The sequence below is a fragment of the Spirosoma endbachense genome (assembly GCF_010233585.1).
Lineage (GTDB): Bacteria > Bacteroidota > Bacteroidia > Cytophagales > Spirosomataceae > Spirosoma > Spirosoma endbachense.
In genome coordinates this window covers 8,505,163-8,562,833 of record NZ_CP045997.1, presented here as the reverse complement: position 1 = coordinate 8,562,833, position 57,671 = coordinate 8,505,163, and the positions used below count along the sequence as shown (strand labels likewise).

Genomic DNA, 57,671 nt, shown 5'->3' with positions numbered 1-57,671 from the left:
GTCATTCGGAAATCTGATCGAGCAGGGGAGCCGGAATGTGATTCGCTACGGCTATGATCATGTCAATTTAGACGGTATCCGCAACCTCAAAGTCGGCGCTGACGTGAATCATGTGATGCGGCAACCGCTTGTTGTACTGGAGGATAAATTACACATGCGTCTGGATGAAGAGACCGATTTTTCCATTCAGCCGTTTGCCTTCGATCGTCGGTTTGTTTTCTATAATGCCAATCCCTACTGGGGCGTGTTCGGCTTCGGATTGATCTTTCCCTTACTGTTTTTGGTGCTGATTGGCTTTATTCGATCAACATCCCACATTTTTCTGGGGATAGCCTTATTACTTCACTTTGCCGCGCTGTCCTACTCTGCGCCCTATGATCCATTTAAAGGGCGTTATTTTATTGAGACTGGCCTCTTTGGCGTAACCTTTCTGGCGTTGGTATTCTTACACCCGCGCACAACCGTAGACATACCTGGTCGACCAATCTGGAAAAGCTACGTCGGTTTGATCACCATATTAGGTTGTATTTCGGCGTTGCTTAGCGTATTTTTCAATACACGGGCTTTGCCGTTTGCCTGGACTTCGTTGGATGGGAAATCGTTTTCGTCTGCTTTCGCAACCGACCGAATGCGGCAGCTAACGCTCGGACGCCCGGATATTTATGTAGCCTATAAGCGTTTCGACGAGCTTGTTCCCGATTCGGCTACCGTTGCGCTTGGTACGATCAATGATGATTATGAGTATCCACTATATGGACCCGACTTATCGCGTCGGTTAATTGCCATCAATCCATTTGAGCAGGGTCTGAAACCTATTCCCAAAAACGCAGACTATCTGTTTTTTGACAAAAGTGTGATGCCACCTAAACCCGGTGATATCCGTTTAGGCACCGACACGACCATGCGCCGGGAGGTGATCGTCCCGGCAGAGGATTATTATCTACGTAAATTACACTGATTCGCGATACGAACAGATCGCGATCATAAACCGTAACAGCCAATGACCTTAGCCATCATGCAGCCCTATTTCCTGCCCTATATTGGCTATATGCAGTTGATGAACGCCGTTGACACGTTTGTGCTGTATGACGATGTCGCTTTTATTAACCGGGGGTGGATCAATAGAAATAAACTGCTCATTAACGGTCAGGAGTACCTGTTTACAATTCCGTTAAAAGACGCTAGTCAGAACAAACGCATCAACGAAGTGCATCTGGCCGATGATCCTAAATGGCGCAGTAAACTACTAAAAACCATTGAACAGGGTTACCGGAAAGCGCCGTATTATGGAACGGTAATGCCGCTAACCGAAAAAATCATCAATTTTACGACCGATTCAATTGCTGATCTGATTCATTTCAGCCTTGTTGAATTAAATCAGTATCTCGGTCTGACAACCCGGTTGGTAAAGTCATCTACGATCTATTCGAATACCCACCTGAAAGCTCAGGAACGGATTCTGGATATTTGCCAACAGGAAAACGCATCGCGTTACATTAATCCGATCGGTGGAACCGAATTATACGATAAACCTACGTTTACGCAGGCAGGTATTGAACTGAATTTTATTAAGACAAACCGGGTCGAATACCCCCAGTTTAGTCGCACTGAATTTATTCCGTGGCTATCTATTTTGGATGCCCTTATGTTCAACGACATAGCCGCCGTTCGGACTATGTTAGGAGCGTATGAGTTAGTTTAACAAAGTGTGAAAGAGCGAAAGAGCGAACGAACTCTCGTGTTCGTCCTCATTCCTTTTACTCTTTCGCGCTTTCACTCGATAAAAAATGGCAAAGATTATCATTTTCGGGGTGATGGATACCGCCGAGTTGGCTCACTTCTACCTGACCCACGATTCCGAACACGACGTTGCGGCTTTCACCGTCAGCCGGGAGTATCTGACTGATCCGGAATTCCACGGATTGCCGGTAGTCGCTTTTGAAGACGTAGAAACGTTATTTCCTCCTCAGGATTACAAGTTTTTTGCGCCAATGACGGGCCGGGGTATGAATCGCAATCGCGAACGGATTTACCTCGAGGCCAAAGCCAAAGGCTACGAATTCATCTCCTATATTAGCTCTAAAGCGACACTGTTTGGCAACCAGATTGGCGAAAACTGCTTTATTCTGGAAGACAATACCATTCAGCCATTCACCACAATCGGTAATAACGTCGTGTTGTGGAGCGGCAATCACATTGGTCATCACGGGCAGATTAAAGACCATGTCTTTTTTACATCGCACGTGGTTATGTCGGGCCACTGTGTCATTGAACCCTATTGTTTCTTTGGCGTAAACAGCACCATTCGCGATTTTCTGCATATCGCAACGGGCACACTTGTCGGTATGGCAACTGCGGTCTATAAAGACACCGACGAATGGGGTGTTTATATTGGGAATCCAGCTAAAAAACTCCCTACTCCCAGCCACGAAACCTATTGAAAGTTCACGGAGCTATTCGTAGCGATTAGAACCGTAGGCTGAAAACAATAAACTACAAACCGCACGCTGAAAAAGTTACTGTTAATCGGTCATGATGCCAATCGTGCCGGGGCGCAACTTGTGTTGCTAAACCTGATGCGACTTCTGAAAGTAGAAGGCTTCCAGATGCATTTGTTGCTAGGTGAAGGAGGGCCACTACTTGACGAATACCGTTCGATCTGTACGGTTACTATTTGGCCAGCCCCGGATCGATATGTTATGGGGGCTGTGGCCGATAAAATTCTGGGAAAGCTGGGCTTATGGGATCGGTTTTATCAACAACAGATGCAGGATCGCCAACAGGCAATTCGCGCCAGTCTGGGGTTGGATTCTATAGATTTAGTACTGGTCAATACGGTTACCAGCAGTCGTTGGTTTGGTCAGCTAGGCATTCCGGATAAAACACCCGTCGTAACATTCGTTCATGAACTGGATATGTCGGTGCGGATGTACACACAGCCCGATGAACTGGCATACCTGCTGCGCCGAACCAATCACCTGCTGGCCGTATCGCGGGCAACCGCACGCTATTATGAAGAGCAGCATGGCTTCGACCCTGCCCGTATTACGCTTTTCACCCTCATCGACACCCCGGCACTCGAGCGAAATGTACAGCATGCCCGCCAGCAACCGACTATCTATAAGACCTTAGGTTTACCCGACAATGCGCTGATTGTTGGAGGATGCGGCAATGCCGAATGGCGTAAGGGCAATGATTTATTTGTAACACTTGCCCGACAGGTAATTGGTCGGGTGCCTGAGGCATCCATTCATTTTGTGTGGGTTGGCGTTCCTCCCGGATCGCTTCGTGATGATTTGCTGCTGGACATTCGTAAAGCAGGTATGGAACAACGCGTCCACCTGATTCCACCAACGCCCGACGTACTGCGCTACATGAGCCATTTCGATGTTTTTGCGCTCTGTTCGCGCGAAGATCCATACCCACTCGTCGTGTTTGAAGCCGGTTTGAGTGAAGTGCCTGTTGTTTGTTTTGATGGGGCAGGGGGCTCTCCCGAACTGGTTGAAACAGACGGTGGTTTTGTGGTGCCCTACCTGGATCTTGATGGCATGAGCAATCGCATCCTGGATTTGCTCAATGATCCAGAACAGCGTCGGGCAATGGGCAAACGGCTTAGCGAAAAAATACTCGAACGTCACCCGGCACATCAAAGCGTTGAAACTCTTGTAACTTTGTTCCAGCAACTAACCTAGAATCATGCAGATGCTACAGGCTGATAGAGTAGCATTTGCCAAACCGTAGACGCCCGAATGTCCAAGATTCCTTCTGGCCATATGCCTCAGTTAGATTCCCTGCGGACATTTGCTGTTCTGTTGGTAATCATTTATCACTGGTTTCCAACTGGCGAAGGATTCAACCGGCTCCCCAACGGCACTATTGGCGTGATGGTATTTTTTGTAATCAGTGGTTTTCTGATCACGCGCATTCTGATTGACAATCGCAACCGGATTCAGGCGGGCCAGAGTAAACTCGCCGATACGTATCGCAATTTCTTTGTTCGGCGTGCCCTACGGATTTTTCCGCTGTATTATTTCGCCATTACGCTTGTCTGGTTAGCCTTTCCGCAAACGTCGGATGTTGACGAACACCCACTGTACTATTATCTATACGGCTATAATATTTTACTGAATAAAACGGGAAACTGGGGCGATATTCTTTCGCCTTTCTGGACACTTGGTGTCGAAGAACAATTGTATTTTGTCTGGCCCTGGATTGTCTTGTTGACGCCAAGATCTTCATTTCGGTGGGTTATTGCCGGTATGATCGTTATTGGTGTCTTATTTCGTGGTTACGGCTATACGCAGGGCAACCTGGATGGCGTTTTGACCCCTGCGAGTTTTGACGCCTTTGGGTTGGGTGCTTTGTGGGCTTATATTGTTACGGAGCGCCATGACGCACTTCCCGATTTTCTGAAAAAATTATCCGTTGCGGCTGCTTTGTCTTTACTCGGTTTTATTGCGCTACAGTTTTTGCCGGGCGATCATGTTCTTGTCGTTTTGTTCCAGCGTTTATTTATTGCTGCACTATCCCTATTCATTATTGTTCGGGCTAGTATGGGCATTAAAGGGCCTGTTGGTCAAGTGCTTAACAACAAGGCGTTGCAATATGTAGGGCGAATAAGCTACGGTATTTATGTTTTTCACATGCTTGTGCCCGGTTTTGTTACTCCGTTTATAATGAAGGTATTTAACCGTTTCGGGTTCACCTTAACGTTAGGTTACTGGTCTCACCGCTTTGTTAGCCTGCTGGCCTTGCTGGTTGTAGCCTCACTATCGTGGTATTTGTTCGAAAAGCCAATTAATGAGTTGAAACGATATTTTTCTTACACTAAACCAGTCGGGAAGTCGGTCGGTCAATCGGTGGGCTAGCATAGAAACAGCCTGAACCATTTTTTACCAGACCGGCTTACTATCTGTAGTTATGACACTCGCTTTTACCATCTGTTCTGTTAATTATCTAGCCCAGGCCCGAACACTGGGCGATTCATTAAAAGCTACAAATCCAGATTACCAGTACATAATTGGTCTGGTTGACAAACTCAGCGTCGCCAATCTACCCGCTGAACTTATGCCCGATTATTCGATGCTTGAGGTAGATCAGATCGGTATCCCCGATTTTGAGGCTATGTGCGATCGGTACGATATTACTGAACTCAATACCGCCGTTAAACCATTTTACATCGACTTTTTCATTAAAAACTACCCGAATGTCACCGAAATTATTTATTTTGACCCTGACATTATCGTTTATCAGCCGCTGCAAAAATTAAATCAGGATCTGCAAGAATACAGTCTGGTGTTAACACCTCATACGTGTTCGCCTACCCCAGACTGGGAACGCCCCAATGAACAACATCATTTGAGCACCGGCATCTTTAACCTCGGGTTCATTGGCCTGCGGAATGACCCAACTGCCAAAGCCTTTGTTGACTGGTGGAAAGATCGGTTAGTCTATGAATGCCGGATCGATCTGTGTAATGGTCTTTTCGTAGACCAGCATTGGGTTAATTTTGCCCCGGTTTATTATGACAATGTTCTGATCGATCGTCATCCGGGCTATAATGTTGCCTACTGGAATATGCATGAACGGTACCTCTCTGCTGACGCCGATGGGCAGTGGCGGGTGAACCAAACGGAGTTTTTGCAGTTTTTCCATTATAGTGGCTACAATCCTAATCGGCCTGATGAAGTCTCTAAATACCAGACGCGGTATAGTCTTGCAGAATCAGAAACACCCGGCAAGGAACGTGCAGATGCAAAACCGCTGTTTGATCTGTATCGAAATCGGTTATTAACTAACCAAAACGATCTATATCGACAATACCCTTGTGTTTACATAAAACCCCCGAAAATATTGCGGTATAAACGGGTAAGAAAGGCATTAAATGCCCCATTTAATCAACTAATTGCGCTGTTAGAAAATCAATAATATGGCTTCGTGGTCGAACCAACGGGCACTTTGGACTTACCGTTATCATAAATACATCCACATTATCGGTAAATACCGGTCAGTTGTGTGGAAGTACTTATACTTACGTTGGCTAAAATACAAGGCAGCTGACCGGCCATTGGTGGCTATTATTTTGTCAGAGCAAATGGGCGATATTATTGCCTGTGAGCCCGTAGCTCGTGAAGTTCGCCAGCGTCACTCCAATGCTTATATCATCTGGCTCGTTCGGAAGCAATACGTCGAACTGGTTCAACACCATCCTGATCTCGACGGTTACCTGATCGAAAAGTGCCCCAGTGAACGCATGTATTTATTACGAACGGGCATTTTCGATAAAGTCTACAACATGCATATTTCACACCGCAAGTGTAAATATTGCCCCGAAGACCCCGTTAACCCGACGGCCGACCAGATTGGCCTCACGTTCGATAACTATTATCACCGTGGCGATTTGTTATATATGTTTTCGCAAGCCGCGGGTTTACCTGCCATGACAGCCGATCCGAAAATGTATATTCCGGAGGCTATTCGCCAGCGAGTGGCTGCCTTACGCCTTCAGGAGTCACCCATTGTCATCCACTGCCAGTCCAGCCATATCATGCGTGACTGGCCCGCAGAAAACTGGAATCGGCTCGTAAGATGGCTGTTGGATACATATCCCTATCCCGTTATCGAGATTGGCCTGCAACCCGTTGTTACCGAAGAGCACCCTAATTTTCGGAATCTCTGCGGTCAATTAAGCCTGCTTGAAACAGCTGAAGTAATTCGAAACGCTCATTTATTTATCGGTATCGACAGTGGCCCGGCACACATGGCCAATGCAAATGGCGCCAATGGTATTATTTTGCTTGGACAATTATTCGACTTTGTCGATTATCTCCCTTATTCAGGTCGTTATAAACGCGGAGAAGGCATTACTATTCTGAATAATTATGGCCACCCCTGTTCCGAACTTCCCTATGGATGGGTACAGGATGCTGCCTTGCAGCGATTAGGCCAACCGAAACTCGTATGAAGCATCAAAGTCCGGTAAGTGTCGGTGTCGTCATTCCCGTTTATAAATCTTCACTGACTGATTATGAGCAAATTGCGTTAAAGCAATGCATGAAAGTTTTAGGTCACTACCCAATTTTATTGGCGGCTCCTGATTCGCTCGATATTTCACTTTACCAGAATTTATACCCTATTTTGCAGGTAAGAAGGTTTGACGATCGTTTTTTCGTGGACATTCAGGCTTACAACAAATTGATGTTGTCTGACGTCTTCTACAGGGCCTTTACTGATCTGGAATATATTCTGATTCATCAATTGGACGCGTTTGTATTCAGCGATGAACTGACGGATTGGTGCCAAAAAGGGTACGATTATATTGGGGCTCCCTGGCTACGGGATCGGGATTATACAGGTTGGGGCGACGAAGTCTGGTTCAGAACGAAGCAACGAATAGCACTATTGATTGATCTGAAGAAACCCGATGGGATAACACCCAGAGAAATAACCAGTTTAAACAGGGTTGGCAATGGTGGTTTTTCTTTACGGCGAGTTCCTGCCATGCTCCGATGGCTGCGTGTTTTTAAAGGTCGAATTGCCAGGTATGAAAAAAGCCATGATTATCGATACAACGAAGACATATTTTGGAGCGTTGAGGTAAATCGATATCTTCCTTTATTACGTATTCCTGATTACCGCACAGCGATGCGATTTGCCATTGAATTTTACCCGCAACGGGCAGTTGAACAATATAATAATGGGCAACTACCGTTCGGATGCCATGCCTGGGACATCCATGGCACGGACTACTGGCGACCTATTTTTGCTCAGTACGGTTACCAAATTTGACAGTTAAGAATGAAAACTCCGGTTCGACCGACTATATCCATTGCCTTGTGCACCTATAATGGTGAGTCCTACCTGCCTGCGCAATGGCAAAGTCTGCTCGATCAGCAACAATTGCCCGATGAGGTCGTTGTGTGCGATGACCGATCTACAGACGGAACCGTTTCCCTGCTCGAACGCCTTGCCGCCGAAGCGCCTTTCCCCGTGCGAATTTTAGTTAACAAGGTTCAGCTAGGGTCCAATAAAAATTTTGAGCGTGTTCTGTCAGAATGCACTGGCGAATTGATCTTCATTTGTGACCAGGACGATTATTGGTTTCCCAATAAGCTCAGTGTCATGGCTGAGTATATGAGCAATCATCCTGAAGATCAGCTTGCCTTTTGCGATGCCTGGGTAACTGACGAACATTTGCAGGGCCGGCAGAATCGATTCTGGACATGGATTCGATTCGACAAAGTGGCCCAGAATCGCTGGAAAAATGGCGAAATGATGGAAGTGATGCTGGATGGAAACCGCGTTATGGGATGTGCTACGGTTATTCGAAAGACTTTTCTGAGTAAAGTATTGCCCTTCCCTGACGACGTGCCTGGCTATATCTATGATGGCTGGATTGGGCTCGTAGCAGCGGCATACAACAAAATCCAGTTCATCGATCAACCCCTGCAGTTATACCGAACTCACGTTCAACAACAGGTTGGTGTTCGACAGGAAGAACCGCCCGAGCGAGTTCGATTGCGTGATCGTTTTGCCCGACACCGCGCCCAAAAACTGGCACCCTTGCGCGATAAGCAGGCGAAATTAGCTACCATTAGCCGTTTACTGGCTCAACGGGTAACGTCTAATGCACCTGGTTTGCCTCAGCTTCATCGGCGGCTTTCTCATTTTACAATGCGTAGTTGCTTACCTCACGACAGGCTACGACGGCTAAAACCCGTCCTGAATAGCCTTCAGCAAGGTAATTATAAACGATATGCCGATTCTGCCGCCAACTGGTATGCTCCTTATCTGGCGGCTCTTGGCGATGTGCTCGAATAATTAGTTCTGTATCTGCTGTGCTGATAACCATTTGTACAATCCGCCAACTGCCTCAGGCTCTGGCGTTAGGTGAAAGTTTTGCGAAATACGCATCTGATAGCAAGACGCACCCAGTTGTTATTGGTTTGGCCGATGACCCCACTCATTTGCCTGCCGGTTTTAAATCGCCTTACCCGTTGTGGCCGGCTAGCGAAGTGCTGGCACCGGAGCAATTAGGGAAACTATCAGCCCAATATACACCAACCGAATTCGCGGCTGCCTGTAAGCCCGCCTTCATTGAGGAAGCGTTCCGGCGTTTTCCAGATGAAGAAATGGTACTGTACGCTGATCCGAACGTGCTATTCTTCAGCGCCCTTACCCCTGTATGGAATCGGCTTAATTCTGCTAATGTCCTGCTAACACCGCATATTACCCGATCTCCAGCTGATTCAGCCAAAGTAGAGCAGGATTGGCCGGATGAAAAATTCTTTCAGAATATCGGCTTGTATAGTGCTGACTTTCTGGCCTTTCGTCGGTCAGATGAAACAGACAGACTCCTGGCATGGTGGCGGGACCGTGTCGAAGAACGAGCGTATATCGATTTCTGCACAGGGTTGTGTACCGACCAGATTTGGTTAATGCATGTGCCTGTCTTTTTTCCGCATGTTGTGATTGTAAAAGATGCTGCATGGCACGTTGCACTGTGGAATTTACCGCAACGGCACGTAAAGCAGGAAGCTGATAGCTGGAGAGTAAGCGATAGCGATGAACCATTATTGTTTATCAACGCCAAAGGGCTCTATAATCCGGACGAAGGTTTTTTTGCGAATCAAAACCGGCTGAAACTGGCCGACAGACCTGATGCATCGCTACTGGTTGCAGCCTATAAAAAGGCCGTATCCTCTAATCTTAATTCAGTTCTGACAGCTATTGGCCCGGCTTATGGCCAGCAGCCAGAGCCTGTGGTGCTGAGAGGCTGGCGCCGGGCAACGGTTGATACCATGCGAGCCATTACGCAATTTGTCGACAATGTGCCGTTACCCGTTCTACGATAGATCCGTTGACTAGGACAATCAGGTATAATCTTGGCTTTATCGCTATAAGTTGTATTTTTGCAGGCGTATTTTCTCAGAAAAATACAAACTATCTGATTTTTGTTCATGAACGTTTTATACGACCATCAATGCTTTACAGGCCTAACATATGGAGGAGTATCCAGGTATTTCTTCGACTTGATGAGTTCGTTTTCCAGCCGTTCCGACATTGAATTTGAGCTTTCGCTGCGCTTATCCAATAATGAATACCTAAATAAGGCGTCATTCAGCCGGCATCTGCGCTATCGGCAGCTAGCTCACTGGCGTAATGTGAACCGGGCAGCTTCTCTCCTGAACCGACTGTACAGCCTGCAGCGCGTTAAGTCAGGGCAGTTTGATGTGTTTCATCCAACGTATTACCATCGCTATTTTTTAAATTCCATCAATAAAAAACCGTTCGTACTAACGTTTCATGATGCTACCAGCGAACGCTATGGGAAGCTTTATCCAGACGTTGGCGAAGGCTTATACGAGGCAAAAAAACAGTTGTTGCATCGGGCAGATAGAATTATTTCGGTTTCGGAGTTCTCTAAGCAGGAAATTCTTCGATTTTTTCCGATACAGCCTGATAAAATTAGTGTCATTCATTTGGGCACTAATTTTAAGGATAACTCCATGCATCATGCACCCCGTTCACTCGCATTTCCTTATTTGCTTTTTGTCGGTAAACGCGGGTTATACAAAAATTTTAACGTCTTTTTCCGGGCCATCAGGCCACTATTAAGCCGTTACCCCGACTTACATCTCGTTTGTGCGGGCGGTGGTGCATTCACGGCCGAAGAGCAGGCTTCTTTCTACGCGGCCCGACTGAGTGAACGTGTTCACTACCGGCCAATCACCGATGCCAGTTTATTTGGTCTTTATCAGTACGCGCAGGCTTTTGTTTTTCCATCCCTGAATGAAGGGTTTGGTATTCCTGTGCTTGAAGCATTCAGTGCAGGTTGTCCGGTCATTGCCAGCAACAGAAGCTCGTTGCCCGAAGTCGCTGCCGACGCAGCCGTTTACTTCGACCCCGAAGATGATGAGTCAATTGCCAATGCTGTAGATCAGGTTGTTATGAACGACAGCGTACGTGGCGATCTTCGTCGGAAAGGCACGGAGCGGCTAACCCATTTTTCGTGTGAACAAACGGCTCGCCAAACCCTTGCTGTCTATCAATCACTCCTGTAAACTCATGACTCGTTCCGATAATTCGCTTTCTTCGTTCGTTGCGCAGCCTTATCAACCGCTCACGTCAAACGATGGCCGATCTTATCCAAAACTAACAGTTGTGACTCCTTCCTACAATCAGGTCGATTATTTAGAGCGTACGATCCTGAGCGTACTAAACCAACACTATCCGAATCTTGAGTATTTTGTTATTGATGGTGGCTCGACAGACGGGAGTTTAGAAATTATTAAAAAATACGAACCCTTTCTGGCGGGCTGGGTAAGCGAGAAAGACCGGGGGCAAACGGATGCGATCAATAAAGGCTTTCGGATGGCAACGGGCGACTATGTGGCCTTTCAAAATTCTGATGATGTATTTGCGCCCAACGCTTTTATCCGTGTAGCTGATGCCTGGCGGAAAGCGCCGGAAACGGATGTTTTTTTTGGTGATATGTACATTACTGACGAGCAGGACGTTATTCTCGAAGAACTTCGCGCTCCCGAGTTTTGTGTTGAATGCCAGATTTATGAGGGAATGCAGGTTTTTAATCAGTCGCTCTTTATCAAACGGGAACGCCTGAACCAGTTTGGCTTACTGGATGAGAGCCTTCGCTTTGTGATCGATTATGAGATTGTCTCTCGTCTGGGGGTTCAGGCGGGTGTTCGATTCCGGCACGTTGATGGCTTCTGGGGAGGATTTCGCGTTCAGCCCAATGCAAAATCGTCGACTATCCGTAGTGTTGGCCTTTCAGAACATCAAGTGGTCAAGGAAAAATACCGGACTCAGCTACAAAGTTCGCTGGGAGAATCATTCTGGCATCGGTATTGCCGGTTACGTAAATTGTTGACCTTTGCATTGCAGGGTGAGTTTGGTTACGTTCGGCATCGGCTACAGTTGCGCCGGGCTAACCAGAAATAGTTTCTGAGTTGTCATTCACCATTTGCTGGTTACAGGAATTTAAACGGTTTTCTGCCATCAGTAAATTATAAACCATACAGTATCTATGAGCGGTTTTATTCGTTTGTTGCAGACGCTCGACTACATGCGCATTGTGTTGGGTATCTGCATTCTAGTGGATGGGTACCCACTCATTTTCTTCTTCCGGGAAACACTGAAACTGGCACCCGGCAGTACGGCTTTCACGGCGGCTGCACTGGCCGGAGGTTTAGTTTTGATGGTGCCGTTTACCCTGTTCAGGCGCTTGTATCGACCTAACGTCACAATGTTCTGGATGGGCGTTGGCTTTATCCTGCTTAGTATTTTCTACATGTATGTCTATATGGGCGATCCGGGTTTTAAGGATTACACCAAAGACATGATCTACTACGCCTACGTTTTCATTTTCCTTTTTCTGCTGATCAACATTCCGAATGATATTGTCCGGGTGTTCATTCCGGTCGTCATTTTATTTACACTTATATCAAATCTGGGCCTTGTTTATTCGCTGGCAACGAATCCTACCTGGGTTATTGGCCAACGGGCAACGATTACGCTGGGAGACAGTGATGATGGATCTGGCAACCCACATGCCTTCGCCCGGAATGCGTTTATGGGCGTGGTGGCCTGCGTTATTTGGGCACTACGGCCCCAAACCGGGCTTCTTTTTCGCCTGATTTCCTTGTTTTCGGGTGTTTTAAGTCTTGCCATTCTGATACTAACTCAAACCCGTTCCGGTATTCTGGCCTTACTCATTGCACTGGCATTCTTTATGTTTTATAATGTCCGTCCAGCACAGGTACGCATGGCAGTTCGGGGTATTTTTCGTCCGATACCCATCATAACCATTATTCTCGGAATCGTCGGTATTGTTATATTTTTCCAGCGATTTAGCGATACCTACGGAATTCTTTACAGCTACGTACTCGCCTTTGCGGAGCGAAATCTTGAGAATATATACGCCCTGCTGGGCCTGAAGGCAAAAGGAGTAGCTTACAAAGCAACGCTCGATGCATCGGCGGCTAACCGCTCAGTTAGCGCAAACTTCCTGACAAATGTTCTGGTTGGCCATATCTATATGCTCATTTTAGGATTCGGCTATAAGTATTTATATCTCGATATACCCATTGTTGAAGCCCTTACAAATCTGGGGGTACTGGGTTTTGTGCTTTTTGCGGGGGTTAATGGCATGACATTCTATCATGTCCAGAAAATCATGCGGACGAACCCGAACCCAATGAGCACGTTTCTGGCCTATTTCTACATGCTCATTTTTGTCATGTTGTTCACTAATGGGCGACCGTATGAAATTGCCTTTTGGTTCCCTCTCGCCCTCATGATTCGATTTATGGGCGTCGAGCATTTATTCCCTGCTTATCTATCCGACCATCCGCCGGTTAAGGAAAGTGAGCAATTTGTTGTCGTTCCAAACGCTCAGTCGGCCTGATGCGCATTCTGATTGTTCATAATATCCTCTGGGCACACTATAAATCCAGTGTGTTTCAAGCCTTACAACGGTTAGTCGACCAACAGCCGGATGTAACTGTACAGGTTATCCAGATAGCCCGTAATGAACGTTCGCGCGCTGGTCTGGAAGCAGAGACGGATGGGAATGCACCGTCGTATACCTATAACTACGAGTTGCTTTTCGATCGTTTTCTCGAAGATGTCAGTCTTTTCGAGCGAGCCCGTGCCTTGCTACAACGGGCAAAAGCCTATCGTCCAGACGTTATTAACCTGACCGGCTATTACGATCCGGCGCAACTTCTGCTCTTATTCTGGGCGAATGCCAATGGGGTTCGTGTTATCATGCAAAATGAAAGTACGGCCGTCGACCACCAGCGAGGTGGCTGGAAAGAGCGCTTCAAACGATGGGTATTTAGTCGATGTGATGGATTCTTCTGTTTTGGTAGCCAATCGGCTGACTACATGATCGGACTGGGCGTTCCACCCGATCGGGTGCTGGTCCGAAAAAACGCGGTCGATAATAATACACTTCGGTTGGTTTACGAGCAGGCTCTATTTACCCGCGCTGCCCAACAGAAAGAGCTGGGATTACGCCAAAAAAATTTCATTTTCATTGGCCGATTGATCGAATTCAAGAACCTCCCCATGCTCTTGTCGGCCTATTCTGACGCGTTGGCGCAATCTCCGCACGCGGCTGACTGGGGTTTGATTATACTCGGTGATGGCGATGAACGGGATAAATTAGTCAGGCAAATAGACACTCTGGGCCTAACCGGTAAAGCAAAGCTTCTGCCCGGACGTCCCTGGTTTCAGGTGCCTGAAGTAATGGCTCTGAGTGATGTACTGGTTCTGCCAAGTCGCTCTGAACCCTGGGGGCTTGTCGTCAACGAAGCAATGGCCTGTGGTTTGCCTGTTATTGTATCAGATCGGTGTGGCTGCGTTATCGACTTAGTTCATGACGGCCGGAACGGCTTCGTTTTTGACCCTAATCAGCCCGCTCAATTGACAAAACTGCTCGCCCAGTTCATGAACGACGCGGTCGATAGTGAGCAACTGGGCGAAGCGGCTAAGCATTATATTGCTCCTTATTCACCCGAAGCCGTTGGTCAGGAAATGCTCGATGGTTTCAAACGGGTCGTCTTAACGAATCAAAACACACCCGTTTTATCTTAATTTTTTCTCTGGTCAATGAAGATCTTTCTCCCCATCGGTTCCTTTTATCCTGCTCAGATCGGCGGCCCTGATAACATTATGTATTGGCATGCCAAGGCATTAGTCAAACGGGGTCATGAGGTTTGGGTAGCAACAACGGATGATGGAGTCGGGAGTGATGTAGCAACAGATAAGTGGTTAAATACAGACTACGGCAAGGTTATTTATGTAAAGACTGCAATCCATTATGCGCCGGTTAAATTATTTCTGGCCTCATTAAAGCCGCTATTGAGTTGTGAAGTCATTCACCTCTCCGCGATGTATTACCCCATTTCGTGGCTGTTGGCTCCACTGGCCATTTTACTGGGAAAGAAGATCGTTTGGACACCTCATGGCGAACTCGACCCTGATGCGATGATCTATAGCAAAGGCCGAAAACAGGTCGTGCTGAAATTGATCCGGTGGATGAGCAAACGGGTTGTTTTTCATTCAACCTGCGACGCTGAAACCGATTATGTACGGAATCAATTTGGCTCCGATGTGCGCATTGTCCAGATGCCTTATTTCATGGAATTAACGGATACCCTTCAGCGAACACCCGAAAATTATTGGCTGTATGTAGGTCGGATTCACCCTAAAAAAGCAATTGAACGATTAATAGAAGCACTGCCTTTAGTTACGACTAAAAAGCGCCTAAAGATTATAGGCGACCATAAGAATGACTATGGGAATGAACTGGTAGCGTTGGCCAGGCAATTGGGATGCAGCGATCAGGTTGATTTTCTGGGACATAAACGAGGAGAGGAGAAATACCAGCTGATGGCCAATGCCTACTGCATGGTGATGCCTTCGCATACCGAAAACTTCGGTATTGTCGTCACCGAGGCACTGACGCAGGGAACGCCCGTTATCGCATCGCTCGGAACGCCCTGGAAAATCCTGAACGATCGTCAGGCTGGTTTCTGGTCATCCAATGAAGTTAAGCCGCTGGCTGAAACGCTCAACAAAATGGCAGATCTGGACGACGATACCTATGCTATGTATCGAGCCAATGCCGCTAAACTAGTCGAAGAATTTGATATTGAGAAGAACATCTACAAGTGGGAGGCCATCTATCAACAGCTGATCAGAAAGCAACCGCTGGTTGATGTACAACTTAAACCGTCACCTGTTTCTGAGCTACCTTAGTCCAGTCTACCTGCCGGTCGGCCTCTGTCAAATCAACGAATGGAAACTCGATAAGGAGTTGTTTGAGCTTAGGCAGGCAGTTTTTGAGACCGTAGTATGATTTGAATCGCCGGGCCCGGCTCAGGCCTGGAATCATTGGCTGTTCAGCATCAAAATCGCGGGGGTGAAAATACGTCATCACATAGGGCGATCGATTCATTAGTCCACGAATTGCCCGGTAGGGAAGTAACCGGAAGTAGCCACCACCCGAAAAAATCAGATCCTGCCCCAGAATTGCCGCCGTATTGATGGGGAATTCCTTCAGTAAGGTGCCGCCTACATTAAGATAACCCGGCGAAAACATGCCCAGGGACGCATCGCCACCGTGTGCGCGACGGGCCGAGAAAACGGAGCAGTCAATTTCGATACCCTGCTCTACTAAAATCGGGAACACCCAGCGATTATATTCTTTAATCGAAAAACCCGGAGCCCGGTACGATCGAACCTTCTTGCCCGTAATATCCTGCAAGTGCTTGATAGACCGTTCCAGATCGGACTGAAATTCAGCCGGTGTTTGCTCATAGGCAAGCTGATGCGCATAGGAGTGGGTAGCAATTTCGTAGCCCGCTGCATCAATCCGGCGAATAACGTCTGGGTGTTTATCGGCCACCCAGCCTAAGCAAAAAAACGTGGCCCGGCTGTTTGTCTCCTCTAAAAGCTGGAAGATACGGTCCATATTTTCGTATATGCGCGTTTCGTAACGACCCCATTCAGCTTCGGTCCGTGTCGACGCATTATCCAGAATATGAAACCACTCTTCTATATCAAATGTCAGGATATTCATAAAGATCAATAGCCGATCCGAATCAGTCAATAAAACTACTGGCAACTTTACGTTTGCAGCGGCTATTGGCCAACAATTGACGGCTGAAATTAGTAAAAACGCTTTCCAGCCGCGAGAAATTCTTTAACGTCATTGCGGGTTGGGAACGTAAAATAGGTCATCTGAGCAGCATCATTTTCGATCAGCTCGTACTTGCCTGAGTGAATTTTGTCGATGGATTCCAGGATAGCATCCATGCCCATTTTTTTCGTAACGTCAATTAATGCGGCCTGGCTCATTCCGCCAATTTCCAGCTTATTCTGAACCAGAATTGGTCCGCTGTCGATTCCCTCATCCACAAAGAAAACCGATACACCCGTATGGGATTCCCCGTTTTTCAATACCCAGAACGAGGGCATAAGGCCCCTATATTTGGGTAAAAGAGCCGTATGGAGGTTAATGCAACCGTAGGTAGCCACATCAAGCAACTTACGCTTAAAGATTTGATTACCAGCAATAGACACCAGCAAATCGGGTTTATAGGCCCGGATTTTTTCCAGATTTTCGTCTTTATTGATATTCCCTTCGATCTGAATCAGCGGAATACCCCGATCTGCCAGCACTTTTCTGACATTATTCCGACTGTCCAGTTTAGACGACACGAACTTAAATCCGTACCGAAGAAAAAATGGCAGACCAAATATGTCGTATGTCTTTTTGATTTTATCCTTAAAACTCTCCCGCTTCCCAAATGGCGATACGTCGAATACCACCGTTGCTACAACTTCAGCATAAGGTGGCAGTTTTTTCAGCAGATAATCAATATTTCGGGCGAGGTAGAACGGATCGTCCTGCGTCAGAATCACAAGGCGCATAAATTGTTAAATAGGTTGTTGATCACAAAACTACGCAATCCAGCGTAAAGCAACGCTCCATTTAATCAACGCACCACAATCTTATGACGAAGTGTCTGACCATCGGTTGTTTCCAGGTCAGCAATATAAATACCCGGAGCAGCTTCGTCCAGCCCAATCGATAATTCACCCTGCGCCCTACCACGCCAGTCTTTCACTAATCTGCCCATCACATCTCTCACAGAGACGATGCTGATTGTCAGGTTTTTAGCTTCGATTCGTAGCGTACGGTCCGTTGAGATGGGGTTCGGATATAACCGAACAGGTGGTTCGGCTTCAGCCAGGCCCAATATGAGTGGTTGTGAAACAGCCATATTGCTATAGCCTGATTCTGACGTACTGCTATAGGCCCGCAAGCGGTAATAATAAGTACCGAACGGATCGGGCAGATTATTATCAAGGTATGTTACTGTGGTTCCACTCAAGGCTGTGAGACTCTTAAAAGTGGTTCTATTCCCGTCACTTCGTTCCAGAATAATGGTCTGCGCTGCGGCCGCTGCGGTCCAGCTAAGCTGAATTTGCTTGTCAGAAACGGGTTTAGCGGCCAGCGTTGTTACGGTTGCGATCGCATCGGCAATGGGAACTCCATCAAAACTAAAAGCCCGCATTCCCCGCGTATTTTTGAGTGTTGGCCCATTATAAAATGGCGATAAGGCATCGGAAAAGTAGGCAGGCAAATAGCGCAGGAATTTCGCCGATGCGGGTTGTTTAAGACTTAGCGTTACGCGATTGCCGCTGGTAGAACCGCCCGAAAGAAGTCCAGCTTTACCATCCAGATAAAAAAGATCTTTCATTTCCCGGCTACCCAACTTCTCTCCAGTTGCAAAGTTGTAGTAGGCTGTATCTTTCCAGACCATCTGCATTTCGTTGTCGAAAGCTAGTGTAATCGAGTCTTTCCGTAGATTATAAAATGCCTTTTTAATGTCTGGCGAATTAATCTGAAGGGTGTCTTTGGAGCCATAGAGATCACGTGCTATCTGCCGGAACTGCTCAAAGGCCAATTGCTGGTGTCCTGGCGGATCATAGTGAATACCGTCGTAACCGCTTGCCCCAATGGTAGCAATGGCGTCGACATTGGGAAACAGGTATTTTGTCCGTCGCTGAAAGTCACGCAGGGCAGCAGCTCCCTCAACTTTATCGGCCAGAATATTGATCTGACCAACGTATATCCGGGCATTTCCATAGTCTTCATGGAACTGATCATAAAGCGTTTTAAACTTGGCATCGTAACCTGCGGGGTCATTACCAGCCTCATCCTCGCCCTGTTTCCAGATAATCGCTTTCACTTTTTTATCGACACCGGCCCACTGTGCCCGAAATAGTAATCGCCCATAAAAAGTACTCAGATCGGCGTGATTGGCTGGATTGCGTGCACCAAGGGCCACAATTCCGGTTCCTCCATAGGCTCCGTTCAGCACAAGTGTTGGAATACCATACTGCTCCAGAATTAACCGCTGGAGTGTAAGACCAAAGCCACCTACGCTACCATACGGGTCTTTGGCCGCATACCAGCTCATATCGTTGGGAATATCCGTTGATCCGTATACATAGGTGGCGTTTCGAAGGTATTTATCGTCGAAATTAAAGGCGTAATAGGTATCAAGCCCTGCCAAAGCCAACGCATTGGATTGGCCATGCAGTAGATAAACATCGCCACAGACGATACGCTTCCGATCGGCAACGAGCACTGAATCAGGGCCTTTATAGAGAAATACCCGAAACTGATACTCGGCTCGTTCCGCTTTAATGGAACCAGTTAGTTTAAATGGCGTGTTAGTGCCGGAAATAAATGTCTGACTAACTACTTTCGACAATTTTCCTTCACGAAGCATCTGCATGCCAACTTTTGTATAGCCAGCAGTAACTATTGTTCCACTAACTACTACATCGGCCTGGCCTGCCGCATCTCTGGGGTAAAGTTGAAGGTCTCGTGGTAATTGATCAAAATTTACCTGAGCCGAAGCGGTAAAATAGCATAAAAACAATACAAGGCAGGGGTAGAGGAACTTCATTAGCTTTTTCCTGTCTAAAAAAAGTGATAGTATTGCAGTACGAATCAGTACAAAAACGTTCTCGTAAAAATAATCGGATTTCGGTATCGAAAGATGCTTTCTAAAGCTATTTTAACAGACGTATTACTTGGGCATGGCCGACGTATCAGTCATTATTCTAACACACAACGAAGAGAAACATATTGCCCGGTGTTTGCAGAGCCTGCATCCGTTTACCGATAAAGTATTCATTGTTGACTCCTTTTCAACGGATCGAACCGTTGAGATTGCGCGTTCGCTGGGGGCAACCGTTGTACAAAATCCCTGGGTCAATTATGCCATACAATTCAACTACGGAATTGATAATACGCCGTTTAAGACGGCCTGGCTCATGCGGATGGATGCCGACGAGTATGTTTTACCAGAGCTAGCGGAAGAAATCAACCAGCGTCTGGTAACTTTATCGGAAGACATCTCGGGCATATATGTTAAACGACGAGTTTTGTTTTTTGACAAATGGATACGGCATGGTTCTTATTATCCAATTTGGTTGCTTAGACTTTGGCGACGCCAACAAGGTATTTGTGAGGAAACCTGGATGGATGAGCATATCAAGTTATCACAGGGAAAATCTATTCAGTTTCAGCATGACTTAGTAGACCACAATCTTAACGATTTGACCTGGTGGACACAAAAACATAATAATTATGCCATTCGCGAAGTCATTGATTTACTTAATATTAAGTATAATTTTGACAAAACCCAACGTGTAGAACCAAAGTTGTTTGGATCGCAGGAACAACGTATCCGGTACTTAAAAATACAATATGCTTCATTACCCTTGTTTACCCGGCCATTTTTGTATTTTTTCTATCGATACTTTGTTCGGTTAGGTTTCTTAGATGGTCAGAAAGGCCTGATCTGGCACTTTTTGCAAGGACTTTGGTACCGGTTTCTGGTAGACGCTAAAATGTTTGAAGTCTACTTCCATGCAGGGCGCGACAAGCAGGCGATTATTCAATTTTTCCGAACACACTATGGCAAAGACCTTAGCCCAAACAACCGACCCTGAACAGGCGGTCGGCCGTACGGACCTATCGATTTATGACATTAGTTGGTATAAACCGGGCCCTCGCTGGAAAATCGTTCTGTGGTTTCTTGTTAATGCAATTACGTTAAATACTTATTTGCCACTTCCTATTGCTATTAAACGGCTCATTTTGAAGCTATTTGGGGCAAAACTGGGTATTGGGGTTGTGATTAAACCGGCGGTCAATATCAAATACCCCTGGTTACTTCAGGTGGGTAACCACGTCTGGATTGGGGAGAAGGTATGGATTGACAATTTAAGCCAGGTCATTATCGGCGACCATGCCTGCCTTTCGCAGGGCGCTATGCTTTTAACAGGAAACCATAACTACCGTCGGCCGACCTTCGATCTGACAGCCCGGCCAATTACGCTCGATGATGGTGTTTGGATTGGTGCTAAAGCTGTTGTCTGCCCAGGCGTTCACTGCCATTCTCATTCGGTGCTGGCGGTTAACTCGGTAGCAACGCGTTCGCTGGATGCGTACGGAATTTATCAGGGGAACCCGGCCGTTTGGGTTCGAAAACGAGACATCACTGCGTGAAAGTATCTATCATTACGGTTGTGTTCAATGGAGCCGAACACATCCGGGACTGTATCGAATCAATCCTGAACCAAACCTATAACGACATTGAGTACATTGTTGTGGATGGAGGCTCAACGGATGGGACCATTGAGCTTGTTCGCTCGTATGGTACAAAAATTGCACGATTTATCTCTGAACCAGACAAAGGCTTATACGATGCCATGAATAAAGGCATACAGATGGCTACTGGTGAGGTGATAGGTCTGCTCAATGCCGACGATTTCTATCGGCACAATCAGGTAATTGAGCACATGGTCACTACCTTTGAACGTACGGGCAGTGATGCTGTTTACGGTGACATGATTTACGTCGACCGAACTGATATTCAGAAACTTAAACGTTACTGGCGATCAGGTTGGTACCATGAGAATGCTTTTTTATGGGGCTGGATGCCCGGTCATCTATCGTTCTTTGCAAAGCGATGGCTGTACGAGCAACATGGCCTCTTCAGGCTGGATATGAAGAGTGCTGCTGACTACGAATTGCTCTTGAGGTTCATTCACAAAAATAAGGCCAAACTTGCTTACATGGATGAAGTTACAATTGTTATGCGAGCTGGCGGAATCAGTAATAGTAGTCTGAAGAATCGGCTTCGTGCTAACCGTGAAGACCGGATAGCCTGGGAATTAAACGGATTAACCCCTTATTTTTTTACGCTATGGCTAAAACCTCTACGAAAACTCAGGCAGTATATTACTAAACCACCAGCACTGCCTGGCACCACCATAAAGTAGTACATAGAACCGTTCGCTCAAATTATACTTGCCTTCTTAGGTAAAGAATTGATTTTTACACAGATTCTGAATACTCTGCACATCGTTTTGCGCGTAAATGTTGTCCACACGTTATACTTGAATGGGCTTTGTCTGGTAAACTGCTCTACTAAAGGGTCCAATCGGTGATCTAATCGCCTAACTTAAAAGCCTTATGAATCTTGATTTGTTAATTGCCTATCTACTAAATAAATTTGATGATGAACTGTTCAAGCTTGGCTTGTATCAGTGCATCTTATCATTTTTAGTTGCCTGCTTCGTTGCAGTTGTGTCAATTCCGGTTGTCATTAAAATCTCTGAGTTAAAATCGCTCATGGAGAAACCCGGTGAACGACGGTCACATACGACGCCTACGCCAACCTTTGGCGGTATTGCTATTTTCGCAGCCATCCTGATCGCTTATTTTCTATGGCCTAGTATTGATCAGACCGATGTGTACCGAACGGACTTGTCTGTGGCAGGCATGACTATCCTTTTTTTTATTGGGATTAAAGACGATTTGGTCGGTATTGATCCCAATAAAAAGATTCTCTTTCAGATTCTGGCAGCCATGATCCTGATCTTCTTCGGTGATCTGAAAGTCGATTATTTGTACGGGATTATGGGTTTCCACCATATCGAAGAGATTATCAGTATTCTGCTTACCTGCTTCATTTTTATCGCTCTGACCAATGCCATCAACCTCATCGACGGTATTGATGGGCTGGCTGGAGGCATTGCAACGATTGCCAGCGGAACATTTGGAACCTGGTTCTTACTGACGAATCACTTCACAATGGCTTGTCTGGCATTTACTTTGACTGGTGCATTACTAGGCTTTTTACGGTTCAATTTTTCGAAGACCAGTAAGATTTTCATGGGCAACACGGGCTCATTAATTATCGGTTTTATGCTGGCGTTCTTCGCGGTGCGTTTTGTCAGTCTTAATGCGTCATACCGATTTGAACCAACGGCCTTTTTCAATGCGCCAATCATTGCTATCGTTATTCTGATTGTGCCTATTTTCGATACCCTACGCGTGTTTCTGGTACGTATTCTGGCTCGGCGGTCGCCTTTCTCGGCTGATCGAAACCACATGCACCATATTCTGTTAGACAATGGTCTATCACACGCACAGGCAACAGCCGTACTTTGTGGAGCCTCGTTACTGAATACACTTCTATTCTTTTTGCTCCATCGGAACATCACCAATACACAGTCGCTATTGATTCTGGGAGCCTTATTTGGGCTCTATATGATAGCGAGTTTTACGCTAAAGATGCGCGCTATGTATGTATCAACGCACCCACGCCGTCGTCGGGCGGTTCTGCGTCGAGAGCTACAAAGTGGTATTATTGGCCGCCGTATCGTTGATTATCTTTAAAGAAGAGCTGCTTGCTTAACAGACAGCCCCGTTAGATGCATCTAACGGGGCTGTCTGTTAAGCAAGCAATCTCAAACGCTGGACCGACCTCAGTTAATTCAGAAACTGGTTATACGTTAAGTCGTAAGAAGGCTAATTTCTTTAAGCTGGATTTTCAATCACAGACAAGGCCGTTCTTCTCCTATTCATTGGATTAAAGGCAATCAACTAGATTTCGTTGGCAGGATAGTTATCTTTGGCTTCCGGTTTAGCTAACATTTACCTCCGGCTGCGAATGAATTCTGGAAATAATACCTCAACGCTCAAAAATCTCATATTCGACCTCGGCGACGTTATTATCCCGATTGACCTGACTGCTCCCGTCCGCAACTTTGCGATGCTTGCCAACTTGCCTGAAACTGAAGTACAGGCTATCTGGAAGCAGTACGATATCCTGAATAAGTACGAAACAGGTCTTGTCGATGACAACGCTTTCCGGACTCATGTCCGTCAGGTGCTAAAAAATGACTCCTGGGCCGATGAGGTTATTGATACAGCCTGGAATACGGTATTACTCGACCTGCCGGTCGAACGTATCGAACGCATTAAAGAACTGAAGCAGAATTGCCGGCTTTTTCTGTTAAGTAATACGAGTCCGATTCATATCCGTCAGGTCAACCACGTGCTTTCGGAAATGAATCAGCCAACGCTTGAGGAACTCTTCGAGCAAGTATTTTATTCCTATGAAGTCCGGCTGGCCAAACCGTCTCCCGAAATTTATCAGCACGTTCTGGCAAAAGCGGGATTAGTCGCCGAAGAAACAGCTTTCTTTGACGATAATGCCGCGAATATCCGGGCGGCTCTAGAGTTAGGGATTCGGGCCATTCACGTTCAGGCGCCAAAAACTATTTTGGATTACTTAAAAGATATATGATGTATGAGCTAAAAAGTATGGTCATTTCAGATCATGCAGCCTAATGAATACATCCTATAGCATACAGCATTAATGAGCCAACGTACCAAAACGTACCTCCTCCACGGAGGTCTTTTTTTAGTTACTCTGATTACTACCACTATGGCCGGAGCCGAGTGGATGTTCGGGCGGTTGTTCATACCGATCGAAAAAATGAAGACCCTTGGCTGGGAGGAGTTTGTGGCTGGCTTTCAGTTTTCGATTCCCTTTCTGGCCATCCTGACTGTTCATGAATTTGGCCATTATTTTACCGCAAAAGCCAATAAAGTTCGCGTAACGCTGCCCTATTACATACCGCTGTGGCTGGGCATTGGACAGAGTATTGGAACGCTGGGCGCATTCATCCGGATTAAGGATTACATCAACAGCCGCAAAAAGTATTTCGATATTGGTATTGCCGGGCCATTGGCTGGGTTTGTGCTGGCATTGGTCGTGTTGTGGTATGGATTTACTCACTTACCCCCGCCGGAGTATATCTTTACAATACACCCCGAATACCAGAAGTGGGGGCTTGATTACGGGCAGTATGCCTACCGGAACCTGCCACCAGGTGGAGCGGTAGGACTGGGCGACAATTTGCTATTCAACTTTTTTAAGACCTACGTAGCCGATCCTGCGCGTGTGCCTCACCCATACGAGATGATCCATTACCCGTATCTAATGGCGGGTTATCTGGCATTGTTTTTCACCTCGCTTAATTTAATTCCTATTGGACAATTGGATGGCGGCCATATTCTTTATGCCTTAATAGGCCGGGATTTATATCGGTGGGTAGCTCCTGCCTTGTTCATTGTCTTTGCGTTTTATGCCGGATTGGGCTTATTTAAACCATCGGATTTTGCTGTACCGACTGACGAGGCATTTTTTTCTGAGCTAGGCTCCTTTGGCTTATATGTTGGTTTTCTGTATCTGGCTTTTTCACGGATCAGCGAGAATCGCATGACCTCATGGCTCATTACGCTTAGCGTTGTGGCAACGCAACTGATTTTTTCCTGGATTCAGCCGCAGTGGGAAGGTTACTCTGGTTTTCTGGTATTTGTCTTCGTATTGGGTCGATTCCTTGGCATCTATCATCCCGAAACGGAGTTGCAGGAGCCACTGGATGCTAAACGTAAGATTCTGGGCTGGTTGGCTTTAGTTGTTTTTGTGCTGTGTTTTAGCCTGAAACCGTTTTTGTTAACGTAAATAAGCACGCAAACCAGCAACTAGAGAATACCCTCATCCGCAAAGCTGAAATACGCTTTGTCCGTAAAAATCAGGTGATCGAGTACGGGAATTTCCAGTAGTCGCCCAGCCTCTTTAAGCTTGCGCGTCAGGTCTTTGTCGGCCTGTGAAGGCAGTAGATTGCCCGAAGGATGGTTATGAAGTAAGATCATTGACGAGGCCAGATGCTCGATTGCTTGCTTGAAAATAAGTCTGGTATCGGCAACTGTGCCCGATATACCTCCTGAACTGATCTGGACAGGCCGAAGAATTTCATTTGCCCGATTCATCAGTAAAATCCAGAACTCTTCGTGGGGCTTGTCGATCAGGTGTGGTATCATTTCGTTGTAGGCATCGCGCGAACAGGTAATACGTGCCCGTTGGGGTCGATCCTGCTCTTTGCGCCTACGACCGAGTTCAAGGGCAGCCACAATACTGATCGCTTTTGCTTCGCCGATACCCCGAAATTTAGATAGGTCTTTAATGCTGAGCCTGGCCAGCTCGTTGAGGTTATTATCTACGCTCTTCAGAATGATCTTTGCTACGTCAACGGCCGTTAGATCAACGGTACCTGAGTTAATCAGAATGGCGATCAATTCGGCTTCAGATAGAGCTGCTTTGCCCTTAAGCATTAATTTTTCGCGCGGGCGGTCTTCTTCTGCCCAGCTTTGAATCGTACCGGAGGTTGCGTAAATCATAGAAACAGGGTCGTTACGGACGAAATTTGCGTTTCCAAAGTGCATAAAAAAACCCTATCCACCAAAAGATAAGGTTTCATTATCGGTAAAAATGTTACTATGCCGGATTAAGGCGTCTAAAGCCTAAGCTGCTGCCGGTTTCAGACCATTGACCAAACGAGCCAGTTTCGATTTATTGTTGGCTGCTTTGTTTTTGTGGATGATACTGCGCTTAGCTAGTTTGTCCAGAGCAGACGAAACCGACTTGAACAATTCAACCGCCATAGCGTGGTCGGTAGTGGTACGTAGTTTTTTTACCATGTTCCGGGTTGTTACGTGCTGGTAACGGTTCAACAACCGCTTCTTGGCGCTCGACCGGATTGCTTTTTTTGCTGACTTATGGTTTGCCATTTGTATGTAATGTGAAAATCGTTGTCGCGATAAGAGGGCGCAAAAATACGAAATTCGGATGGAACAGTCAATAGCTCCATCCGAATTTCTAGAAGTTTTGCCTATTTATGGGCGAATATCTGCGTTGACGACCAAGGTTTTATCCCAAATTCCCTGGTTCTGTGCAACAAACTGTTTGTAGACAGCACTTTGCTCAAATGTCTTGATGTCGGCTTCGCTCTGAAAGGTCAGATAATGGACCACATCGTAGTCTGCAACAGCCTGATTGGGCAAAATTGTCTTACCAGACGTATAACCTACGATCTGTGGAATTTCGTGCTTTAGGGCTGCAAAACCATTCATATGCTGTTCAACAGCTGCGTTTTCAACCCCTTTTTTGAATTTTATGCACACAACTTGCTGTTTCTGGGCTTTTCTGGCAGGTGAGTAGGCACCATAGATTGTCAAAGCAAAAGCGCACATTAGCACAACAATGAGAGCGTAACCTCGTGATTTAGCATTCATGATTATTTGATATTTTTCTGTTTTTCCGAATTTTATTTTGAATTACACGGCACTTCTTTTGAATAATTAAATCTTTTAGTCTTAAAGTACCATGTTTCATCAAATGTACAACGGTTTTATTTGGTTGGGTATTGTGGGTATTTTTTTTGCTGAAAGTTTATTGAGTGGTAAGCCCGTATACGAAGAAATAACCCCAAAAAACGAGGTTTATCGGGACGGGATTTCTTGGAAAAAGTCAATTTGTCATCGTCACTCAAAGCTTCGGCCTGAGTGGGGATTTTATGCGCATCAGCAGATTAATCGGCTGGCTGTATTTACGCTGCCGACTGAAATGATGCCATTCTTTAAAAAGCATATTAATTTTCTGGCCGACAATGCTGTCAATCCCGATAAACGCCGATATGCGGTAGTAGGGGAGGCCCCGCGCCATTTTATTGACCTTGATGCCTACCCGGACACGTCAGTAACGACACTTCCGCGTTTCTATAAAGAAGCAACGGAGCGATATGGCGAAGATACGCTTGCCTTACATGGACTTGTACCCTGGCAGATACAGCTAACCAAATATCAGCTAACCGAAGCATTCAGGCAACGGGATGCGCGCCGAATTCTGCGTGTGGCTGCCGATTTAGGGCATTATATTGCTGATGCCAATGTGCCTTTGCATACGACCCGTAACTACAATGGCCAGTTGACAAACCAGCAGGGTATTCATGGCTTCTGGGAGTCGCGTTTGCCAGAGTTGTTCAGTGCCGAGTACGATTTTCTAACCGGACAAGCCAGTTATGTCAACTCGCCCCAGAAAGCAGCCTGGCGAGCCGTATTCAATGCTAATGCTGCCCTGGACTCGGTGTTGCGGTTTGAGGAGAAACTGACCGAAGAGATGGGCGAAACACGTAAATTCGGTTTTGAGGAGCGGAATGGCCTGACCACAAAAGTTTATTCGTCCGATTTCTCGCAGAAGTACCATGAGCGCCTGCGCGGTCAGGTGGAACGACAAATGCGGGCATCGATTAAACTGGTTGGTGATTTTTGGTACACCTGCTGGGTCGATGCCGGTCAGCCAGACCTGAAGGCACTGGCGGATTACCAACTCACCGAACAGGAGACGAAAGAAGAGAATGACGAAAAGAAAAGCTGGCTGAAACGATTGTTTTCAGTACGAAGTGAGGATTGATCCGACCTGGAACTAACGCAAAAAAGCCACCTTCTCAGATGGCTTTTTGCATTCGCTATAATCAAGCTGGCTATCAGCGTGCTACTTCAATATTTACACGGCGTCCTTTGATCGTATTGCCTTCCATAACGTCAAGAACGCGGTTGGCTACATCTTTAGGAACATCGACGTAAGTGAATTTGTCGAAGATATCGATGCTGCCGATGGTGTTGCCTGGAATATTGGCTTCGCCAGCAATGGCACCAACAATATCGCCTGGACGAACGTAATCCTTACGGCCAATGCTCACCATCAGACGAGTCATGTTTGCGTCACGTTCACGCGGTGCCCGTTGTTCGTCACGGTCAAAGTAAGGCTTACGGTCGCGGTCTGGTCCATCAGCACGTCTGGCCCGATCACCGAAAGCTGGCCGGTCGCGGTTGCCACCCCGATCACCGAAGCTTGGCCGGTCGCGGTTACCACCCCGATCGCCATAAGACGGCCGATCTCTATCGCCAAAACGCGAACCCCCGCGGTCACCACCACGACGATCATCGAAACGGCCTGGTGCATCACCACGGCCACGATCGGCGTATTTGTCACGGCCCGACCGACGATCATCTTCCAGACCAAGATTTTGATCGGCAAATTCGTTTTTCTCGAGACCCATGCTGCGTTTCACCAGAGCCGCCACGATTTGTTCGGTCGAGAAGCCTGCGTGTTGCAGTTGGGTAAGCATATCCGAATACAGGTTCAGATCCTGGCTTTCCTGAATCGCCTGCTGGATTTGCTCGATAAAGCGAGCTTTCCGAACACCTACGATGTCTTCGAAAGACGGAATTACACCTTTTTCAACCTTTACTTTGGTATAGGTCTGAATTTCGCGGAAGCGGTATTTTTCGTCACGACCGACCATCGAGAACGCCCGGCCTGATTTGCCAGCGCGGCCCGTCCGGCCAATGCGGTGTACGTAATATTCTTCGTCGAGCGGAATATCGAAGTTGATAACAGCATCGACATCGTCAACGTCGATACCACGAGCGGCTACGTCAGTAGCAACCAGAATGCTGGTCGTACCGGCACGGAACTTACTCATGACGTTATTCCGCTGTGCCTGACGAAGGTCACCGTGTAAGCCTTCTGCCTGATAACCACGAATTTGCAGATCTTCGACGATCTCGTCGACCTTACGCTTCGTATTACAGAATACCAGCAATAGTTTCAGGTCATACATGTCGATCAGACGGCACATTACCTCAACTTTTGCTTTTGGCTTCACTTCAAAATACACCTGCTCGATATTGGTATTGGTCAGTTCACGTTTGACGACCTTTACCAGAACAGGGTCTTTCTGGAATTTCTGAGTGATCTGCATGATCGGCTTCGACATCGTAGCCGAGAACAGGATCGTTTGCCGCTCTTCGGGCATGTCGTCCAGAATGTTCTCGATGTCTTCGCGAAAGCCCATATCCAGCATTTCATCGGCCTCATCAAGAATCATCATCTTGACGTGGTCGAGTTTAAGCGTATTGCGTTCCATGTGGTCCATAACACGACCGGGCGTTCCGATCACGATATGAACTCCACTTTTAAGGGACCGGATCTGCCGTTCAATGGAGTCACCTCCATAAATCGCTTCGATACGGACACCCCGCTTGTATTTAGCTAGCTTTTTGATTTCTTCTGCTACCTGCAGAGCCAGTTCACGGGTTGGGCAAAGAATAAGTACCTGAACCGCACGGTCCTGCACATCAATCAGATCAAGAGCAGGAATACCAAAAGCGGCTGTTTTACCAGTTCCGGTTTGAGCCTGACCAATGACGTCGCGACCTGCCAGAATTGGTGGAATCGCTTCGGCCTGAATTGGCGACGGGCTAATGAAGCCCATATCGGTAACAGCCCGTAATAGGTCTTCTGAAATATCAAGGCTTGAGAAAAGGATCTGGTTAGGATCGACTTTAGGCGTACCGGTTGTGTCGGGTGTAGTGGCTGCTACAGGTGTATCTTCCACAGATATAACTTCCGCCACGGCGTTCTGTATTTCTGTATTGGCTACAGGTGTTTCCAGATCGTTATTGTCTGTTTGTGCCACTTCCATTACCGATTGATCAACGGTCAGCGTTTCGTCCTGACTATCAGTGTTCGTTTTTTTCGTTTTCATTAACTTGGGAAAAATGTAGAATTAATCATCCAAGCGAAGACGAGTCAGTGCCTGTGAACGGCGCGATAATGCGAGAATTGCCCAACGAACGATTGCCCCAACGACCCAACAAGGACCACACTCCCGACCTATCTAAAGGGAGAAGACAACAAACCAACAACTGGCCCGAACAATTAGACGATTAGCCCACGCGCAAGTGCCCCACCCGGGAGCGTCCACACAGAAACCCATCCTGTACATCCATACCGGACTCTGTCAGACCTAACTCAGCGTGTAAAAAGGAGAGAAACAGAGATACGACGGATGTCGCTTGTAAAATCTAGTGCAAAAGTAAGAAAAAATTCCTTGAAAAGCAAGTGAGCGCTTAAATAATTGTATTTATTTTAGAATCGGGTTTGTCAGGGGGCTATTTCTTAGCTCAATGATACCTAAAATAAACATTCTGCAATTTTGTGGCCGAGGCTAGAAAGAAAATCGTTCATCAACCGTAAATTATTACTGACTGGAGCCTAATAAAAATGATACAATGAACTCAACCATTGGCAAATACATCCTACTAATCGGAATTGGGCTGGTTCTGGTTGGCCTTGTTGTTTATTTTCTGGGCGATAAACTGAACTGGTTAGGTCGTTTGCCCGGCGACATTCGAATTGAGAATAAAAACGGTGGTGGGTTTTATTTCCCCATAGTCACCTGTATCATTGTCAGTGTTGTATTGAATCTACTTATCGTTCTGATCCGTCGTTTTTTCGGGTAGTTGCATCGGACGGTTTAGCGGGTGACGTCTCAGGCGTGTAAGTCAGTTTATTCAGATAGAAGACTTCACGCTGGCTGGCATAGTTTTTCGACGGAGCAATTTTCTGGAAACCATAAGCCAGAAAATGCCGGTCATACCACGCCATCAGATTTTCGTGGGCCGAAAATGTTATTTTTTCATCCTGTGTATTGGTCTGAAGTTTAAACTTCTCCGTTTCCTTTAACACTTTGCTTCCCTGAATAACTTCCGTAGTGATTTCACCGTCGTTGGGGTAAGCCAGTACCATACGGTCACCCTGGTGCGAAACCTGTACCATTTCTGTCAATTCAGAACTGAGAAGTTCTTTAATTGGAAGACAGTTGTCCCAGAGAAGTTTGCCCTGAATATCGAAACCACAAATGAATGCATGCGTGTAGCGATAACCCTCATAGCGGTCGGCTCCACGCAGATAGCCCCCATAGGCTAATGTGTTGCCGCGATATTGGGGATAATAGACCTCTGCTACCAGTGTCAGACCGTCGGGTGTGGGTTGCAGATCATGAACAAGCAACCGGTAATGGAATTTGTAATCCTTGCCTTCTTCTTTCTTTTTCAAGGCTCTGGCCAACAGTTTCTGCTGCCGATGGGGCTTTAAGAAATTGAAAAAATTCTGTAGCTGCGAAAATTCGATGTACTGAATATTGTTGACCGCTTCGGCCGACGCATCGACCTGATCGCCATGATGGATGCGAGTCACATAGATACCCTGCGAATAGGGCGTACAATCCGTTGAATAATTGCCGACCAGCAGCGACTCGTTTCTGTTGACAGGCAGGAGTTTCCCTGAAATCAGGGTGTATTTGGCTTTGTCGAAATCGACCGTTCGGAGCAGCTTACTGTCGTAAGTATAGGTTCTGATTGAAAACCGGCAATTGCGTTTGGTCGAATGAACCAGCACATTGACTTCCTGCCGGATTTCATCAATTTCCAGGCTACTGATTTCCATGTGATTGACATACATACCTGGCAGCACTTTGGTGGAGCTATCGAAGAAGGAAAACGACATGACAACTGGACGTCCGTGGTGATAGCCACCAACATAAGCCTGGCTTCCCATGACTTTAAACTGCTGTATGTCAAACTGGTCGATCAAGTTGCCCTCGAACGTTTCGATGACACCATCGTCGAGATGCAGGCGCAAAAACTGGAAATGATCCGTATCGTATTCGCGGAAAAGGTGATAAACGTATTGATTGTTATTATAGGAAAGTACGGGCCTGAATTTGATATCCTGTTTGAATTCGGTTCGCCAAGTCTGCTTAAGCTCCGTATTATACCGCTGAAAGTTGAATTTGTTGGGCGTATTATCGTAATAATTTCCAGTCTGAATGGTCATTAGAACGCCCCGCTCGGCCAGCGGTGTTATATCGAACGATTCGGCCTCATTGGGATCAGACGGAATTTCGATCCGCAGCGACTGGGCCAGTTGAGCCCATATCGGACGCAGCGAGATGAACAGAAGCAGGCAGATTATAGATAGAATTCGAGACATATAATCGAATTTACGAAGTCCGGTTTCTATTTAAGAGATACGAAGCAAAAATCTTACCGCACGGCGAATTGGTCTGAAAATAGAACGCGGCAAATCACTACACTTGCCACCGTTTTTTCAGGTAATCTTTCATGAAAACGTTAATATCCCATTGACTGGCAATTGGTTGTTGGGTATACGGAAGCGTTGGCAGATAGCCCGCCGGACCAAACTCGCAGGTAACGGTCAGGGTAGGGGTATTGGCCTTTTGCAGACGGGCACGGATGGCATCCCACCATTTAGCATGGCTTTCGAGCGCATCTTTCCATTCGGGTGCGCGCGGATCATTGACCTGCGGGCCTTCTGGATGTCCGACACGACAGTGAATATGATCACTGACAGCAATGGCTCGGTTAACGTTCTCCAACTGATCGCTCAGGTAAGACTCCGCTACATTTACCCAGTGCGAATAATCGGCAGTTAACCGAAGCTCGGGAACTTTGAGCAGATAATACTGAATAGCCGGGGCACTGTATGAGAACCGTCCCCGGTGGGTTTCGTGCAGAATGCGAACACCAGTTTGTTTCTGAACGTCAGTTGCCACCTGAATTAGCTCGATATTCTGCTCGAAGGTAAAATAGTCGTGGCCCGTATGTGCGTTAATAAACAGCGGTTTATAAGACGCAATGTCGAGCAGATCGTCGTGATATTTCTTCTTGTGTTCGGTAAAATTACTGCCTCCACCAAAGGCCATCAGAATTAACTCAAGGCCGTTGTCGTGCGTAACCTGAACGGCTTCATTGCGTTTATCTGGACCGGCGGAAATTTCCATGCCATCGTATCCGGCGGTTTTCACACGACGGGCGGCTTCGGTGTAGGAGAGGCTTTCCATACCCCACATTGGGCAGAAAAAGAGGGTTTTCAAGAGTATAAAGGCTTAGTTTATGGGGTCAAATGTTGACAGAAAAAAATAGACAGAAAAACAGTCAGGCCGTTGAATCTGACCCGTGCTATGGTTCATAAATGCGCCAATGCTCCGAACCAAAGTCCCGGTTGTTTGTAAAGTTATCAGGGAATGCAGTTGGTTATCCGTTCAATACCAGGTCAGTATAAATAATTTTTAGTTGATAAAAGGCATCTGTGAATGAAAGCGTTGCTACATAATTAGCTTTTTTTTCACAATATCCCCAACTTTACCCACTGAAACCAGATAGGTTGGCCGGTCAGTTTTTCGGCAAACTATTTCTTGAACGAATCCAAAAATTAGCCCTAATCATGAGCGAAGTAGCCACTCGTTTTGCGCCCGGCGTTGTTACCGGAGAAGGCGTCACCGAAATTTTCCGCCACGCCAACGAAAATGATTACGCCCTGCCTGCCGTCAATGTTGTCGGTACAGACTCCGTGAATGCCGTGTTGGAAACGGCCAAAGCTGTTAATTCGCCGGTAATCATCCAGTTCTCGAATGGTGGTGGTATTTTCTACGCCGGGAAAAGCCTTCCCAACGACAAACAACAGGCTGCCATTGCTGGCTCCATTTCGGGGGCTCTGCACGTTCATCATGTTGCCGAACTCTACGGTGTCCCCGTGATTTTACACACCGATCACTGCGCTAAAAAACTGCTGCCGTGGATTGACGGTCTGCTCGAGGCTGGCGAAAAACATTTCGACCAAACGGGCAAGCCACTGTATTCGTCGCATATGCTCGACCTGTCGGAAGAGCCAATCGAAGAAAACATTGAAATCTGCTCGAAATACTTTGAGCGGATGGCCAAAATTGGCATGACGCTTGAAATTGAGCTTGGCGTAACGGGTGGTGAAGAAGACGGCGTCGATAACTCCGATGTTGACGATTCGAAATTGTATACGCAGCCTTCTGAAGTAGCGTATGCTTACGAAGAATTGAGCAAAATTTCGCCAAACTTCACGATCGCAGCTGCTTTTGGAAACGTACACGGCGTTTATAAGCCTGGTAATGTGAAGCTGTCACCAATCATTCTGGACAACTCACAGAAATACATTCAGGAGAAATACGCTACGGGGCCACTCCCGGTTAACTTCGTTTTCCACGGCGGTTCGGGATCGAGCCGTGAAGAGATTCGGGAAGCGATCCGCTACGGAGCCGTGAAAATGAACCTCGACACCGACATGCAGTGGGCAATGTGGGAAGGTATTCTGAACTATTACAAAGCGAAGGAAGGCTATCTGCAATCGCAGCTGGGCAACCCCGAAGGGGCTGATTCGCCGAACAAAAAATACTACGATCCACGTGTATGGCTTCGTAAAGGCGAAGAAAGCATGGTTCAGCGCCTGAAAATTGCGTTCGAAGATCTGAACTGCATTAATCGACTGGCTTAATCAATACAAACGGAAAGAGGCTCGCATTAGTTAATGCGAGCCTCTTTCCGTTTGTATTGATTGAGCAATTTTACTGACCTTTTCCTTTTAAGATCAATTGAATACTTTTTGGTTGCGGTTCTTTAGTCAAGTCAATCGTACCCCCGTTTTGCTTGCCGAGCGATGCTAAGAATATCAGTGACACAGCTCCTACTGAATTTTCTTCTTCAGTGTATACCTTTCTGTCAGTAAGATCTTTGCCTTTTGTCAGATCTACGTTTATACTTGCTAATTCAAGATCTGTCTTGGTCAGCGCATTCACTGACCAGTTAGATGTTACGTTGTCGGCATTGATTAGCACCAGCGTTTTATTGATTAATGTCCACTTGCCCATGACTGGTTTGCTGTCAGACAAATAGGAGAATGAGCCTTCCTTGTTAAAGGTTATGGCATTATCATCACTGACTACACTGATCATATTCCCTTGAGTCTGAGGAATCACGTACGACTTGGCATCGGTCTTGACTGTAAGGTCAGAAAAAGTCCATTTACGGATTAGTAATTCGGCGTTGTTATCAGTCGGAGTTACAGTGCTATCGTCGGACTTGGAACAACCTGCGAGTGTCATTGCCAAAAACGTAAAATACAGTAGGTAGTGCTTGCGTGTCATTGAGAATGGTAGAATGAAAAAATGAAAACTGATTGGCATTTATTATGAATGCTGTGCCAAATATATAGGTTGAAATCATGTTAAATATAATAAGAATAAATAATTGTATATAATAAAAGGTACCTGGCCTTCAAACCAGACACCTTTTATTGCTTAATTCGATATCCAGAAACAGTTGCGGAGTGTTCAATCGTTTGCGGAAACTGCTATTGATTGATTAAAATAAGGCCCGCTGGTTACTCTACTGAACATGAAGTAGGTTACCGTTACCATAATGAATGCAACGATAGCGTCGGCAGTAGCTGAAAAGCCAAATACACTGAGTTTGGAGGCAAAGGCAAAAATGATATCAAAAAATATACCGGCAAACACCCATTCTTTTAACCTAAGCAGTTTGCCAGGAACCAGCAGTACGGCCACCCCTAGTAGTTTGGCAACACCCAGCACATAAATAAAATAGACCGGGTAGCCTAACGCCAGTGTTATGTCCCAAACAATAGGGTTCCGGGTAACTTCAAAAAAACCGCTCGCACCAAACCACAGAGAGGTTAGCGCCGTTCCGATCCAATAAATTGTTTTTGCTGTTTTAGTCGTCATGATTTCTTCTTTTTTTTGTTCAAAATTTGCCCATACCCGCTAAATGGCATAGGTATTTGAACGCTAACCGGACAAAATGAAAGCTGGAATAGACATTCCTGAGGCCGGTTTATTCGCCGGTACGATGGCACGGCTCAAAGGCCTGATTCTATTCTTTAGTTAGTTCTCTAAGGATTTTCTAAGATTTCCTTAAGGCCATTTTAAGTGGATTGCCGCTCTTTTGTAGAAGTACCAGGCTCTTCTTTAGAGCACAAAACGGCATGCACAATCCCAATGAAACGCTTAAACGCCTTATTATTGTAGCCTATCGTTTACCATTCAGTATCAAACAAACGAAAGACGGAGTCACGCTTTTTCAAAATTCGGGTGGACTGGTTTCGGCGGTCCTGTCTATGGCCGAACGAATAAGCCAATCTTCAGATGAAAACGTCCCGAAAATTCACTGGATTGGCCATTGCGACAATCATCTGAAAACGATTCATCAATCAGCATTCGAAAATGAACATTTCGTCGCACACCCGGTATTCGTAGACGACGATGTTCACCAGGCCTTTTATGAAGGATTTTGTAATGACCTTATCTGGCCGCTCTTTCATTATTTTCCTTCCTATGCCTCGTTTCAGGAAAACTACTTCGATGCCTATAAGCAGGTAAATACGCGTTTTCTGGAAGAATTAACGTCCATTATTGAACCTGGTGATCTGGTCTGGATACACGATTCCCAATTAATGTTATTGCCCGAAATGCTGCGCCAGGCAGTGCCTGACGCTACCATCGGTTACTTCTTTCATATTCCATTTCCTACCTACGAAATTATCAAGCTATTGCCCCGCGCCTGGCGACAGGCACTCATCAGCGGTATTCTGGGGGCCGATGTCGTTGGTTTTCACACCACCGATTATGTCCAGCATTTTATGCAGAATGTGTCGGAAGTACTGGCTCTGCCCATTATTGATCAACGGGTCGTACTGGCCAATCGGTCCGTTAGTGTCGGCGACTTTCCGATTAGTATCGACTTTACGAAATTTAATGAACGGAGTCAGGATGAATCCGTCCTTGAAACCCGAGCGCAGTATCAACAACTGCTTCGAGTCAACAAAATCATTATTTCAGTTGATCGACTCGATTATGCAAAGGGGATTACCTACCGGTTGCAGGGCTATGAACGTTTTCTATTGCAGAATCCTGGCTGGCGCAATAAGGTGACCTTTGTTATGACGGTTGTTCCATCTCGCGATAAAATCGGTCATTATCAGGAGATTAAGCGGGAAATCGAGGAAACCGTTGGGCGTATTAATGGTTTGTTTGGCACCATTGGCTGGCGACCGATCGTGTATTCATACCTATCATTGACATTTACCGAATTACTGTCGATGTATACCGCCTGCGATGTAGCTCTCATCACACCCATCCGCGATGGCATGAATCTGGTGTGTAAAGAGTTCGTGGCCAGTCGTTGGGATAATCGGGGCGTATTAATCCTGAGTGAACTGGCAGGAGCTGCTCAGGAGCTTCCCGATGCCTTGATTATCAATCCTACCGATACGCAGGAAGTGGCCACCGCCATTAAAAATGCGTTGACAATGTTGCCGGATGAGCAAGCGCTGCGCATGAAGAAAATGAGACAGCACTTACAAAATCACAACGTTTTTCGGTGGAGCCATAACTTTCTGGCCGCTTTTGCTGCCTCCGGAGAAAATCAACGATCGGATCTGGCCACCAATCTACCCGTTCAGTCCTTCACCGAAGCATTTCAAAAAGCCCATCAGCGTCTATTATTGCTTGATTTCGACGGTACACTGGCTCCGATTGTCAATGATCCGGCTAAGGCACAACTTTCGCCAACCATTCAGCCGGTGCTGAATCGATTAGCCGAAACCAGCGATCTGGTCATCATCAGCGGTCGAAATCGGACATTTTTAGAACACACATTTCAGGGTTTGCCAGTTACGCTGGTAGCTGAACATGGTGCATTTATCCGAAAGCCAGAACAGAATTGGCAAAAACTGGATCTTTCAGATGCTGACTGGGTCGAACCGGTTCTGGCCACGATGAACGAATACACCGACACCTATGCCAACTCGTTTATCGAAGAAAAAGAGACAGCCGTCGTCTGGCATTACCGCATGGCACAGGCCGACGATATCGAAGGAAAGGCCATTGAATTAGCCACCCGTCTGCGTAGTACACCATCGGCTGCCAGGCTAACGGTCATTCAGGGGAATAAGGTCATTGAAGTTAAAACGGCGCGGCATAGCAAAGGAACCATTGCGCAAAAACTTTACGAACAAACCGCTTATGATTTCATTGTCAGCATTGGTGACGATACGACCGACGAAGACATGTTCCGTCAGTTACCGAACTGGGCGTATACGTTGAAAGTAGGTCCCGGCCTGTCTTTTGCGCGATACAGATTAGCTCGCCAGCGGGATGTTGAAATGCTGCTGGAATTGCTGGACGATAGCGAGCAATCCGTCTGACAAAATAAGGCAGTTGCTTGATAATTCAGCCACGTTTAGTCGAAAAGCTGTTCCTGTTTCGCTTCGATTTTCTTTCGGCCAGGTTTGAATCGGTTCATCAGTTTGCGGTAGTGAGGAGGCAACAGACCCGTATTTGACGATTGACATCCGAACCAGGCGCTGGTTAAATAGCTCAGACACCCCGATGCGATAATGAGAACAGCGGCAACAGAATAAACGACCATAATTCGGCTGGTTTATAGCCAGTGTTACTTGCAGAATAGCAGCAGACCAACGTCTGCCCACCAGCTTACTCTGCCCGAAAAGTAGCGGCCATCGATAAGAGCGAGCTTAAACAGAACTTAGAATTTCCTTAGAGCGAATCACCCTTTTGAATTAATCGATAACCAGAATTGAAATACCGTGTTATTGTTACAGAACGATTTTCAACATCGATACCCTCCCGCCGATATGAAACTCCTGGTCATTGAAGATGAACCCAAAATGTTACAGGCTATTCAGCAGGGTCTGGAAGAAAGTCAATTTGAGGTAGATATTGCATATGATGGGTTGATTGCCAAGCGGTTGGCCATGAAGAATAATTATGCTGCCATCATCACTGACGTAATTATTCCTGGCCTGAATGGCTTCGAACTTTGTCGGCAATTACGGGCTGAAGGGTTAACCACACCCATATTATTGCTGACAGCCCTGGGTGAAGCCGAAGATAAAATAGTCGGATTCGACTCCGGAGCCGACCAGTACCTGACCAAACCTTTTCAGTTTGCCGAGTTGCTTGCGCGCGTACGATCGCTGACCAAGCGGGGCACACAGGTTGCTATGACTGCCCAAACACTGCGGTACGGGGGTATAGAAATGAATCTGGATGCCAAAATTGTCAGACGCGACGATCAGCTCATCGACCTGACCGCCCGTGAATTTGCATTGCTGGAATTTATGATGCGTAATCAGGGACGGGTATTATCAAAGCCCGAAATTGCTGAGCATGTCTGGGATCTAAATTTCGATACGGGCACCAACGTGGTAGAAGTGTATATCAATTACCTCCGCAAAAAAATCGACAAGGACTTTCCGAAAAAATTAATTCATACACAATTCGGAATGGGCTATGTATTTAAAGAGTCCGAATAATAAGAATCTGCCACTGGTGCTCCCGCTCTTTTTAGTATGACGATCCGCAATCGATTGGCCATTCGTTTTACGGGATTAGTATCAGCTATTTTGCTGCTAACCTTCGTGAGTGTGTATGCTTTCTGCTGGTATTTTGTCTCGTCAGATTTTTACCGGCGACTCGACCGTAAGGCTAATACGCTCGGCGACATGCTCATTCGGCATCGGTTGGACGCAAAGCTCATTCGGCAGCTTGGCAAAATCCGAAAAGACCAGTTACCCAATCAGAAATATAAGGTCTTTGATGGCCGGGATTCGATTATCTATGAAACGAATGATGCGGTTTCATTGGATGTTTCACCTGATCTGATCTCCTCCATCCGGCAACAAAAACGCAAAGACTTCCGGCAGGGCATTTATTACGTTTCCGGTACACGCTTCATGACGGCTGGCCCACCGGGGCAATCGGGCCTGTATGTCGTGTTGGCCAGCGCCGAAAACACCTACGGCGATGCGTTTCTTCGGCAATTGCTTTGGGCATTGAGCGGCTTATTTTTCCTGTCGGTAGGCATTACTGCCTTTTCCGGCTGGTTTTTTTCGGGCGACGCGCTCCAGCCGATGCAGCGTATGAATCAGAGACTCAACGCCATCTTCCCCGATAATCGGGATGAACGCCTGCCAGTCAAACAGGACGATGACGAAATCAGTCGACTTTCGTCAACAATTAACCGCCTGCTCGACCGGGTGGCCGAATCGTTCCGATTGCAACGCATGTTTGTCGCCAATGTATCGCACGAACTGAAAAACCCACTTACGCAGATCAGTTCTCAACTGGAGGTTAGTTTATTGAATCAGCGTAATCCAGAAGCTTATCGGCAAACTATTCGTTCGGTACTCGATGATGTGACAACTCTCTCGGCACTAACGCATGAACTGCTCCAGCTATCGCAGGTAAATCTGGACAATGCCGCCCGTCTGCTAACCGATACGGTTCGAATCGATGAAATTGTCTGGGACATTCGCGATGAGATCAATGCCGTTAATCCGAGATACCAGGTGCTGGTTGACCTGGGCGAACTACCCGATGACCCCGACCAGCTAATCGTTCGGGGCAATAAAACGCTTCTCTGTACGGCGATCAAAAATGTAACCGAAAATGCCTGCAAATTTTCGCCTGACGGTCAGGCCCGAGTGCAGGTTAATTTTGGCCAGAAAGTGCTACAAATCAGTATTCTCAACAATGGGCCTGCCATTCCGGCTGATGATCTGCCGTATATTTTCGAACCATTTTATCGAGGCAGCCAAACGGCTGAGGTACGCGGATATGGCATCGGGCTGTCCCTGGTGGAACGCATTGTTCGGCTGCATGGGGGGGCGGTGTCCGTATCGTCTTCACCTGGGCAATGGACCATTTTTCGACTGGAAATACCCAGGCACACCTACTTCTAAGCAATTTCTAAGGAGTTTTTCAGCGAATACTAATCCTGTCGGGGCACTTTTGCCAGTACAGTACCCGACTGTATTGTCAAAATGATCACGCGCTATGATCCAGCTTGAATCACTCCAGCTATATACATCATTTTTCCCGCCGACCCGGTCTCATCAATCGAAAACGGGGGCTAAACCCAGGAATCCATTTGATGAGCAACCTCCGCAACAACCTGACTGGCTGCTCATCTTTGTGAGTATTTTGTTTCTGTTGTCGCTGCTGATTGTCTGGCTGGTCGACATTCCGGGTTTGATACGGTAAGTGCTCAATCACAAGAGCAAATCCGTATTTATTTCTTGGGCTCGTTGCTTGTCGGGACTTTGCCGGGCCATTGCTTCCCGGACGAACCCCGTTTTTAAGTGTTCATAAAAAAAAACGGGATCAACCAGCGATGCCGCTCCTTCGTCGGAAACAGAAACTACGGCTGAATCGCGTCCACCAAAACAATAATCTTTTTCATAGTATTAGCGAGTCTTAACGCTACCGGAGCCATGATCTCTGGTAGCGTTTTTGTGTTTTCCGGGTCAATTTATCTGGGACATCCAACTTCTAAGGGAATTCTAAGAATTTTCTAAGCTCATCCTTAAGCCTTGCCTGCAATTTGCCACCAGTAATCTGACCCCATGCTTGTTAAACGGGGTCCGGGTGCACATACTGATAGTCCAGAAATGGTATAGACTTATGCGTCATACTTCGCTAAAACACAAGCCGGCAATAAGGAGTAAAAGAACATCCGGCAAAAAGCTTATGCCAGCCGGTCCAAAAAGAAAGGTGAAGCTAATTGATTATGGCTTTACCGGGATACTTGTTCTTTTTATGACTATTTTAGTGATACTTGAGTTCGTTAACATCTTTGGGTATACATACCAATGGTGGCGGGAAGTAACCGCATCCTACTAGAAGAGACAGCCGACCGTTTTGATCTGGCGATGGAAACTGCGTTCAAAAAAATGGGCATCCGTTCTGCTCCGCATCCGTTGATTCGTTGTATCGAAACATGCGTGCAGCACAGAACGGATGCAATCAAATTACCGCATGGCAATTTGGTTGGCTGGTTCAATGGCCATCTTTATCTTTTATGGCTGGCCAGTTCGTATTCGCTTTCTGAATATTACCGGGTCGGTCTTTATTCCAGAGTGTCTGAACCTTCTTGTTGTAATTGAAGTATAATTTCCCGTTTTCGATTGTCCAGGCATCCGCTTCAGTAGGCGCTTTATGACCTTGAGACGTACCATAGGCACAGTATCCCCCGTACTGAGGAGCGTATTTTTCTGGCTCTGCCTTGAAAGCATCCCGATTCTGGGCAGTAGCGAAATACCAATTGGCACCCTGATAATTGTAGGAAAGCGTGGAGTCGCCCTGAACGGGTTTGCCTTCCGTGAAATAGGCAACGGGATCATAGCCACGGATGGCTTTACCAGAAGGGGCAAATACAGTTGATTGTTGAGCAAAAGCAGTTGTTACAGAGAACAAGGCGAAAATAGTCAGACGCAGAATGGTCAGTTTCATAGTTTAAAATTGATTGTTAGTTAATTGAGGCATTAGTTTGTTGATTGTTAGTGAGTTGATGAAGAATGGCCTCGCGAATTAAGTCAGGCCGACGCCAGGGAATGAAATGATTCATGCTCGGAATCATCTGGATCGTTACCGGGGCATTCGTCAGCATTCGTTTGGCAAAAGCCGCATTGCCCGGTGGTACGAGCGGATCATCGTCGCCCTGGATAACGATAACCGGAATCCGGATTGTGGTCCAGAGCGGGACCATCTTCTGAAGTTCGGCCTTTAATGGAATGATCTCCTGATTGCTGACATCAAGCTCGGTTGGCAGCCATTGACGAAATGGAAATACAGTGCCAATCGACCGATACCACTCCTTTTTTTCCAGTTCCGGATCAATTGAAGGCGCGACTAGAATCAATCCGCCAACCTGTTCCGGATAATCCATCGCCAGCCTGACCGCCACTGGTCCGCCCAGCGAATGCCCTACCAGAATTGGTTTCCGATTAGACCGGTTCCGTCGAAGAAGTGGAGCAATATCGGCGGCCTGGGCTGACAGGGAGCGCTCTGGTTCACCCAGATCCGACTTACCAAAGCCCGGACGGTCTACGGATAGCAGCTGCGCCCGATTATAGAGCGACGAATCGGCAAAAAAACTGATAAACGCATCCCATGACCCAGGCGAGCCATGAATAAACAGCACTGTTGGCAATGTATCGGCACCAATAAGCGCGTAATGAATCGAACGCTCATTCACTTTAATCGTCTCGAACGTAGGCTTTACAGGACGGTTGGCGAAGTAATCGTCTATTTTCCGATCCGACATACGGATCGAAACGCATTGGGGAAGTAGCGCCATGAGCAGTACCAACATGAGTAGCAATTGGCGCCTGCGAAAAATGTATGCCCACCACGAGGTTGACCGTTTCATAAGGTTGGGATGGTTATTCGAGGTGTTGGTTGACGTTTCAGTTGGCTAGGCTCAAACCTCAAACCAACACCTGAATAGTTTGCCAGAGTGCCATACCTATGAATAAGGCTCCCGTCAGACGGTTGATCCATGGACCATTCAAATACTGTACAATACGTTGCCGATGCCGATGGGTCAACCAAACGACAACGATCAGCAGACCAAACGCGCCCGTTGCCGTACCGAGGGCAAATACCCATTGGCTGGCCGACTGACTCATTGGCACCAGCATATGGCTGCCTATTGTGGCCCGGCTCAGATAAAGCCAAACCGCCGACCAGAACGGCAATAACTGAGGGTTCGTACTCCCTAACACAACCCCTTTCCAGAACGGTAGCGATAGCCCACCGTCACTTGATGGATTAATAACAACAGGTTTCTGCCGAAAGGAAGCAATGCCTGCACCCAACAATACCGGTATGGGCACATACGCCAGAACGATCATCCAGTTCGAATCTGTTGGAATGAGCATCAGTCCACCGGCTGCCAGACTGCTGTAGGCAATTTCGGGCAGGCTTCCTCCCAACGCCAGCCAAACTGCCGCCCGTTTGCTCTGACTCAGAGTCGTTTGTACTACGGCCAGATTAACGCTGCCTGGGTGAATAGACCCTGCAAAGCTGATTATACAGACGATAAAAAATAACAGAAGCATGGGTTTGGCAGTAGATGAGCCATCAATGACAGATAGTGTATCAGTGTGATTGGTGCTTGACCGTTGAGTAAGCAACTCCAAAATGCTCAGGTAACTCAACCGCCGGGAATGCATTCTGAACGGCAATCTGTACCAATGCCATGTGATGAATGGCATGTTCGATATTGTATAGAAGCTCACGGGCAAACGACGACGGTATCTGGAGATTTTCAGTACCCTTGACCGACAAATCGGCTTCCAGTCCGATTGACTGATTTAGATCAATCCGGTGAATAGCCCGGTCAATGGTCCCGATACGACGTAGCGCTTCGTCTGTATCGACTTCAAGCAGCAGATCACGATGCCGCCGGTCGTAGTTTAACTGACCCGTTTGCACACTAGTCACTAACAGTTCGTAAAATTCCAGAATATGCCGAACGTGCTTGCCAATGGTGTTGCCCGACAGCACAGCCAACGGGCGGGCATAATCATGATCCGTTAATTGGCCGATTACCTCGGCGAGTTGCATCAAAATATCGGTACTGGCAGATTTGAGCGACATGGCATAGCTAGTGAATGATGAAGAATTTGTACTGAATAATGGTGTGCGAATCACGCATTTACCCGAATGTTCCGTTTGCCTGAAACAGAGAAGAGTATAGGCAACCAGTGCGAACGCGTTAGTAGCAGAATGGTGATGCAGCTACCCGCTACGGTCAATGCCAGAAAGAATAAATAACCTCCGTCTCCCTGTATTGGAATGCCTAGTATGGTCAGGTGCGCCAGGATAGCACCCAGCATTACAGATAACCCTAAACCGGCCCCAATCCAGCTTGTGCGGGGAATCAGAATAAGCACTGAGGCAATCAGTTCGACAATGCCGGAGCCGATTCGCCCCCAGGGTTCAACACCGAGCGTCGAGAAAATATAGACCGACTCGGGTTGCGCCAGAAACTTAAAATACAGCGTTTGGAGCATGATAATAGCTGCTACTAAGCGGGCTGCCCACAGGAAATAGAATGCGACTTTGTTCATGATCGACGATAGGGTTACGCACGTATTAAATCAGGATTGAGATTGCGTGAACTTGCCCCAGCTGGCATCTGCCTTTTTGTGCAGGTTGTTTTCATCCTTGTTCCATTTAGGCAATGTATTGTTGATGAATGTGTGGTAGAACAGGAATAACTTGCCATCTTTGATCTTGAAGGTTTCGGGGTCAACTTCTACCTTTTCGCCGGTAGCCCCCATGGCGTAAGCACACCAGCCACCATATTGGGGCTCATATCGTTCCGGATTTTCCTGAAATGCTTTGAGGTTGGCCGGAGTCGCGAAACGGTACGTAACATTCTTATACGTATAAGCAGTTGAGGCCGACCCTTTCACGGCCTTATTCTGAGTGAAATAAGCGACGGCATCATACCCTTGCAGCGCGATACCATTTTCGAGATTAAACTGTTGTTTACGAACCGTGGGTGAATCGGCGATGGGTTTGGATTGAGCCAAAGACGGCGTCCATTGGGTTAGCTCTAAGGCGACAAACAGGAGCAAAAGCATTTTCATGGTATAGGTTGTTTGATTGATTGGCGTTGTGACGATCAACATGTTTTCGTTCACTCAATTGCCAAATACCATTCCAGTCGTGCCAAACACGATAAAAACACCCTGTAGAGCCAGAAAAAGGCGAAAATGACGGTTGAGATCCATCCCGGCATCGAACTGCTTTTGAAAAGAATTTCCGATATTTCGTAAGCTTCCCGAAATACCATTGAAAAACTGCAGGCAGATTAACTGGGCTTGAAGCAGGGAAGCGCTAAAAAACTCTATTCCGGCTCGCCAGGATGCAATTGATCTAATCTGATCATTTCGGAACGGGAATTGCGCAATCGATCCGTATAACTGGCCCGATTTTGAATCAGCCAGACAATTACTTTTAACCCATTATGGTAAACGCATCTGGTGCCATTCCCTACAATGTACTTCGCCTGTCGCACTTTACGGTCGAAAATGCGCTGGAACCAATCCTGCTCTTCGATCTGCATGGTCAGGTATACCGGGCCAATACAGCGGCCTGCCAGCAACTTGGTTATCTGCCCGACCAGATCAGTAAGCTTCACATCAGTGCTATTTATCCAGATTACAGTCAGGATCAATACGTTATGTTATGGCAAAACCTCCGGCAGCACCATACACTAACGTTCGATCTACCTCAAATTCGGGAGGATGGCACAACCCGACAGGCCGAGGTTGGGATGAATTTTGTCCGGCTCGACGAACAGGATTATCTCTGCTGTTTTGTGCGCGACGTAACAGAACGATCTGAGTTAGACGATACGTTACGTCGAATTTCGGAAGGAACAGCCTCCGATATCGGGATTGACTTTTTTCAGTCGCTGGTGAAGCAATTGACGGCGACACTCAATGTACAATACGCTATCGTGACCGAATGTACCAATATCGAGAAAACCCGCGTCAGAACACTGGCTTTCAGCGTTAATAGCAATTTACACGAAAATATTGAGTACGATCTGGCCGGAACGCCCTGCTCGATTGTCATGAAAGACCGCGAGTTTTACTTCCCTACCGACGTAGCGGCAAATTTCTGGCAGGGAGTTGGTGTAGAGTCTTATATTGGCGTACCGATTCATGATAAATCCGGCGAAGTTATCGGGCATCTATCCGTAAGTGATTCCCGCCCGATGACCAACCATCACAAATACATCGGTATTCTGCGGGTGTTGGCGGCCCGTTCGGGTGCCGAAATCGGACGTAAAGTGGCCGAAGAACGGTTGTTGCAAATCCAGCAACAACTGGAAAACACGGTAGAAGCCAGAACGCGTGAGCTGGCTACTGCCAAAGAAGATGCCGAAGCCGCTAATCGGGCCAAAAGCGAGTTTCTGGCCACCATGAGCCACGAATTACGTACACCACTCAACGGTATTCTGGGTTATACTCAGCTGTTTAAGCGTGATCCCGATTTGACGAAAAGTCAGCAGAATGGCATTAAAATCATGCACGATTGCGCCGAAAGTCTGCTATCGCTCATCAACGACGTTCTGGACTTATCGAAAATTGAAGCCCGGAAAATGGAAGTATTTTCGGAGGTATTTTACCTGCCCGAATTGCTGCATAACATTGCCCAACAAACCCAAATCCGGGCAGAGCAGAAAGGATTATGCTTTGAGACGGATCTGTCTCCGAATCTACCCCAATGGGTCGTGGGCGACGAACGTAAACTGCGTCAGGTTCTGCTCAATTTATTGGGCAACGCCGTCAAATTTACGCCAACGGGTACGGTTACGTTTCGGGCAGATTATAAGCCGGGGCAAGGCCACGAAGCAACATTACCACCTACCATTCGATTCATGATTGAAGATACGGGTGTTGGCATTGCCAATGAGCAACTGGCCAGTATTTTTCTGCCATTTCAGCAAATCCGCGAATCGGTTGATTTTGTGGAAGGTACTGGATTGGGTTTATCGATAACTGACCAGTTGGTAAGACTGATGAACGGTGATCTTTACGTGTCCAGTCAGGCGGGTAGGGGGACACAGTTCCGGCTTTCACTGGCCTTGCCCGAAGCCGCGATTCCCTCCGAAACGAACCCCACTGCTAAACTTAGCCAGCCTATTATTGGCTATGAAGGACCGCGCAAAACAATTCTGGTGGCTGACGATGGCTGGGAAAATTGTTCCATCCTGACTAATCTGTTGATACCACTGGGGTTTACCGTGATTGAGGCCCGCAATGGGCGCGAGGCTGTCGAGCAGGCTGTAGCCCACAGACCGGATTTGATTTTGCTGGATTTAGTAATGCCTTATTTAGATGGGTTTGGGGCACTGAAGCAGATTCGGACCAATGCCGATACGAATTCAGCCAGAGTTGTTGCGTTCTCGGCGCGGGTATTCGAACAGGACAAGCAAAAGAGCCAACAGGCAGGTTTTGATGATTTTATTGCCAAACCGATTGATTTTGATGCACTGCTGACCACAATAGGCCATCTCCTGAACCTTGCCTGGAAAACCCGGCCTGTTAACGATGCAGCAGCAGAAATGACAACTCGTTTTGACACTATTCCTACAGATACTAGTTCAGTTCCAGATCGTTCGCAACTCGAAGCATTGTACAAACTCGCCAGCATGGGCGATATTCAGGGTATTTTGGCATATCTCGCTGATATTGAGCAGAAGAGTTCGGCGTATAACCGCTTTATCAGCGAAATACGCCGGGCCGCGGGCGAATTCGATACCCGTCAGATACGAAAATACCTTCAAGCTTGCTTAAAGACGTTATGAACGAGTTTATGAATGATGAGTTAGCCGACGACACCGAGTTGGGGCGGTCCAGATCCGCTCATACCATTCTGATTGTAGACGATATGCCCAATAACATAAGCGTGTTGTTCGAAACCTTAACTCGTTTTAACTATAAAGTGCTGGTCGCCCGTGATGGGAAAAGCGCGATCGAACAGGCTGGGCTGGCTCAGCCAGATCTGATTCTGCTGGATGTTATGATGCCGGGCATGGACGGCTTTGAAACGTGTCGTCGGTTGAAACATGCAGAGGCAACTCAGGCCATTCCGGTGATCTTTATGACCGCCTTGTCGGAGACAATCGACAAAGTGAATGGATTCAACATGGGCGCTGTCGATTATATTACCAAGCCCTTTCAGCTTCAGGAAGTTCTTGCCCGCATCAACACGCACCTGACATTACGCCAATTGCAACGCGATCTTGAAAAAGCCAACGCACTGCTCGAAAAACGAGTGGCCGAACGTACTGAATCGCTGTCGAAAGCGCTGGCTGAAGTAGAACAGTTAAAGAACCAGCTACAGGCCGAGAATACCTACCTGCGCGACGAGATTAAACAGACCAGCAACTTTGACGAAATTGTCACCCAGAGTAAAGCATTCGGGAAAGTTCTCCGACAGGTCGAGCAGGTTGCTTCGACCCATACAACGGTGTTGATATTGGGGGAATCAGGCACGGGTAAAGAGCTATTGGCCAGGGCCGTGCATAACCGAAGCAGCCGAAAAAATCGACCACTGGTAAAAGTGAACTGCGCCGTGTTGCCCGCTACGCTGATCGAATCGGAATTATTTGGCCATGAGAAAGGGGCGTTTACCGGAGCAATGATTCAGAAAATCGGTCGGTTTGAGCTGGCTGATGGGGGGACTATTTTTCTGGACGAAATCGGTGAAATTCCAATTGAGTTGCAGGCCAAACTACTTCGGGTGTTGCAGGAAGGGGAGTTTGAGCGAGTGGGAAGCAGTAAAACCCTGAAAGTAAATGTTCGAGTGATTGCCGCCACCAACCGCAACCTCGAAAAAGAAATAAACGAAGGCCATTTCCGGGAAGACCTGTTCTATCGGCTCAACGTATTTCCGATTCAGAGCCTACCCCTGCGCGACCGTAAAGACGACATTCCGCTGCTGGTTCGGCATTTTTGCACCAAACATGGTCCCGGCATCGGTCGCCAGATCGACGATATTCCGAAAGACGTACTCGATGCGCTGATGGCCTACAATTGGCCAGGAAATGTTCGGGAATTAGAGAACATCATCGAACGCTCGCTGATTATTTCGTCGGGCCGTAAACTGGATCTTGGCGATTGGTCAGGCCAGAAGAGTATGCTGTCACTCAAAACCGGCCGGGACGCCTTCGGGCTATTGACAATGGAAGACTGCGAACGGAATCATATCATTTCAGTACTGGAATACACGCGCTGGAAAGTGAGTGGTGAGAGCGGAGCCGCGAAAATCCTCGACATGATTCCCACTACGCTCGACTCCCGAATGAAAAAATTAGGCATTCAACGACCTTAAGAATAGTATTCTAAACCCTTATTCCCAGCACTAACCAAACATCCTCCTTAACGAATCCGGCAGGTGTGGCAGGGTGAGCAAGCTCGCAAATACGTCTTTATCTGCCTTGCGGGTCAATACGATTTCGGATACAGTTTGAATGGTAATGGTGGTGTCAGCTGCTTCGATCAGAGTAATTTCGTCGCCTGCCTGTACGGTTCCTGGTTCTACTACCCGGAAATAAATACCGGATCGACCCTCACGAGCGAAGCGACGAGTCATGCCCGAATCATCGAACCGAACGTTTAGCTTATAACATGGAAACCGGGGTTGCACTGCCCGTAATAGGGCCGAACCAGCACGAAACAGGTCGCCGATGCGTACCTCAGATTCGAGCAACCCCTCAGTAGTCAGGTTTTCCCCAAATAATCCGGGAGCCCAGTCGTCGCGTTCGATTTGGTGCTGCCAATGGGTGTAATGTGCGGTATCATAGGCATATACGGCCTTATCTGGCCCGCCGTGTACGGTCAGATCGGCCTGCCGATCCCCAACGAAGTTGAGCGGTTCTAGTGATACCGGCCCTTCAATGGGGTATTTGAAAATAGCGGTAGTAATCGTTCGCCCGCCCCATTCGACCGAACGAGGCAGACCCACATTGACAGATAGGATGTTCATGAGAATCCTGGTGGTCAAAAGGTTAGGGTTTAGATAGTGCTGGAAGCCACTATCCTGTACGTCGGGGCATTCGTAACCAAACCAGAACTGTTCGTGCGAAAGACTCCTCCGGCAGTACAGACTAATCTGCCGCTTCGTTCCAAAGCTACTATTTTTTAAGCTAAAGGCGGAAAGGGTTTGCCAGCAGAGCCGATGCCTTCACGTGATTGTCCCGATTTACCAAGAGCATTACGAAATATCGTAAATTATTTTTTGAGCACAAAAATAATTTAACAGGCAATTGTCTAATAGACAGGTAGTTGTCTTAAAAATTGAGAGTGGTATAAGTCTTGATTATGTTGAAGTAATCAAGATAACTGCTCATGTGTACTGCCACCTATTTACCTCTTGGGGCGAACGATTTTATCCTAACGCACAGCCGCGACGAAAAAGCCATTCGCCCGGCCGCGCTGCCCCCCCGAACAGTTCGTGTCGACGGAATAGACGTTACTTTTCCACAAGATCCGCAGGGGAAAGGGACATGGATTGCATCCGGGCTACGCTTTGGGACTAGGCGAACGACCGTTTGCTTACTGAATGGAGCCTTTACACCCCACCTGCCCAAACCACCCTATCGGCACAGCCGGGGTTTAGTACCTGTACACGTTTTTGCCTATCCAACGATCGAATCGTTTATTACTACCTATGATTTCAGCAACATTGAGCCACTTACGCTCCTGATCGCCGAAGCAAATCGACTGATCGAACTGCGCTGGACTGGCAATCGACTATTCATGCGCGAAAAAAATCCGGAACAGCCATACATCTGGTCGTCAGCAACACTCTATTCGGCCGATATAATCCGGCAGCGGGAAGGCTGGTTTTGGGATTGGTATCGTCAGAATCCTACCCTATCTGTCGATGCTATTCGGCGTTTTCATCAGGTTGCGGGAAAGGGCGATGCCGAGAACGGCCTTCGAATGAACCGCCAGAATTTCATGCTAACAGTCAGTCTAACGAGCGTTGTCCATCATCAGGAGGACGTAACGATGCTTTACGAAGATTTTACCCAGTCGATAGGTAGCCAACAAACCATCAATCCTTACTATGCAACCGCTTAGTGCACCCCGGCGAAGTTCCGATGTCAGTACACCAACCCGTTTCTGGGAAATAGTACTGGCGTATTTACCCTCATTTCGCTTTGATAGTCCATTTCTTATCCGTCTACGACACTGGGAATACTGGCCATTCGAGGTAGTTTATTTTCCGCTGTTTTTTTACCATATCTGGCTGTCGATCAGGGCGCGTTCCTTGTTTTTCTTTTCGGCGTCGAACCCATCCATCGAAACAGGCGGTCTGTTTGGTGAATCCAAAGCACGTATTCTGGACCGTATCAGCGATGAGTTCAAACCAGCTACCTTGTTCGTTCCCGTATCGACGCCTATTGATGGTATCGTTAGTCGAATGGAAACGATAGGGTTAACGTACCCAATCATTGCCAAACCCAACGTGGGCGAGCGCGGCTGGCGGGTCGAAAAAATTGAGCACACAGAAGCGCTGGTTAGCTATCTGGAAAGTAGCCCGGTCGATTTTCTGATTCAGGAATATGTCGATGAACCACTCGAACTAGGCGTCTTTTATTATCGGATGCCGGGACAGGAACAGGGCGTAGTGTCGTCTGTGGTGCAGAAAGAATTTCTGACCATACGCGGCAATGGGCGCGACTGTGTCGAAAATCTGATCAGGCAGAACGAGCGGGCCATTCTTCAACTGCCCGCGCTTACGGCCAGGTATGGCAACATTTTTCACAAAATTCCGGCCCCAGGTGAAACGTTGACCCTGGTGTCAATTGGAAACCATTGCCGAGGCACCAAATTCCTGGATGCCAACCACCTCATTTCGCCAGCATTAAACCGGGTATTCGACCAGATCAGTCAATCCATTGATGGGTTTTACTTTGGGCGATATGACCTGCGTTGCCGGAGTGTGGCCGATTTATACGCAGGGAAACACATTCGAATTATGGAGCTAAACGGTGCAGGAGCTGAACCTGCCCACATTTACCAGCCAGGTTTTTCGTTGCGTGAAGCCTACCGGGTACTGTTTCAACACTGGCGTGTTCTGTTTGATATCAGTCGTGAGAACCACCGCCGGGGAGTGTCTTATATGACTCTTCGGGAAGCGATTGACATGTGGAAACGTACGAAGAAAAATAAGAGCCTAACGGCCTAATATACTGCCAATTACATTGCCAGTCAATCATTAACTTTTTCAGAATGAGCTCGTTGTTTGCTTCTATAAATATGGACCTAAAGGGGCTAAGCGTACTCTTAACGGCTGGCCCTACGCAGGAAGCCATTGACCCGGTACGGTACATCAGTAATCACTCGACCGGTAAAATGGGCTATGCGCTCGCAGAAGTGCTGGCCGAGCGCGGAGCAAAGGTCATACTCGTCAGTGGTCCTACAAATTTGACCGCCAGGCATGCTGCCATCAACGTTATACCGGTCCGTTCGGCGGCTGAGATGTACGCAGTTTGTCAGCATCACTTCCCGAAAGCGACAATTACGGTGCTGACTGCTGCCGTTGCGGATTATACACCGAAGGTTGTTGCCGACCGGAAAATCAAGAAGCAGGAAACAGAGTTTTGTCTGGAACTCGTCAGAACAGTGGACATTGCGGCCCGTCTGGGGCAGCAAAAACGTAATGATCAGCTTATGATTGGTTTTGCGCTGGAAACCGATAATGAACTAGCGAATGCTCAGGCGAAATTGGTTAGCAAAAACCTGGACCTTATTGTGCTCAACTCGCTTAGAGATGAAGGTGCGGCTTTCGGGCACGATACGAACCAGATTACCCTCATCCATCGTAACGGAGCGATTCACCGCTTCGGGCTGAAATCTAAGCGGGCAGTAGCCTGCGACATTGCCGACCAGATTGGCATTATACTACCTGTATCAATTTATCAATCAACTCATCAACAAACACAAAAACCATGAATCGACAATCAATTTTGGGGAGCTTAGTGAGCGTACTACTGGCTGTATCTCCGGTACTTTCAGTAGTAGCTTTTGGGCCTGATTCAAACCACATTTATATGGAGAAGCCACCCCGTCGGGTAGAGAAAACAGAAGCAGACTGGAAAAAGATACTGACACCCGCCCAGTTTGCCGTCACGCGAAAACAAGGCACCGAGCGTCCATACAGCAGTCCACTGGCCAATAACCACGAACACGGAATCTACCGCTGTGTTTGCTGTCATGAACCCCTGTTTAGCTCGGATACCAAGTTTGAATCAGGAACGGGCTGGCCAAGTTTCTACGCTCCACTCCGTAAAAGCGTCATAAAAGATCTGTCAGATGCCAGTCACGGTATGCTTCGAACCGAAGTGCAATGTGCAGTTTGCGATGCACACTTGGGCCATGTTTTCGATGATGGTCCTGCCCCAACGGGTCTTCGTTATTGCATGAACGGTGTAGCTTTAGAGTTCGTCAAAAAATAGTAAACGAATAAATACCATGCGATTCATTCAGATTTTGACACTCGGATTCTGGCTGCTTACGAGTTGCTCGCAGGCTCAGGACCTGGAAACCGCACCTGCCCGACTACCCAAACTGAAACCCGGCGAAGCCGTGGCTACGTTTGCTGGTGGATGTTTCTGGGCGCAGGAAGAAGGATTCGATCAGATTAAGGGAGTTCGGGAGGTTATTTCCGGCTATTCCGGGGGTACTGTTGCGAACCCAACCTATCAGGAGGTCGGTACTGATGAGACTGGTCATGCCGAGTCAGTACAAGTCTATTATGACCCAACTGTAGTTAGTTACCGCGATTTACTCGATGCGTTCTTTGCCGGTCACGATCCAACGACACTCAATCGGCAGGGCCCCGACGTCGGACGCGATTACCGTTCGGTGGCGTTTTATCGTACACCCACCGAAAAGCAGGAAATCCTGACTGCAATTCAACGGGTGAATGCGTCAAAGCACTATGCCAACCCGGTCGTTACGGAAGTCGTGCCCTTCAGCGTGTTCTATCCCGCCGAACAATACCACCAGAATTACTGCCAGTTGCATCCCAAACAGCCGTATATACAGCACGTATCACTACCCAAGGTAGAAAAGCTGCGCCACGCCATGAAGGGAAAACTGAAACAGGAGGGGTAAGCCCTTCCTGCTCTAGCTGTCGGCAAATGGCGGAATACGTCGGATTGGAAGGGAGCAATGCTTCCTGTCTCAGGCAGTAACAACGCGAAATCCATTGCCAGCTTTTTTTACGAAAGTTATAGCTGGCTTGATAAAGAAATCCATTAACGATACACATGAAACAGGCAATCCCCTTTATCCTGCTGATTCTGGTGTTTGGCGGCTGTATCAAGCCCAAAGATCTGGTGCCCTTAGGCAACGGGGGGATACCAGTCAGCACTATTGATCCGGCTCTGGCATTTGATACAACCGGTCAGCAATTACGTGCGTCCGGGACGTTCCAAAATGGGGTTCATACCGTAAGTGGAACGGTGCGGCTGTATGAACGTAATGGCAGACAAACACTGGTTTTTAAAAATTTCCAAAGCGATGTAGGGCCTGACTTACGGATCTATTTAGCCACGGATACGCAAGCCAGAAATTTCACTGAGGTTAGTATGCTAACCGCTACCGGCTACTTTTTCGTAGATGTACCTGAAGGCATTTCACGAAACCAGCAACGATACGTACTAATCTGGTGTAAACGATTTTCTGTGCATTTCGGAAATGCGGAGCTGAAATAAGCGCGACCAGTACGAAAGGCACGACACAATTGTACCTAAAAACCCAATTCATGAACTACCTCATACCTGCATATCTGATCGTACCCCTGCTTTTATTGAGTAAGTTATCTGCTGTCGCTCAAGGGTGTAGCGATGCTGGCTTCTGCACCATCGGTGCCCTGAAACAGCACGGGACGGCTGACAGCAAAGGGCAAAAAATTACCCTTCTGCTACCGGTAGGATTGGGGGATGAAGGAGTTTTTGTGTTTGCACCGGGCATTCAATATGATAACCAACTGTCGGCAAAGTGGGCTATTCAGGCAAAACTTACCGCCAATTACGCCAGCGGTAATTTAGGAAACGCTACTGGCCTGGGCGATGTGATTCTATCGGGCACATACACATTGCCGGCTAAAGCTAAGTGGGCAACCTCGGTAACGGTGGGTGCCAAACTGCCGCTAAATGGAGGAAATCTGAAAAGCGACGGCCGTCCACTGCCAATGCAATACCAGAGCAGCCTTGGCACTATCGATTTAATAACCGGCATTTCGGTAAGTGACAGTCGATGGCAATTTTCGGCTGGCTGGCAGCAACCGCTGACCGGCACTAACGATAATTCATTCTTACCCAATCTGAGTAATAAACCCGAAGCGCCAGCCTATCCGCCATCGAATCAGTTTAATCGCAAAGCTGATGTACTGGCTCGTGCCGCTTACACATGGGCAATAAATACTCGATTTAGCCTGAATGGTGGATTGCTGGGTATTTATCACCTGACAGAAGATACGTACACGAATGCAGCTGGCAATTCAGTCAGGATCAGCGGCTCTCAGGGACTCACACTAAATGCAACGCTGGCCGGCTGGTGGTCTGTAAACCCCAAAATGCGCATCGGCTTTACGGCTGGAACACCCCTGGCAACCCGTGAGGTTCGGCCCGATGGTCTTACGCGTAGTATTGTTTTTGCACCCGAAATCAGCTGGCTTTTTTAACCATCTTTCTCCTTTTAACGAACATGTCAACGTATACGCGCGTTGTGCTTGCTCTGTTTATGAGCGGGACAATGCTAATCACACATGCCCAACCGGCAAGTTTAGACGACTCGACACGAAGCCGTATTGTACCGCTCAGCGAACAACGTGATTTGTTGGACGTAGTCAGGAAGTTACTTCCATTTATGACGCTGAAAAACGAAGATACCGTTACCATGCCGCTTGGACGCACATTCGTGTGGCTGCTGCCCGTGGTGGGGTATACGCTACAAACGGGTTTTTTAGGCCAGATTCAGGGTAATGTTATGTATCGTCGTCCTGGTGCCAATGCCTCGACCATCATTCCGGCGGTGGCCTACACGCAGAATAATCAATTGTTTTTTGCTACCCGGCTTAACACCTGGACACCAGATAACCACTTCAACTGGGTAGGCGATTATCGACTCTATAAATACCCACAAGCTACGTTTGGAATTGGCACATCGACTAAACCAACGGATGAACTCAACATTGATTTTACTTATTTACGACTCTATCAGACGTTGCTCAAACGAGTCAGACCGAATACGTATATAGGTATCGGTTATCATCTGGACTATCACTGGAACATTCGAACGCTCACCTCGCAAAACGACCAGGCTACTATACCCAATTACACGGTAGGAACACAGGGCCGGTCGGTGTCGTCCGGGGTATCGTTCAATCTGCTCTACGATAGCCGGATGAACTCACAGAACCCTGAGCCATCTGCCTATCTTAATCTGGTATTTCGCCCTAACTTTAGAGCGTTGGGCAGCGATGCCAATTACCAGAGCCTGACCCTGGAAGGCCGGAAATACGTCACCTTACCGTCGGCTTCGGATGCATTGCTGGCTTTATGGTCCTACAATGCATTTACATTTGGCGGAAATGCTCCCTATCTTGACTTACCGAGCACAGGGGGGGATATGTACGAAAATTCAGGCCGGGGTTATTTGCAGGGGCGTTTCAGAGGGCGAAACCTGTTGTATCAGGAGGCTGAATATCGTTTCCCTATTACCCGAAATCGACTACTTGGCGGAGTCGTTTTT

The 57,671-nt window shown here is 47.3% G+C and carries 57 protein-coding genes (2 of these 57 only partly in view); 38 read left to right on the top strand and 19 right to left on the bottom strand.

Annotation, left to right across the window (positions count from 1 at the left end; translation table 11 throughout):
* From GJR95_RS34745 to GJR95_RS34675, 15 genes are all read left to right on the top strand, one after another.
* Positions 1-958 carry the 3' end of an ArnT family glycosyltransferase gene (locus GJR95_RS34745; RefSeq protein WP_162390225.1) on the top strand. It extends 1,139 nt beyond the left edge of the window, so the window shows 958 of its 2,097 coding nt (coding positions 1,140-2,097); the start codon falls outside the window, past its left edge; the stop codon is at positions 956-958.
* Positions 959-1,000: 42 nt separating this feature from the next.
* Positions 1,001-1,702 (top strand): WbqC family protein, encoded by a 702-nt coding sequence (locus GJR95_RS34740; protein ID WP_162390224.1) that lies wholly within the window; start codon positions 1,001-1,003, stop codon positions 1,700-1,702.
* 85 nt (positions 1,703-1,787) lie between these two features.
* Positions 1,788-2,441: an acetyltransferase gene (locus tag GJR95_RS34735; RefSeq protein WP_162390223.1), complete on the top strand. Its 654-nt coding sequence runs from the start codon at positions 1,788-1,790 to the stop codon at positions 2,439-2,441.
* 120 nt (positions 2,442-2,561) lie between these two features.
* Positions 2,562-3,692, top strand: a complete 1,131-nt coding sequence (locus GJR95_RS34730; protein ID WP_232540962.1) for a glycosyltransferase family 4 protein — start codon at positions 2,562-2,564, stop codon at positions 3,690-3,692.
* Between the two features lie 57 nt (positions 3,693-3,749).
* Positions 3,750-4,868: an acyltransferase family protein gene (locus tag GJR95_RS34725; protein ID WP_232540961.1), complete on the top strand. Its 1,119-nt coding sequence runs from the start codon at positions 3,750-3,752 to the stop codon at positions 4,866-4,868.
* 52 nt (positions 4,869-4,920) lie between these two features.
* Complete coding sequence (locus GJR95_RS34720; RefSeq protein WP_162390222.1) at positions 4,921-5,928, top strand: glycosyltransferase family protein; 1,008 nt, start codon at positions 4,921-4,923, stop codon at positions 5,926-5,928.
* A gap of 1 nt (position 5,929) precedes the next feature.
* On the top strand, positions 5,930-6,964 hold the full coding sequence (locus GJR95_RS34715) for a glycosyltransferase family 9 protein (RefSeq protein WP_162390221.1): 1,035 nt from the start codon (positions 5,930-5,932) through the stop codon (positions 6,962-6,964).
* Positions 6,961-7,788 carry a DUF5672 family protein gene (locus GJR95_RS34710; protein ID WP_162390220.1) on the top strand — a complete coding sequence of 276 codons (828 nt, stop codon included), beginning with the start codon at positions 6,961-6,963 and terminating at the stop codon, positions 7,786-7,788. Before GJR95_RS34715 ends, GJR95_RS34710 begins: the two co-directional genes overlap by 4 nt.
* 9 nt (positions 7,789-7,797) lie before the next feature.
* Positions 7,798-8,820 (top strand): glycosyltransferase family 2 protein, encoded by a 1,023-nt coding sequence (locus tag GJR95_RS34705; protein ID WP_162390219.1) that lies wholly within the window; start codon positions 7,798-7,800, stop codon positions 8,818-8,820.
* A gap of 17 nt (positions 8,821-8,837) precedes the next feature.
* Positions 8,838-9,854: a hypothetical protein gene (locus GJR95_RS34700; protein ID WP_162390218.1), complete on the top strand. Its 1,017-nt coding sequence runs from the start codon at positions 8,838-8,840 to the stop codon at positions 9,852-9,854.
* A gap of 105 nt (positions 9,855-9,959) precedes the next feature.
* Complete coding sequence (locus GJR95_RS34695) at positions 9,960-11,063, top strand: glycosyltransferase family 4 protein (protein ID WP_162390217.1); 1,104 nt, start codon at positions 9,960-9,962, stop codon at positions 11,061-11,063.
* A gap of 4 nt (positions 11,064-11,067) precedes the next feature.
* A complete protein-coding gene (locus GJR95_RS34690) occupies positions 11,068-11,961 on the top strand; it encodes a glycosyltransferase family 2 protein (RefSeq protein ID WP_162390216.1) in 894 nt (297 codons plus the stop codon).
* 85 nt (positions 11,962-12,046) lie between these two features.
* Positions 12,047-13,426 carry a hypothetical protein gene (locus GJR95_RS34685; protein WP_162390215.1) on the top strand — a complete coding sequence of 460 codons (1,380 nt, stop codon included), beginning with the start codon at positions 12,047-12,049 and terminating at the stop codon, positions 13,424-13,426.
* Positions 13,426-14,619, top strand: coding sequence for a glycosyltransferase (locus GJR95_RS34680; RefSeq protein ID WP_162390214.1), 1,194 nt, complete (start codon positions 13,426-13,428; stop codon positions 14,617-14,619). Before GJR95_RS34685 ends, GJR95_RS34680 begins: the two co-directional genes overlap by 1 nt.
* Positions 14,620-14,634: 15 nt before the next feature.
* A complete protein-coding gene (locus tag GJR95_RS34675) occupies positions 14,635-15,786 on the top strand; it encodes a glycosyltransferase family 4 protein (protein ID WP_162390213.1) in 1,152 nt (383 codons plus the stop codon).
* Here GJR95_RS34675 and GJR95_RS34670 read toward each other — a convergent pair.
* The 3 genes from GJR95_RS34670 to GJR95_RS34660 all read right to left on the bottom strand — a co-directional run bounded on the left by GJR95_RS34670 (position 15,755) and on the right by GJR95_RS34660 (position 19,514).
* Positions 15,755-16,609 (bottom strand): polysaccharide deacetylase family protein, encoded by an 855-nt coding sequence (locus tag GJR95_RS34670; protein WP_162390212.1) that lies wholly within the window; start codon positions 16,607-16,609, stop codon positions 15,755-15,757. The genes GJR95_RS34675 and GJR95_RS34670 overlap by 32 nt on opposite strands.
* A gap of 89 nt (positions 16,610-16,698) precedes the next feature.
* Positions 16,699-17,463: a methionyl-tRNA formyltransferase gene (locus GJR95_RS34665; protein WP_162390211.1), complete on the bottom strand. Its 765-nt coding sequence runs from the start codon at positions 17,461-17,463 to the stop codon at positions 16,699-16,701.
* 65 nt (positions 17,464-17,528) lie between these two features.
* Positions 17,529-19,514: a sialate O-acetylesterase gene (locus GJR95_RS34660; protein ID WP_162390210.1), complete on the bottom strand. Its 1,986-nt coding sequence runs from the start codon at positions 19,512-19,514 to the stop codon at positions 17,529-17,531.
* 133 nt (positions 19,515-19,647) lie between these two features.
* Between GJR95_RS34660 and GJR95_RS34655 the strand changes: the two genes are divergently transcribed.
* The 6 genes from GJR95_RS34655 to GJR95_RS34630 all read left to right on the top strand — a co-directional run bounded on the left by GJR95_RS34655 (position 19,648) and on the right by GJR95_RS34630 (position 25,439).
* The gene (locus GJR95_RS34655; protein WP_162390209.1) at positions 19,648-20,565 is read left to right on the top strand and encodes a glycosyltransferase family 2 protein; all 918 of its coding nucleotides are present in this window, start codon (positions 19,648-19,650) and stop codon (positions 20,563-20,565) included.
* A complete protein-coding gene (locus GJR95_RS34650) occupies positions 20,531-21,124 on the top strand; it encodes a WcaF family extracellular polysaccharide biosynthesis acetyltransferase (protein WP_162390208.1) in 594 nt (197 codons plus the stop codon). The genes GJR95_RS34655 and GJR95_RS34650 overlap by 35 nt, the downstream gene beginning before the upstream one ends.
* On the top strand, positions 21,121-21,900 hold the full coding sequence (locus GJR95_RS34645) for a glycosyltransferase family 2 protein (RefSeq protein WP_162390207.1): 780 nt from the start codon (positions 21,121-21,123) through the stop codon (positions 21,898-21,900). The genes GJR95_RS34650 and GJR95_RS34645 overlap by 4 nt, the downstream gene beginning before the upstream one ends.
* A 193-nt stretch (positions 21,901-22,093) precedes the next feature.
* The gene (locus tag GJR95_RS34640) at positions 22,094-23,302 is read left to right on the top strand and encodes a glycosyltransferase family 4 protein (RefSeq protein ID WP_162390206.1); all 1,209 of its coding nucleotides are present in this window, start codon (positions 22,094-22,096) and stop codon (positions 23,300-23,302) included.
* Positions 23,303-23,576: 274 nt separating this feature from the next.
* On the top strand, positions 23,577-24,215 hold the full coding sequence (locus tag GJR95_RS34635; protein WP_162390205.1) for an HAD family hydrolase: 639 nt from the start codon (positions 23,577-23,579) through the stop codon (positions 24,213-24,215).
* Between the two features lie 72 nt (positions 24,216-24,287).
* The gene (locus GJR95_RS34630; RefSeq protein ID WP_162390204.1) at positions 24,288-25,439 is read left to right on the top strand and encodes a site-2 protease family protein; all 1,152 of its coding nucleotides are present in this window, start codon (positions 24,288-24,290) and stop codon (positions 25,437-25,439) included.
* 20 nt (positions 25,440-25,459) lie between these two features.
* On the opposite strand, the gene radC is transcribed toward GJR95_RS34630, so the two are convergent.
* The 3 genes from radC to GJR95_RS34615 form a co-directional block, all read right to left on the bottom strand.
* Positions 25,460-26,155 carry a RadC family protein gene (gene radC, locus GJR95_RS34625; RefSeq protein ID WP_162390203.1) on the bottom strand — a complete coding sequence of 232 codons (696 nt, stop codon included), beginning with the start codon at positions 26,153-26,155 and terminating at the stop codon, positions 25,460-25,462.
* Between the two features lie 123 nt (positions 26,156-26,278).
* The gene (rpsT, locus tag GJR95_RS34620) at positions 26,279-26,545 is read right to left on the bottom strand and encodes a 30S ribosomal protein S20 (protein WP_162390202.1); all 267 of its coding nucleotides are present in this window, start codon (positions 26,543-26,545) and stop codon (positions 26,279-26,281) included.
* 105 nt (positions 26,546-26,650) lie between these two features.
* On the bottom strand, positions 26,651-27,049 hold the full coding sequence (locus GJR95_RS34615) for a Dabb family protein (RefSeq protein ID WP_162390201.1): 399 nt from the start codon (positions 27,047-27,049) through the stop codon (positions 26,651-26,653).
* A gap of 91 nt (positions 27,050-27,140) precedes the next feature.
* Between GJR95_RS34615 and GJR95_RS34610 the strand changes: the two genes are divergently transcribed.
* Positions 27,141-28,226, top strand: a complete 1,086-nt coding sequence (locus GJR95_RS34610; RefSeq protein WP_162390200.1) for a zinc dependent phospholipase C family protein — start codon at positions 27,141-27,143, stop codon at positions 28,224-28,226.
* A 73-nt stretch (positions 28,227-28,299) separates the two neighbouring features.
* On the opposite strand, the gene GJR95_RS34605 is transcribed toward GJR95_RS34610, so the two are convergent.
* The gene (locus GJR95_RS34605) at positions 28,300-30,366 is read right to left on the bottom strand and encodes a DEAD/DEAH box helicase (RefSeq protein WP_162390199.1); all 2,067 of its coding nucleotides are present in this window, start codon (positions 30,364-30,366) and stop codon (positions 28,300-28,302) included.
* 526 nt (positions 30,367-30,892) lie between these two features.
* On the opposite strand from GJR95_RS34605, the gene GJR95_RS34600 reads away from it, so the two are divergent.
* Positions 30,893-31,123, top strand: a complete 231-nt coding sequence (locus GJR95_RS34600; RefSeq protein WP_162390198.1) for a DUF2905 domain-containing protein — start codon at positions 30,893-30,895, stop codon at positions 31,121-31,123.
* Here the strand turns inward: GJR95_RS34600 and GJR95_RS34595 are convergent.
* Complete coding sequence (locus tag GJR95_RS34595) at positions 31,092-32,654, bottom strand: hypothetical protein (protein WP_162390197.1); 1,563 nt, start codon at positions 32,652-32,654, stop codon at positions 31,092-31,094. The genes GJR95_RS34600 and GJR95_RS34595 overlap by 32 nt on opposite strands.
* 97 nt (positions 32,655-32,751) lie before the next feature.
* Entirely contained in the window at positions 32,752-33,558 is an 807-nt protein-coding gene (locus GJR95_RS34590) for a sugar phosphate isomerase/epimerase (RefSeq protein ID WP_232540960.1), read from the bottom strand.
* A 350-nt stretch (positions 33,559-33,908) separates the two neighbouring features.
* Between GJR95_RS34590 and fbaA the strand changes: the two genes are divergently transcribed.
* Complete coding sequence (fbaA, locus tag GJR95_RS34585; protein WP_162390196.1) at positions 33,909-34,988, top strand: class II fructose-bisphosphate aldolase; 1,080 nt, start codon at positions 33,909-33,911, stop codon at positions 34,986-34,988.
* Positions 34,989-35,058: 70 nt separating this feature from the next.
* On the opposite strand, the gene GJR95_RS34580 is transcribed toward fbaA, so the two are convergent.
* Positions 35,059-35,637, bottom strand: a complete 579-nt coding sequence (locus GJR95_RS34580; protein ID WP_162390195.1) for a hypothetical protein — start codon at positions 35,635-35,637, stop codon at positions 35,059-35,061.
* 186 nt (positions 35,638-35,823) lie between these two features.
* Positions 35,824-36,234 carry a DoxX family protein gene (locus tag GJR95_RS34575; RefSeq protein WP_162390194.1) on the bottom strand — a complete coding sequence of 137 codons (411 nt, stop codon included), beginning with the start codon at positions 36,232-36,234 and terminating at the stop codon, positions 35,824-35,826.
* Positions 36,235-36,494: 260 nt separating this feature from the next.
* Here GJR95_RS34575 and GJR95_RS34570 point away from each other — a divergent pair, with 260 nt between their 5' ends.
* A complete protein-coding gene (locus GJR95_RS34570) occupies positions 36,495-38,714 on the top strand; it encodes a bifunctional alpha,alpha-trehalose-phosphate synthase (UDP-forming)/trehalose-phosphatase (RefSeq protein WP_162390193.1) in 2,220 nt (739 codons plus the stop codon).
* A gap of 35 nt (positions 38,715-38,749) precedes the next feature.
* On the opposite strand, the gene GJR95_RS34565 is transcribed toward GJR95_RS34570, so the two are convergent.
* On the bottom strand, positions 38,750-38,938 hold the full coding sequence (locus tag GJR95_RS34565) for a hypothetical protein (RefSeq protein ID WP_162390192.1): 189 nt from the start codon (positions 38,936-38,938) through the stop codon (positions 38,750-38,752).
* Positions 38,939-39,164: 226 nt separating this feature from the next.
* On the opposite strand from GJR95_RS34565, the gene GJR95_RS34560 reads away from it, so the two are divergent.
* From GJR95_RS34560 to GJR95_RS34550, 3 genes are all read left to right on the top strand, one after another.
* Entirely contained in the window at positions 39,165-39,845 is a 681-nt protein-coding gene (locus GJR95_RS34560) for a response regulator transcription factor (RefSeq protein ID WP_162390191.1), read from the top strand.
* A 36-nt stretch (positions 39,846-39,881) separates the two neighbouring features.
* Entirely contained in the window at positions 39,882-41,273 is a 1,392-nt protein-coding gene (locus GJR95_RS34555; protein ID WP_162390190.1) for a sensor histidine kinase, read from the top strand.
* Between the two features lie 94 nt (positions 41,274-41,367).
* Positions 41,368-41,574: a hypothetical protein gene (locus GJR95_RS34550; protein ID WP_162383931.1), complete on the top strand. Its 207-nt coding sequence runs from the start codon at positions 41,368-41,370 to the stop codon at positions 41,572-41,574.
* A 795-nt stretch (positions 41,575-42,369) separates the two neighbouring features.
* Here the strand turns inward: GJR95_RS34550 and GJR95_RS34545 are convergent.
* Genes GJR95_RS34545 through GJR95_RS34520 form a run of 6 tightly spaced genes read right to left on the bottom strand, consistent with a single transcriptional unit; the run spans position 42,370 to position 45,971 of the window.
* Entirely contained in the window at positions 42,370-42,822 is a 453-nt protein-coding gene (locus GJR95_RS34545) for a YHS domain-containing (seleno)protein (protein ID WP_162390189.1), read from the bottom strand.
* 16 nt (positions 42,823-42,838) lie between these two features.
* Positions 42,839-43,741, bottom strand: a complete 903-nt coding sequence (locus GJR95_RS34540; protein WP_162390188.1) for an alpha/beta fold hydrolase — start codon at positions 43,739-43,741, stop codon at positions 42,839-42,841.
* 58 nt (positions 43,742-43,799) lie between these two features.
* Entirely contained in the window at positions 43,800-44,432 is a 633-nt protein-coding gene (locus GJR95_RS34535) for a LysE family translocator (RefSeq protein ID WP_162390187.1), read from the bottom strand.
* A 40-nt stretch (positions 44,433-44,472) separates the two neighbouring features.
* Entirely contained in the window at positions 44,473-44,973 is a 501-nt protein-coding gene (locus GJR95_RS34530) for a DinB family protein (RefSeq protein ID WP_162390186.1), read from the bottom strand.
* A 50-nt stretch (positions 44,974-45,023) separates the two neighbouring features.
* Positions 45,024-45,446 (bottom strand): DoxX family protein, encoded by a 423-nt coding sequence (locus GJR95_RS34525; RefSeq protein ID WP_162390185.1) that lies wholly within the window; start codon positions 45,444-45,446, stop codon positions 45,024-45,026.
* A gap of 30 nt (positions 45,447-45,476) precedes the next feature.
* Positions 45,477-45,971: a YHS domain-containing (seleno)protein gene (locus tag GJR95_RS34520; protein ID WP_162390184.1), complete on the bottom strand. Its 495-nt coding sequence runs from the start codon at positions 45,969-45,971 to the stop codon at positions 45,477-45,479.
* A gap of 380 nt (positions 45,972-46,351) precedes the next feature.
* On the opposite strand from GJR95_RS34520, the gene GJR95_RS34515 reads away from it, so the two are divergent.
* Together GJR95_RS34515 and GJR95_RS34510 are read left to right on the top strand one after the other, a co-directional pair.
* On the top strand, positions 46,352-48,703 hold the full coding sequence (locus GJR95_RS34515; RefSeq protein ID WP_162390183.1) for an ATP-binding protein: 2,352 nt from the start codon (positions 46,352-46,354) through the stop codon (positions 48,701-48,703).
* An 8-nt stretch (positions 48,704-48,711) separates the two neighbouring features.
* Entirely contained in the window at positions 48,712-50,232 is a 1,521-nt protein-coding gene (locus GJR95_RS34510; protein ID WP_162391981.1) for a sigma-54-dependent transcriptional regulator, read from the top strand.
* A gap of 30 nt (positions 50,233-50,262) precedes the next feature.
* Here the strand turns inward: GJR95_RS34510 and GJR95_RS34505 are convergent, their stop codons facing one another.
* On the bottom strand, positions 50,263-50,886 hold the full coding sequence (locus GJR95_RS34505) for an MOSC domain-containing protein (RefSeq protein ID WP_162390182.1): 624 nt from the start codon (positions 50,884-50,886) through the stop codon (positions 50,263-50,265).
* Between the two features lie 362 nt (positions 50,887-51,248).
* Here GJR95_RS34505 and GJR95_RS34500 point away from each other — a divergent pair, with 362 nt between their 5' ends.
* The 8 genes from GJR95_RS34500 to GJR95_RS34465 all read left to right on the top strand — a co-directional run.
* Positions 51,249-51,986, top strand: a complete 738-nt coding sequence (locus GJR95_RS34500; RefSeq protein ID WP_162390181.1) for a hypothetical protein — start codon at positions 51,249-51,251, stop codon at positions 51,984-51,986.
* Entirely contained in the window at positions 51,973-53,097 is a 1,125-nt protein-coding gene (locus GJR95_RS34495; RefSeq protein WP_162390180.1) for an ATP-grasp domain-containing protein, read from the top strand. The genes GJR95_RS34500 and GJR95_RS34495 overlap by 14 nt, the downstream gene beginning before the upstream one ends.
* A gap of 44 nt (positions 53,098-53,141) precedes the next feature.
* On the top strand, positions 53,142-53,864 hold the full coding sequence (locus GJR95_RS34490; RefSeq protein WP_162390179.1) for a phosphopantothenoylcysteine decarboxylase domain-containing protein: 723 nt from the start codon (positions 53,142-53,144) through the stop codon (positions 53,862-53,864).
* Positions 53,861-54,367 (top strand): peptide-methionine (R)-S-oxide reductase MsrB, encoded by a 507-nt coding sequence (gene msrB / locus GJR95_RS34485; RefSeq protein ID WP_162390178.1) that lies wholly within the window; start codon positions 53,861-53,863, stop codon positions 54,365-54,367. The genes GJR95_RS34490 and msrB overlap by 4 nt, the downstream gene beginning before the upstream one ends.
* Positions 54,368-54,383: 16 nt before the next feature.
* Complete coding sequence (gene msrA / locus GJR95_RS34480; protein ID WP_162390177.1) at positions 54,384-55,028, top strand: peptide-methionine (S)-S-oxide reductase MsrA; 645 nt, start codon at positions 54,384-54,386, stop codon at positions 55,026-55,028.
* A 155-nt stretch (positions 55,029-55,183) separates the two neighbouring features.
* A complete protein-coding gene (locus GJR95_RS34475; RefSeq protein WP_162390176.1) occupies positions 55,184-55,630 on the top strand; it encodes a DM13 domain-containing protein in 447 nt (148 codons plus the stop codon).
* A gap of 50 nt (positions 55,631-55,680) precedes the next feature.
* The gene (locus tag GJR95_RS34470; protein WP_162390175.1) at positions 55,681-56,601 is read left to right on the top strand and encodes a hypothetical protein; all 921 of its coding nucleotides are present in this window, start codon (positions 55,681-55,683) and stop codon (positions 56,599-56,601) included.
* A 23-nt stretch (positions 56,602-56,624) separates the two neighbouring features.
* Positions 56,625-57,671: the 5' portion of a BamA/TamA family outer membrane protein gene (locus tag GJR95_RS34465; RefSeq protein ID WP_162390174.1), read on the top strand. The gene runs 180 nt beyond the window's last position; 1,047 of the gene's 1,227 nt are visible here — the first part of the coding sequence; it begins with the start codon at positions 56,625-56,627; its stop codon lies beyond the right edge, outside the window.

Bases quoted from the DNA above. Each gene is read 5' to 3' on its own strand.
- GJR95_RS34740 (WP_162390224.1), top strand. From the start codon at position 1,001: ATGACCTTAGCCATCATGCAGCCCTATTTCCTGCCCTATATTGGCTAT.
- GJR95_RS34735 (WP_162390223.1), top strand. From the start codon at position 1,788: ATGGCAAAGATTATCATTTTCGGGGTGATGGATACCGCCGAGTTGGCT.
- GJR95_RS34725 (WP_232540961.1), top strand. From the start codon at position 3,750: ATGTCCAAGATTCCTTCTGGCCATATGCCTCAGTTAGATTCCCTGCGG.
- GJR95_RS34720 (WP_162390222.1), top strand. From the start codon at position 4,921: ATGACACTCGCTTTTACCATCTGTTCTGTTAATTATCTAGCCCAGGCC.
- GJR95_RS34715 (WP_162390221.1), top strand. From the start codon at position 5,930: ATGGCTTCGTGGTCGAACCAACGGGCACTTTGGACTTACCGTTATCAT.
- GJR95_RS34710 (WP_162390220.1), top strand. From the start codon at position 6,961: ATGAAGCATCAAAGTCCGGTAAGTGTCGGTGTCGTCATTCCCGTTTAT.
- GJR95_RS34705 (WP_162390219.1), top strand. From the start codon at position 7,798: ATGAAAACTCCGGTTCGACCGACTATATCCATTGCCTTGTGCACCTAT.
- GJR95_RS34695 (WP_162390217.1), top strand. From the start codon at position 9,960: ATGAACGTTTTATACGACCATCAATGCTTTACAGGCCTAACATATGGA.
- GJR95_RS34690 (WP_162390216.1), top strand. From the start codon at position 11,068: ATGACTCGTTCCGATAATTCGCTTTCTTCGTTCGTTGCGCAGCCTTAT.
- GJR95_RS34685 (WP_162390215.1), top strand. From the start codon at position 12,047: ATGAGCGGTTTTATTCGTTTGTTGCAGACGCTCGACTACATGCGCATT.
- GJR95_RS34680 (WP_162390214.1), top strand. From the start codon at position 13,426: ATGCGCATTCTGATTGTTCATAATATCCTCTGGGCACACTATAAATCC.
- GJR95_RS34675 (WP_162390213.1), top strand. From the start codon at position 14,635: ATGAAGATCTTTCTCCCCATCGGTTCCTTTTATCCTGCTCAGATCGGC.
- GJR95_RS34670 (WP_162390212.1), bottom strand. From the start codon at position 16,609: ATGAATATCCTGACATTTGATATAGAAGAGTGGTTTCATATTCTGGAT.
- GJR95_RS34665 (WP_162390211.1), bottom strand. From the start codon at position 17,463: ATGCGCCTTGTGATTCTGACGCAGGACGATCCGTTCTACCTCGCCCGA.
- GJR95_RS34660 (WP_162390210.1), bottom strand. From the start codon at position 19,514: ATGAAGTTCCTCTACCCCTGCCTTGTATTGTTTTTATGCTATTTTACC.
- GJR95_RS34655 (WP_162390209.1), top strand. From the start codon at position 19,648: ATGGCCGACGTATCAGTCATTATTCTAACACACAACGAAGAGAAACAT.
- GJR95_RS34650 (WP_162390208.1), top strand. From the start codon at position 20,531: ATGGCAAAGACCTTAGCCCAAACAACCGACCCTGAACAGGCGGTCGGC.
- GJR95_RS34640 (WP_162390206.1), top strand. From the start codon at position 22,094: ATGAATCTTGATTTGTTAATTGCCTATCTACTAAATAAATTTGATGAT.
- GJR95_RS34635 (WP_162390205.1), top strand. From the start codon at position 23,577: ATGAATTCTGGAAATAATACCTCAACGCTCAAAAATCTCATATTCGAC.
- GJR95_RS34630 (WP_162390204.1), top strand. From the start codon at position 24,288: ATGAGCCAACGTACCAAAACGTACCTCCTCCACGGAGGTCTTTTTTTA.
- radC (WP_162390203.1), bottom strand. From the start codon at position 26,155: ATGATTTACGCAACCTCCGGTACGATTCAAAGCTGGGCAGAAGAAGAC.
- rpsT (WP_162390202.1), bottom strand. From the start codon at position 26,545: ATGGCAAACCATAAGTCAGCAAAAAAAGCAATCCGGTCGAGCGCCAAG.
- GJR95_RS34615 (WP_162390201.1), bottom strand. From the start codon at position 27,049: ATGAATGCTAAATCACGAGGTTACGCTCTCATTGTTGTGCTAATGTGC.
- GJR95_RS34610 (WP_162390200.1), top strand. From the start codon at position 27,141: ATGTTTCATCAAATGTACAACGGTTTTATTTGGTTGGGTATTGTGGGT.
- GJR95_RS34605 (WP_162390199.1), bottom strand. From the start codon at position 30,366: ATGAAAACGAAAAAAACGAACACTGATAGTCAGGACGAAACGCTGACC.
- GJR95_RS34600 (WP_162390198.1), top strand. From the start codon at position 30,893: ATGAACTCAACCATTGGCAAATACATCCTACTAATCGGAATTGGGCTG.
- GJR95_RS34595 (WP_162390197.1), bottom strand. From the start codon at position 32,654: ATGTCTCGAATTCTATCTATAATCTGCCTGCTTCTGTTCATCTCGCTG.
- fbaA (WP_162390196.1), top strand. From the start codon at position 33,909: ATGAGCGAAGTAGCCACTCGTTTTGCGCCCGGCGTTGTTACCGGAGAA.
- GJR95_RS34580 (WP_162390195.1), bottom strand. From the start codon at position 35,637: ATGACACGCAAGCACTACCTACTGTATTTTACGTTTTTGGCAATGACA.
- GJR95_RS34575 (WP_162390194.1), bottom strand. From the start codon at position 36,234: ATGACGACTAAAACAGCAAAAACAATTTATTGGATCGGAACGGCGCTA.
- GJR95_RS34570 (WP_162390193.1), top strand. From the start codon at position 36,495: ATGCACAATCCCAATGAAACGCTTAAACGCCTTATTATTGTAGCCTAT.
- GJR95_RS34565 (WP_162390192.1), bottom strand. From the start codon at position 38,938: ATGGTCGTTTATTCTGTTGCCGCTGTTCTCATTATCGCATCGGGGTGT.
- GJR95_RS34560 (WP_162390191.1), top strand. From the start codon at position 39,165: ATGAAACTCCTGGTCATTGAAGATGAACCCAAAATGTTACAGGCTATT.
- GJR95_RS34555 (WP_162390190.1), top strand. From the start codon at position 39,882: ATGACGATCCGCAATCGATTGGCCATTCGTTTTACGGGATTAGTATCA.
- GJR95_RS34550 (WP_162383931.1), top strand. From the start codon at position 41,368: ATGATCCAGCTTGAATCACTCCAGCTATATACATCATTTTTCCCGCCG.
- GJR95_RS34545 (WP_162390189.1), bottom strand. From the start codon at position 42,822: ATGAAACTGACCATTCTGCGTCTGACTATTTTCGCCTTGTTCTCTGTA.
- GJR95_RS34540 (WP_162390188.1), bottom strand. From the start codon at position 43,741: ATGAAACGGTCAACCTCGTGGTGGGCATACATTTTTCGCAGGCGCCAA.
- GJR95_RS34535 (WP_162390187.1), bottom strand. From the start codon at position 44,432: ATGCTTCTGTTATTTTTTATCGTCTGTATAATCAGCTTTGCAGGGTCT.
- GJR95_RS34530 (WP_162390186.1), bottom strand. From the start codon at position 44,973: ATGTCGCTCAAATCTGCCAGTACCGATATTTTGATGCAACTCGCCGAG.
- GJR95_RS34525 (WP_162390185.1), bottom strand. From the start codon at position 45,446: ATGAACAAAGTCGCATTCTATTTCCTGTGGGCAGCCCGCTTAGTAGCA.
- GJR95_RS34520 (WP_162390184.1), bottom strand. From the start codon at position 45,971: ATGAAAATGCTTTTGCTCCTGTTTGTCGCCTTAGAGCTAACCCAATGG.
- GJR95_RS34515 (WP_162390183.1), top strand. From the start codon at position 46,352: ATGGTAAACGCATCTGGTGCCATTCCCTACAATGTACTTCGCCTGTCG.
- GJR95_RS34510 (WP_162391981.1), top strand. From the start codon at position 48,712: ATGAATGATGAGTTAGCCGACGACACCGAGTTGGGGCGGTCCAGATCC.
- GJR95_RS34505 (WP_162390182.1), bottom strand. From the start codon at position 50,886: ATGAACATCCTATCTGTCAATGTGGGTCTGCCTCGTTCGGTCGAATGG.
- GJR95_RS34500 (WP_162390181.1), top strand. From the start codon at position 51,249: ATGTGTACTGCCACCTATTTACCTCTTGGGGCGAACGATTTTATCCTA.
- GJR95_RS34495 (WP_162390180.1), top strand. From the start codon at position 51,973: ATGCAACCGCTTAGTGCACCCCGGCGAAGTTCCGATGTCAGTACACCA.
- GJR95_RS34490 (WP_162390179.1), top strand. From the start codon at position 53,142: ATGAGCTCGTTGTTTGCTTCTATAAATATGGACCTAAAGGGGCTAAGC.
- msrB (WP_162390178.1), top strand. From the start codon at position 53,861: ATGAATCGACAATCAATTTTGGGGAGCTTAGTGAGCGTACTACTGGCT.
- msrA (WP_162390177.1), top strand. From the start codon at position 54,384: ATGCGATTCATTCAGATTTTGACACTCGGATTCTGGCTGCTTACGAGT.
- GJR95_RS34475 (WP_162390176.1), top strand. From the start codon at position 55,184: ATGAAACAGGCAATCCCCTTTATCCTGCTGATTCTGGTGTTTGGCGGC.
- GJR95_RS34470 (WP_162390175.1), top strand. From the start codon at position 55,681: ATGAACTACCTCATACCTGCATATCTGATCGTACCCCTGCTTTTATTG.